Genomic DNA, 57,671 nt, shown 5'->3' with positions numbered 1-57,671 from the left:
TGCAGTTTCTGTTCGTACTTTCGTTAATGATTTTATTAAAACGAAACTGGACAATTACCTGCATAAAAATCCGCCGACAGCCGAAGCTTTATTACGTAAAATTCTTCAGGCTGAACGCGAAAGAAAAGAATTATCAGGAATTAGAAAACTGGCGACAGACCGTGCTAAAAAAGCCAATCTTCACAATAAAAAATTAAGAGATTGTAGAGCACATCTTCCAGATACTAAAAACCCAAGAAACTTAGAAAGTACGCTTTTCATTACAGAGGGAGATTCGGCTTCCGGATCGATTACCAAATCGCGTGATGTGAATACACAAGCGGTTTTCAGTTTACGTGGTAAGCCTTTGAATTCATACGGAATGTCTAAAAAGATCGTGTATGAAAACGAAGAATTCAACTTATTGCAGGCAGCATTGGATATCGAAGACGGGCTAGAAAAATTACGCTACAACAACATCGTAATTGCAACCGATGCCGATGTCGACGGAATGCATATTCGTTTGCTTTTAATTACTTTCTTTTTACAGTTTTTCCCTGAATTAATCAAAGAAGGACATTTGTATATTTTGCAAACGCCGCTTTTCAGGGTTCGAAACAAAAAAGAAACAATTTATTGTTATTCAGAAGAAGAAAGAAAAGACGCGATTGAGAAATTAAAGCCAAAACCAGAAATCACCCGATTCAAAGGTTTGGGAGAGATTTCACCCGATGAGTTTAAGAACTTTATTGGAGATACTATTCGTCTTGATCCGGTTATGATGGATAAACATACTTCAATCGAGCAGCTGTTATCTTTCTATATGGGAAAAAATACCCCAGACAGACAAGATTTCATCATTAAGAACCTAAAAGTTGAATTGGACGCTGTTGAAGAAATATAAAAAATGGAAAAGAAAAAATTAATTTACGCTGCACTAGTTTTTATTGTAAGTTTTGCAATCACTTATGTTTTAATTAAAAATTATAAAAAGAGTCAGGATACTATTGAAAATATTAAGGTTAAATAATAACATCGGAATCAATAAATGAAAGACGAAGAAGACGATAACATAATTCCAAACGACGACGAGAATCAGAACGAAAACCAACTTGATGATAATCAAAATGGAGATGACGATGAGGTTATCGACGTAGATGCTAAACATTTTGAAGGAGCACATTTTTACGAAAATCAGGAAGAAGAGGGAGAAGACGTTATTACGAAAGTAACCGGAATGTACAAAGACTGGTTCCTGGATTATGCTTCATATGTAATTCTGGAACGTGCAGTTCCTGCTATCGAGGACGGTTTTAAACCTGTTCAGCGTCGTATTATGCACTCACTTAAAGAGCTGGATGACGGTCGTTACAACAAAGTTGCCAATGTTGTTGGTCACACGATGCAGTATCACCCACACGGAGATGCGAGTATCGGAGATGCCATGGTACAAATTGGTCAAAAAGATTTATTGATTGACTGCCAGGGAAACTGGGGAAATATTTTAACAGGTGACGGTGCTGCAGCACCCCGTTATATCGAGGCACGTTTGTCAAAATTTGCTTTAGAGGTTTTATATTCTCCAAAAATTACCGAATGGGGATTATCATATGATGGTAGAAAAGCAGAACCAATTAATCTTCCTGTAAAATTCCCGTTGCTTTTAGCACAAGGAGCGGAAGGTATTGCGGTTGGACTTTCTACAAAAGTTCTTCCTCATAACTTCAATGAATTAATTGATGCTTCGATTAAAATCTTAAAAGGAAAGCCATTTACTCTTTATCCTGATTTTATGACACAGGGTATTGCAGACGTTTCAAATTATAATGACGGAATGCGTGGCGGACGTGTGCGTGTGCGTGCTAAGATTTCCCAATTAGACAAAAATACATTGGTAATTACGCAGATTCCGTTTTCGACCAATACATCAAGTTTGATTGACAGTATTTTGAAAGCCAATGAAAAAGGTAAAATCAAAATCAAGAAAATTGAAGACAATACGGCTGCCGATGTTGAGATTTTAATTCACCTTTTCCCGGGAGTTTCACCAGACAAAACAATCGATGCTTTGTTTGCGTTTACAGCCTGCGAAACATCTGTTGCTCCTTTGGGATGTGTGATCGAAGACAATAAACCATTATTTATTGGTGTTTCCCAAATGTTGAAAATTTCAACAGAAAGAACCGTTGATTTACTTCGTCAGGAATTAGAAATACAATTAGAAGAATTAAAAAATAAATGGCATTTTTCTACTTTGGAAAAAATCTTCATTCGTGAAGAAATGTATATTGACTTCAAATTGTATGGTGACAGAGAATCACTTTATAAATATTTATATGATCGATTTGAGCCTTTCAAAAAATCATTTGTTAGAGAAATCAATGACGATGATTTACAGCGTTTAACTCAAATTCCGATGATTCGTATTACGCGTTTCGACTCAGATAAAGCTGATGACTTAATCGCGAAGTTAGAAGACGAAATGAAAGAAGTAGAGCATAATCTGGAACATTTGACAGATTTTGCAATTGCCTATTTTACAAAATTAAAAGAGAAATACGGAAAAGGACGTCAGCGTCAGACCGAACTTCGTGTTTTTGATAACGTTGAAGCTACAAAAGTAGTTTTAAGAAATACAAAATTATATGTAAACCGTGACGAAGGTTTCGTTGGAACGAGTTTAAAGAAAGACGAATATGTAGGAGATTGTTCTGATATTGATGATGTTATCGTATTTTTACGAGATGGTACCATGATGATTACAAAAGTAGATGCCAAAACTTTTGTAGGTAAAGATATTATTCATGTGGCTGTATTTGATAAGAATGATAAACGTACGATTTACAATATGATTTATCGTGATGGAAAATCTGGTCCATCTTACATAAAACGTTTCAATGTTACCGGAGTTACCAGAGATAAAGCGTATGACTTAACAAATGGGACTAAAGGCTCGCAAGTTGTTTATTTTTCTCATAATCCAAATGGAGAAGCTGAGGTCGTAACGATTTTATTACGCCAAATTGGAACAATCAAGAAACTGAAATTCGATATTGATTTTGCTGCTTTAGCTATAAAAGGACGAGCATCAAAAGGAAATTTGGTAACTAAATATCCTATCAAGAAAATTGAACTAAAGGAAAAAGGTATTTCTACTCTGCTCCCAAGGAAAGTTTGGTTTGATGATACTGTAAAACGTCTGAATGTTGATGCGAGAGGAGAACTGCTTGGTGAATTTAAGCCAAGCGATAAAATATTGGTCATCAGCCAGGCAGGTAAATTAAAAGTCATAATTCCGGAATTATCAACTCATTTTGAAGAAGATATGATTGTTCTGGAAAAATGGAACCCTAAAAAACCAATTTCTGCCATTTATTACGATGGTGAAAAAGAGCGTTATTTCCTTAAGCGTTTCCTTGTAGAAAATGAAGCCAAAGAAGAAAGTTTTATTACAGATCATCCAAACTCTCAGTTAGAAATTGTCTCTACTGATTATCGACCGGTGGCACAATTGGTTTATGCAAAGGTAAAAGGAGTTCAAAAAGATGACCTACATGTTGATGTAGAGGACTTTATAGCCGTAAAAGGTATTAAAGCATTAGGAAACCAATTAACTACAGAAAAGTTAAGACAAGTCAATTTGCTAGATCCGCTTCCTTATGAAGAACCTGTCGAAGAAGTTCCTGAAAAACCAGAAATATCTGAAGATGAACCGGTAGAAACTGAATTGGATGACGATGGCCAGATTGGTTTGGTTCTAGAATAATATTTTTTACAAAAATGCCCTTTTTGAAAAGGGCATTTTTATTGAACTTTACTTTTATTATTTTAAAATTTGAGCAGCGTGTTCTTTTGTTTTAACCTGAGAAATAACCTCATCGATAATTCCGTTTTCATCAATTACAAAAGTCGTTCTGTGAATTCCGTCATATTCTTTTCCCATGAATTTCTTAGGTCCCCAAACTCCGAAGGCATTAATAACTGACTTATCCTCATCAGCCAAAAGTGGAAAAGGAAATTCGTATTTGTCTTTGAATTTTAATTGTGCTTTCTGACTATCGGCGCTTACTCCCAAAAGTTCATAATTATTAGCTTTAAAACGTTCAAAATTATCTCTTAAATCACAAGCTTCTGCTGTACAGCCTGGTGTGCTCGCTTTTGGATAAAAGAAAACCACTAATTTTTTTCCGGCATAATCTGCCAGTGTATGTGTTTTTCCGTCCTGGTCTGTTCCTGAAAAATTTGGGGCTTTATCTCCTTTTTGTAATGTTGTCATTTTTTTTTTAGATTATTAGATTATTGGATCACTTAGAATTTGAGATTGTATTTCGAGTTATAAATATAAAATAATTCATAATTGAAAAATGCCCCGGATTATCTCACTCAACATATATTTAATTAGTGTTCGATGAACATAAATGTTTGAAGTGAAAACCCCGGAATTGTGAAAGTTTACATTTTTTGCATTAAGAAAGCGAGCAGCGGAAGCTCTTTTTTAATGCTTAAAAATGTTACTTTGACAATGAGGAGTTGAAACGTAAAGCCGGATTAGGCACATCATCAAAATTATATTATTTTTACGACATTAAAAATACGGAAATGAATAAAGAAGCCCGGGTACAATTTGTTATAAATACGTTAAAAGAACTCTACCCTACTATACCTGTCCCACTTGACCACAAAGATCCTTATACTTTATTGATAGCCGTTTTACTTTCGGCTCAATGTACAGATGTGCGAGTAAACCAGATTACACCACTTCTTTTTGCAAAAGCTGATAATCCGTATGATATGGTAAAAATGTCGATTGAAGAAATCAAGGAAATTATTCGTCCCTGTGGTTTATCTCCTATGAAATCTAAAGGAATTCACGGCTTATCCGAAATTTTAATTGAAAAACATAACGGAGAAGTTCCGCAGAGTTTTGAAGCGCTTGAAGCTTTGCCAGCCGTTGGTCATAAAACAGCAAGTGTTGTAATGTCGCAGGCATTTGGAGTTCCGGCTTTTCCTGTCGATACACATATTCACAGGCTGATGTACAGATGGAACCTTTCGAATGGAAAAAATGTAACTCAGACTGAGAAAGATGCGAAAAGATTGTTTCCAAGAGCATTATGGAATGACCTGCATTTACAAATCATCTGGTACGGTCGGGAATATTCGCCTGCACGTGGCTGGAGTCTGGAAAAAGATATTATTACGAGAACAATTGGAAAAAAATCTGTAATAGAAGAAGCTGCTAAAAAAGTTTAGCAGCTTCAGCATTTTTTATCTACTGTTTTTTAAAGCATTGTACTCGTTTGTCATTTCTAACGAACGGTATATCCCTAAAAGTGATTTGATTGCATCTTCATTTTTAGGCTCTATAGCCAAAGCTTTTTTCAGATACGGAATCGCACTTTTTATGATTTCGTCTTTTTGGGCATTTAGTTTATCATATTGTTTCATTTCTTTAGGGCTATTTCCTAATTTATCCATCTGATCAACTAATACCTTTTTCGACTCCATTTTGATGTAAACCAAATTGATATAACAGTTTACACAATTTGGATTAACCTGTAACGCCTCCTGATAATATTTTTCGGAATTAGCACAATCGTTTCGCTCTAAGCAAGAAAAGGCTAAAGCAATTAAAATTTCTTCTTTTTTAGATGGAGGAAATACAGTTCTGGGCTTTTCGTAAAGACCTGTGGAGACTCCTAAATCCCTTGCACTTATAGAAATAAACGCCTCATCCTCTTTTGTTTTTTTATTGGTTGCGTAATAAAGAGTTGCTTTACCTGTATAATTTATTTTTTTCAGTTCTCCGTAATATTTAATAGAGGAGATATAATCCTTACCTGTTAAGGACGCTGCAGCCGCATTAAAAAGATTTAATGTGTCTTTTTTATCAAATAAGTAAACTTCATAACTTTTATCAGCACTTTCTTTGTATTTTCCTTCTTTATAATCCTTATAAGCTCCGTCCACCAATTTAGATTTCATTTCTTTTAAAGCTAAATTTGCCTTAAATGCATATTTATATTTACGGGAATCGTTTTCATATAAAAGAACATCCTGATAAGCACCTACCGCCTGCGAAAAATTATTTGCGGGATCTATATTTTTGGCTGCCAAATCTTTGTAGACATTTCCTTTTAAATAAAAAAAATCAGATTTGACTTCGTCGGAGGCATTGATAACCAGATATTCTACTTTTTTTAAAATTGTCAATGCCTCCTGAGCTTTCCCTTTATCATAAAAAGATTGAGCTTCTTTTATTTCGTTTTTTTGGGCAAAAACAGTGACGTTAATCAACAACAATAGTATCTTAAGATTCTTTTTCATTTTCTGTTTGGTTTGGTTAGGTAAATAGTTAAGGGCATTGTGAAAATTTCAGCTAAAACTTCATCACAAACAATAATTACAACTGGATTTTTTTCCTGTTACAACTAAAATTGTATTAAACCAAACAAAATAAAGTAATGTAATTTTTCTCCATAAAGTATTTGAATTATCGGTTAAACATTTATTCTACTCATTCATATTTTTTATTTTTTCACCACTTTTTCAATCAAAACAAACTAAATCACTTTTGCTATTTTAACTAAAACATTAAGTTATTTTTTAACTAAACTAAAAATAATTATCACATAAACTAATAAACAATTAAATTTTAACACATTTGTAATAAAAATAACACTTTAACGATTTTTAATATATTCAATGGTAAAACAGAATTAAGCGGAACAACTTTTCCTTTTTAAATAAAAAAATGAATCGTTACCAAGACAGATAACTTGTGAGAAAGGAATATAAATGCAGTATTTTTAAACAAAAAAACTCACTATTTGTATTTGCATACGAATAGTGAGCTTTCAACCAAAACGACCATTTGGTTTTTTCTTTCGAAATAAACATCCGACAAAGTAGTGGGGCTGTTTAATTAGCTATAATCTCAAAATTTTTATTTTCAGTCTTTACAATTTTTAAAGCCTGTGAATAACTTAATAAAAAAGAAACTACTTCTTTTTTAGGCTTTAAGTCTTTTGAAGCTAATCCTTTTTTTGAGTAAATTTTCGCCATACTATGAAAATGTTTTATACCAGTATAACGGGCTAATACTCAAAATAGTATTTAGTTGGTCAAAATTATTTGATGTTTATCAATAATTTTTCTCAAATTCATTAATGCATAGCGCATTCTGCCTAATGCTGTATTGATACTAACGCCTGTCAGTTCTGAAATTTCCTTGAAGCTCATATCCTGATACATACGCATTACCAAGACTTCTTTTTGGTCTTCAGGAAGTTCTTCAATTATTTTTTTAAGATCAACTTCAACCTGATCTACAATCATTTTCCCCTCTATAGTCAAAGAATCATCAGACATAATCGAGAAAATCGAAAACTCTTCTGTTTCTCTGTACATTGGCATTTTTTTAGTTTTGCGAAAGTGATCCACAATCAAATTATGTGAAATACGCATTACCCATGGTAAAAATTTACCTTCCTCGTTATATGAATTGGATTTTAAAGTTTTAATAACTTTAATGAAAGTATCCTGAAAAATATCATTTGAAATATCTCTATCAGCTATCTTAGAATATATAAAACCATATATCTTAGACTCGTGTCTTTTTATTAATGTTGCTAAGGCATTTTCGTTGCCTTCAACATAATTTTTCACTAATAGAGCGTCTGGAATATGCAGATCAGCCATAGTACTACTTTTTAGTTTTGTTTTAAAATTTGGAGTAATTTCTAAAAAGTAATTTTATTGTATAGGCTTCTCTTTTTTAGGTTATGTTAATTATCAGTCCAAATTTAACAAATATTTATTTTAAAAAGCAAACGAATGGAGTAATAATTAATAATAAAATAACAAAAAATATTACCCATAATTAACTTTTATCGACGAAGTACTGGCAAACATCTAAATAAACTGTACCTTTTTAACATTTTAAAAAGAAGCGCAACCTGTTTAAATCATTAAAAACAAACAAGTTAACACTTCTTTTTTAGTAGTAATTATTTTATCTTTATTGATAAACACGGATGTAATCTACGTAAAATTTTTGGGGCAAAATAGTATCATCAACAGCCGGCCCTCCAAAATTTCCGCCAATAGCAAGATTGACAATGATGTAAAATGGTTTGTTGAACGGCCAGGTATCATCATTTTTAACTTCGGGACTGAAAGTATAAACAAGAGTTTCATCAACAAAAAAATCAATTTTATCTTTATTCCACTCAATTGCATACACATGAAATCCTTCTTCAATTTTTGGAAATTCGGTTCTTTTGGTATTAATTGTATTGCCATGACTGTCTTGCGTGTGCAAGGTTGTATAAACCATATGCGGATCCCTGCCTATATATTCCAAAATATCAATTTCACCCGTTTTAGGCCATTTTACCTCATCAATATTGGCGCCTAACATCCAAAAGGCGGGCCATAAACCATGACCAACAGGTAATTTTGCCCTTGCTTCAATTCGGCCATACAGAAATTCTTTTTTACCTTTCGTTGTGATTTTTGTTGAAGTATATTTTTCTCCTTCTTTTCGGCCTTCTATAACCAGATTACCCTCTTTTATTTCATGATTGGTTTTGGTATAAATCTGTCTTTCATTATTTCCCCAGCCGCAAAGGTTGGGGCAGCCATCGCCAAGTTCATAATTCCACACCGATTCATTTAGGGTCTTCTTATTAAAATTCTCTTCCCAAATCAGTTTTCTTTTTACCTGCTGAGCCATGCAAAAACTACTGATTAGAAACAGTATTACTGTCTTTTTCATGTATTACTTTATTTTAAATTATTCAATTAGAAGGTCAGCCAAAACGACCTTCTAATTTCATTTCACTAATTAATTCACTTATTGATAAACCCTTACATAATCAATTTCCATTGAAGACTGTGTAAATGCCGGATCAATATTTCCACCCAGATTTCCTCCCATTGCAACGTTTAATATCAAAAAGAAATCACTGTTAAAAGGTAATGAAGCGGAATTTGCAATCGAATGTATTAGAGTATCATCAGCATAGATTTTTATGGATGTAGCGCTCCAGACTGCTTTGTATACATGGAATTCAGTAGAAACATTTGCAATTGTTTTACTGCCTGAGTCTGCACTTCCTCCGAAACGTCCAGGATAATGAAATGTCCCAAGTACAACATTTTGATTATTACCTACATGTTCCATTATATCAATCTCTCCACAGGCAGGCCATGGCTTTGTTGCATAATTTTGACCTAACATCCAGATTGCTGGCCAGGTTCCGGCTCCTATAGGAAGTTTAGCCCTTACTTCTATTTTTCCGTATGTGAATTTGAATTTATTGTCACTTACTAATCTTGCAGATGAATAAGCCTGACCTCCGGAAGCTTCTTTTTTGGCAGTAATTTTAAGACTTCCACCCTGAACAATTACATTCGTGGCAGAATTAGTATAATTTTGTTTTTCATTATTTCCCCAGCCATTATCTCCAGTTCCTAAATTATATCCCCATTTTGCTGCATCAGGAGCTCCATCAGTATTAAATTCATCCGACCAGACTAAATTGGTATAATCTACATCTGTTTCCGGAACCTGCGAAGGCTTTGTTGTAGTAAATATATGGTACCATGCTAATGCTGAATTTCCCCCCATAACAGCTCTTACCACCATTCGGTTAGCTGTAATAGACAAAATTTCGTAAGAACTCTGACCAATATAGTAGCCCATGAAACCTCCATCGGAGAGATTCAGCATTGTTCCTCGCGTTTGTGTAGCATGATTAGGATTTTTAGTCACAACTGATTCTGACGGACTTAAGGATACTATTTTTACTCCGCCTGCATTGTATGCCAGACAAGCATCATCCGGTGAGCTTCCTCCTGCAACACTGGCAAAAGCAGCATTAAAGAAGGTTGAGCCTCCATTATCAAGTTCATATTTCAATTGGTCTCCATCCAAAGAAAAAGTCAATACGTTTTCATACAAACAGCTACTGGCTGGAGATCCTGCTTTTTCAAATGGACCTGCCTGATAATAATTGCCATAATAGTTTTTAGTAGCATCAGCATCATTTTGACCTACTCCCAAATGTCCCGGTTCTGAAGCTGACCAGTACCATTTTTTAGAAGTTCCTCCTGTTAAAAACTGCACAGCTTCGTCGTCACTAAAATCACTCAACACCTCAACATCCAGTGTAACATTTGAAGCAATACCTCCTCTACCTGTAGCAATAACAGTAATGGTATAGCTATTAACTCCGGTTTTCGTAAAACGTTTTGTGAATTTACCTCCAGGAGCATTTTCTGAAGTTCCGTCGCTAAATACATATTTATAGGAAATGGCATTATCTGCAGTTGCTGTCAATTTTACCGTTCCGGATCCATCTCCGTTTGGAGCATCAGCCGTTTTTCCGACAATTTCAGCTGTCACCTGAAAATTAGTTGGAGCATCTATTGATCCAAATGCGTAATCATCTTTCTGACAACCCGTCATCAGGAGAATCGCAAATAAGGGTACTATTTTTATAATTATTTTTTTGCTCATGATTTCTTAGTTTAATTGGATTGTTTTATATCATCAAAGTAATAAGTCGAACCTGTTCCCATTTGTCCGAAGTCCGGAAATAAAATTACCCTGTCGTATTTATTAGCTGTATTGAATCCGGGTGCAGTCGTTAAATCGAAAGTTAGTACCTGCCATGCATTGGCTATTGTGGTTGTTGCATGTGCTTCGAAAAAAATAGTCGGATTTCCGTTTCCGTCTTTTGGAGATGTTGAAACTTCCATTTTGTATAAAATATCAGCACCAACTTTAGGAGACCATACATTTATTTTTACCTTAGTTCCTTTAGTAAAATCAATTGTATTTTCTAAATTAAGACTCGCACCAGCCCAAACCTGAGCTCCGGATGTTTTCTCGATTTTAACTACTTTGTTAGAAATATTAGCTCCTGTTTTATCAGGATTTGTTACTATTGAAACAGGTATTGGTCCAAAACCTGCATCTCCGAAACCTCCCCACGCATACGTTAAAGTCGCTGATTCAAAATCAAGAGGTAATTCTACAGACTGAGAAGCCGTTTTGTAGAAATAAATATTATCTATAAACACAGTTCCCCCTGCCCATGGAGTTCCAACCAATTTTAACTGAAAAATTTTATCAACTGATAATCCCTGGCTTGTAAATGCTGAAATTGGAATATCAATACTTGTCCATTGATTTGCCGTAAGATCCTCTGTAACAGGTTTTTCAGAAGGCCCTACATTAATTAATGAAGTTTCAATTTTCTGTAAATCTGCAGTCCAGACATCCATATGCAAATATTCCATACCGGAAACATCTATTGATGTACCATCTGCCAATGCAATTCCCTGATAACTTAGTTTAATATAATTCAGCATTTTATCTCCATTCAGATCAAATTCTGTCCAGCTGCTGCCTTGTCCTGCCTGGCCCCAATCAGGAAAATAATTTGTTCCGCCAACATTGGTATATTTAGAACCGTAAATAGAAATCACATCTACTGCCTGCCTGCTTGGCGGAGTTGGCGCTGCAGTTGTCGGGTTAAGAACAAGCGTAGCAGTAACCTGAGCCGTATATTCTGTTGTTTTAACTGCCGCACTTTTTGAGACTACACGAATTGTATACACTCCGGCTTCTTTATACGTATAAGAAACTGATTCGCCGTTATTGGCCGAAATTGGATCCGGTTTCCCTGTTTCTCCAAAATAAACATCATAAAACAAAGCAAAATCTGCAGTTGCCTTAACGGTTATTTTTTTAGATACCGACAAATCATTCGTTACAACTACCTGTAAATTTTGAGGAGCTTTAAATGAAACCACTACCGGCTGATCTGTTTCGGTACTTTCTCCGTTTAGTCCCATTGCTATAATTTTAGCGGTATAAACACCTTCTTTATAAACATGACTGACAGTTCCTCCTGGAGAAAAATATTCTGACTCAGCAGAACCATCTCCATAATTTATTTTATACTGGGTCACCCCTTCGCCTTTAGGCAAAAAAGTAACTTTACCAGAATTATCCTGAGTTACAGTAGTCAAAGCTGATATATTTTCCGGTAAGGCTATACCATCCAAATCAATATCGCTATTATCGCTTGCACAACCCAACAGAATTGTCAAAACGAAAAAACTTATAATAAAATGTATTTTTTTCATAATTGATGTTATTTAGTATACCCCGGATTTTGTTTCCAGTTTCCATTTGCAAATTGAATTTCTTCGATAGGAATCGGAAATAATTCGTTTTTATCCTTTTCAAAACCAGGTATTGTTCCAACTGCTTTTCCTGTTCTTACCAAATCAAAGAAACGATGTCCTTCTCCAAAGAACTCCAGCCTTCTTTCTGCCAGAATAAAATCGGTTAATGCAGCTCCTGATGCTGATATATCATGATTAGTATCTCCAAAAGCACGTCTTCTGACTTCGTTCAGATATCCTCTTGCTTTACCATCATCAATTCCCCCTCTGTTGTAAGCTTCAGCAGCCATTAATAAAACATCAGCATAACGAATGGCTCTGTAATTATTCGGATTCGTCAAATTCAAATCTCCTGCAGCATTCCCACTTCTTTTTCTTGGCAAATATTTTCGGTTAAAAAATCCGGTATCCTCATTTCCTTTTCCGTATTTGATTCCCTTCCCATCATTATAAGCAGTATTAGCAGCAGCCCAGGCAGCAATATCCAAAATAGCAACATCTTTACGCCTGTCGCCAACTTCAAAAGCATCGGCACTTTCCTGAGTAGGAACATTAAAACTAAATCCTGAAGTAAAAAGAGGCCCGTCATAACCACGTACTCCGCTGAAACCAACAGCAACATTTCCTTCGCTGCATTGCAAACAGGTAAAAGCAGCGCCTTCAACATCTGTATACTGCACTTCAAAAACAGATTCAGGTCCGTTTTCACCTTCCATTTCGAATAATTTATTATAATCTGTTTCTAAAGAGTATGGAGAAGTACTTATTAAACTTTCTAAAGTTGTAGCTGCCAAAGCAAATTTATTTTGATACAAATAAGCTTTCCCTAATAATGCCTGCGCTGCTCCTTTGGTAACACGTCCTTTTTGAGACGCCGTTGGAGATAAATTGGCAATTGCAAAAATCAAATCAGCTTCAATAGCAGCATATACCTCTGGAACTGATGAACGCGGAATTGTTTTTTCATCTCCAATCTTGAACCTGGCATCTCCTTTCATAGGAATACCACCAAACCATTTTACTAATTCAAATTGATAGTATGCCCTAAGAAAATGGGTTTCTGCTAAAAGCTGGGTTTTTCCCTCAAAATCGGTTTTATTTTGAAACTCAAGTATGTAATTGGCTCTTTGAACACCAGCAAACATCCAGTTCCAAATATCTCTAAGGTTGCTGTTTGTCTCTGTGTGAATCATATCATCAATTTGCTGCCAGCCGATTACATCTATAGGGCTTTCTCCGCCGCACAAAGTATTATCAGAAGCAATTTCTCCCAGCAAAACATTGGCATAAGAAGACTGAAGCAAATCGTAGGCAGCAATTAATGCCTGCTCATAATCGGCTTTTGAATTAAAATAATTTTCAGAATCTATCGAATAGGCCGGCTTAGGATCTACAAACTCATCCGAACAGGAAATACTTACTGCCGAAAACAGAGTTAATGTAATAATGATTGTAAATAAATATTTTTTCATTTTAATTGCAATTAAAAATTAACGTTTAAACCCAATAAATAAGTCCTTGGAACCGGATAGAATCCGTAATCGATTCCGGCACCAATAGGCGATTGAGAAACCCCATCCTGATTGGTTAGACCAAATGAGGCCCCCGGATCAAAACCTTTGTATTTGGTAAAAGTGTACAGATTATTTACCCCTGCATAAAGTCTTAGTTTTGTAATTCCTGCTTTTTGAGAAATTTTAGGATCAAGTGTATAACCTAATTGAATATTTTGAATTCTTACATAAGAAGCATCTTCTACATAATAATCAGAAAAATTAGTATTCGTTGTTGCGCTGGTTGTTACTCTTGGTACAGCATTGCCAGTTCCTTCTCCTGTCCATCTGTCTAAAACATAATCTAAACGATTCGCATATGGATTTGTTCTTTCGTAATTGCGAACCATATCATTTCCTACAGAAGCAAATGTATAAGCTGCAAAATCAAGATTTTTATAATTTAACTGTAAATTGAACCCCATAGTTGCTTCCGGAATCGGGTCTCCTATATTTGTTTTATCTTTTGTATCAATTATCCCGTCACCATTGACATCCACAAACCGAAGATCTCCTGGTGAAGCTTCTGTTCCTAAAGCTAATTGAGATGGGTGAGCCTCAACTTCTGCCTGATTTTGAAAAATCCCATCGGTTTTATATCCGTAAAAATAACCTATCGGCAATTTCTTTTGTCCCGGCAACGCTTCTTCCATTCTGGAAATTGCCGGCTGACCAACACCAAAACCTCCTCCTTCTATGAAACCGGTTCCGTTATTTACTTCTAATACTTCATTTTTAATAAAGGTTACATTATAACCTAAACTCATACTAAAATTGTCCGAAAATTTTTCTTTATAGTCAATCGCAAATTCAATTCCTGAATTTCTTACTGTACCTGCATTCATAGTCGGAGGACTTGCTCCCGGAGCACCAATACCCGTAATTCCCGAAACCGGAATATTTGGTATCAATAAATCTTTTCTGGTGTCAATAAAATAGTCTGTTACTATAGAAACTTTATCCTGAAATAATTTTAAATCAAAACCAACGTCAAACTTTTTTGCCTCTTCCCATTTTAAGTCAGGATTAGGGATTTGACCTGTTGCAGTTCCGCTTGATAACCCACCATCAAAAACATAAGTTGCTTCACCGGTTAAAAGCCCCAGATATCCGTAGTTTGGAATCTGGTCATTTCCTAATGTACCATAACTGGCCCTAAATTTTAAGAAATTAATAGTTTTTGATTCGCCAAAGAAATTTTCATCAGATATCACCCAGCCTCCGGTAAAAGAAGGAAAGTAGCCAACTTTATTCCCTGGCCCGAATTTCGTAGAAGAATCACGTCTGAGCATAGCAGAAAACAAATATTTCCCTTTATAATCATATTGTAATCTTCCAAAATACGAAAGTCTTCTTTGGTCATAAACGTAACCACCTGTATTCAACGCCACTGGTATCCCTTTGGTTAAAGAAAGATCAGCATATTCCCATGAGTTGTTCGGAACATCATAACCTGTTGCATTGGCAGAATTCCCCCATTCTTTAAAAATAGTAGTACCGATAGTTCCAACAAAATTGTGGTTTTCAGCTACTTTTTTAGTGTAAGTTCCAAAAAAGTCAAAAGAATAGTTATTATCATTTACTGTTTGTTGCGTTACAGAACTTCTTACTACATCAAATACTTTATCGCTTGGATTTTCCCAATATAACACTTGCTTCGCAAATGATTTTGATTCACTGTTCGAGGTATTAAAACCTATTGCTCCTGATAAAACAAATCCGTTAAACAGTTTATAATCCAAACCGAAATTTCCGTTGATTTTTTTATAATTATAATCATTATAGGTATTGTCAATTTGTGCCAGCGGATTGATGATTTCATTTCCTAGAGTTGTCGGTATTTTGGTAAAATCACCGTTTGCATCTTTTGGGGCATATGTAGAAGGAACATTCAGAGCGTTAAACAGTACAGATCCTAAACCATTTTCATTCAGTGATTTTCTTCTAAAATAAGTATAGATAACATTTGTTTTAACTTTCAATTTATCAGTCAAATCCGCTCCCAATGCTAATCTTGCTGTATTTCTTAAAAAGCCGGCTTTGTCTCCGCCAACAATTCCTTCCTGATCCAAATGTGAACCGGAAATTGCATACGTAATCTTTTCTGAACCTCCGGAAACAGAAAGATCGTGATTAATAATAGGTACACCTTTACTAAAAACTTCATCCTGCCAGTCTGTTCCTTTTCCTAAACCGCTTACGTTTGGATAAGGAAGCGGCCTCCCGCCATTAGCAAAACTTTCGTTTAATAATAAGGCGTATTCTGTAGCATTTAAAGTTGGTAATTTTCTGGATGTTTCCTGAAATCCTGTATAGGTATTAAAAGAGAATCTTGTTTTGGAATTCTTCTTACCCATTTTAGTCGTAACTAAAATGATTCCGTTTGCTCCTATAGTACCATAAATAGCAGCCTGAGCATCTTTTAAAACCGTAATCGTTTCAATATCGCTTGGACTTAACAGACTCATATCACCTACATAACCATCAATAATGGTGACAGGACCGTTCTGTCCATTTGTAGCAATACCACGTATTCTGATATCCAGCTTTGCCCCCGGAGATCCGGACTGAGTAGTAACATTTACTCCCGAAACAGTTCCTTGTAAAGCCTGTTCTATACGTGCAGGTTTTAAAATATCGAGTGTTTTACTATCTACAACAGATACTGCACCGGTTACTTCTCTCTTTTTCTGGCTTCCGTAACCAATAACTACAACTTCATCAAGTGATTTTGCATCATCACTCATTTTGATCGTAATTTTGTTTCCCGAAACGGTGACTTCCTGAGTTCGAAAACCTATATAACTTAGAACAATTACGGTTCCTTTTGGGACACCTAATAGTTTGAAAGATCCGTCGAAATCTGTTGTAGTACTTTGTGACGAACCTTTCACTTTTACATTTACACCAGGCAGGGATAAACCTGATGCATCAAGTACTGTCCCGTTTACATCTAAAGTTTGCGCAAAAGCAAAAGAAGTAAACAGTAACAGTACGGTTAACAATAATTTTGGTTTCATAATTAGTTAGTTTTTATTGAAGCTAAATTTATTATATCCGCTTAAGAATACTTCAAAATTAACCTCAACAAAAAACATACATCATAAAAAAAACACCAACAAATTAAAAATCCGTTAAAAAATATCTTTATTTCAACACAAATCTCAAATGTTAATTTATTTAACATTTTAAGTGTAAAAAACACAATAAATCAATAATGTTGTGGTGATGTATAGGTATTTTGGAGTAATTTTTATGCTACTATACAGCAAGAATATATTCCACCAAACCAATTTCATGCTGCAATTCCATTTTTTTGCGTAAACGATATCTTTTTATTTCAACACTTCTAACGGAAATATTAAATAAAGGAGCAATTTCTTTTGACGAAAGATTTAACCTCAGGTAGGCACACAATCGCAAATCATTAGGAGTTAATAAGGGATGAATTTGTTTTATTCTTTTCAGGAAATCTTTATCGGCATTATCAAAAGCTTCTTTGAAAACTTTCCAGGAATCTTCTTCGGTAATATTATCGTTAATAGTTCTGATTACCGACTTAATATTTTTATTATCCTCCTGAGATGTTTTCTTCAGATCATCTTTGATAAAAGCCAGAAGTTCATTTTTACTGTTCAGACTCATGGTAGAAACTGCCAGTTCACGATTTTTATTATCAACATCCTGCGACAGCTGCTCATTTCTGAGTTTCATTAACTGCTGTTCATTTTCAAGCTCTTTAATTTCCAGCAAAAGATTATTTTCTTCAATTAATTTCGCTTCTTGTTTTCGATAATAATTTCGATAGGCTTTGTTTATAAAATAACCTATAACAATCAGAAGCAGTAAGTAAATAAAACAGGCCAGATTAGTCAGGTACCAGGGTTTTAAAATCACAAAAGTATACACAGCTGTATTTTGTAAAAGTGTATTGGCATATTTTGCGCGGACTTTGAAAGTATATTTCCCGGAAGACAGGTTTTTAAAATTAACAGACGATTTTGTACTCCATTCACTCCATTCGTTTTGAAAGCCTTCCAGTAAGTACTGATATTCCGAATTGATGTATTTATTGTATTCCGGAACAGTATAATTTAAAGTAATATTATTTTCATTCGATTTAAATTTTCCTTCCTCACCCAAAACAACATTCTTTAAAGTCTGGTTCTGTTTATTTATTGAAATTTCCGAAATCGAAACCGTATAATTTTTAAAACTTAAATCATCTATATTTAATGTGTAATAACCATCTGTAGTACCTATTAAATAAGTAGATTTGGATATTTGGGTAATATTTTCAAAACCCAGCATCGAATTGGTCAAAGTAGACGGAATCGGAATTACGTTTTGTTTCAACTGATTACTCAGTTTACTTGCTGAAAAATAATGTATATAATTTTTAGAAAACAGCCATATTTTATTAGACTGATCTACAATTAATTTCCCCGAAGTATATTCGTCTTTTTCGAAAATAGAACTTAATAACTTATCCTTTTCAAATTGTTTTGTTTTTGGATTTAATTTAAAAATGCCACCTTTATATGCATAGTAAATAACATTATTAAACTTGGTAAGACTTGCATTTTTTCCTTTTTTGGGAGACGAATAAACGTAAAACTCTTTTGCTTTTAAAAAATCATTATCCGGTTTAAATCTAAAAATTCCTTTGTATTCATGGCTCACATATACCTCCAGACTTGGTGTAATTTCAAAATAACGCGACGAATAATTAAATCCCTTTATTTTATTTCGAAATTTCCATTGATTATTATTTTTTTCCAAAACCGAAATTCCGTAATAATTCCCCTGAAGCAATATGTTTTTATTATTTGGTACAGATTCAAACTTCCATGTTCCTGAACCAGAAAAAACATTTCTAACCGATGTTTGATCCACAACAAATGTTCCCGAATCATGTCCGCAAAAAAGTGTATTATCATATTCAAACAAAGACCATACCTGCCCTTTTGTTCCGTTCATAAACTGAAAATCACTATTGCTTTGGTATTTTTTACAAAACAATCCCTGATTGGTACCCACATACAACATTCCGTTATGTACAATTGAAGCATAAACGGTTCCTAAGGCACCTGTTTCATCTGTAAAACTATGCACAGGAGTTTGCAGATTTATACAATTAATTCCGTTATCAAGCCCTGCCCAAACATTCTGATCTTTATCTTCAAACAAAGACAAAACAGTATTGTTACTCAGCCCTTTGCTTTGCGAAATATGATAATTCAGTTTTCCTGTTTCCGATAAAATAAAAATACCGTTAGAAACCATACCCAAGGCATAACAACCATTTTGAAGACGTTGACTACTGTAAACAAAACCTGATTTTATCTGCGAATCAACCTCAGTCGCAAAAGGCGTTAAAGTTGTTCCAATCAACTTATAAAATCCATTTAATTGTGTCTGAATGAGTAATCCTTCATTAATTGTAAAAATATTTACTACTGTATTTTTTTTCAATATTGGATTATTCGAAATCAGCTTCCCTTTTCCTCCTTCAATTTCAAAAATACCTTCATTTAAAATTTGATAATAAATCGAATTTTGAGTACTAAATGATTTTACAATGCCATTTTTTGGAGAAATAACCCTGAAACTTTTTGTTTTAGTATCATAAATATAAATCCGGTTTAAAGACTGAAATAAAATCCAGTGATCGTATTTTAAAATATTCCAAAACTGTTCATCATCAAGAATTTTATTTTTAATTCTATCACTTAGCGAAGTATATTTTAATTTCCCATTTGACTGCCTTGTCCAGTAACCAAAATTCATATAACAACCTGTATAAATCTTATTATCGATTACTTTTACAGATCTTATTATGGTTTCATTTGGTGTTGGATACAATTCCCAATTAGTCCCGTTGTATTCCAAAAGCCCCTCGTTATTGGCAAAATACATTACATTCTGTTCATCCTGAGAAATCATCCAGCTTTGATTCCCCGCACCATAAACGGTTGAAGGATATTTTACAATTGGCGGTAATTCCTGTGCCTGAAGTATAAAACTCAATAAAAAACTAAGAATATAAATTTTGGTTTTCAAATTTAAAGAAGGTATTAGTTAAAAAAGCTGTTCTAAAATAACTTTTTTTATATCAAAACAGCAAAATTTAATATAAAAATCAACAATAACCAAAACCTTCAAACCACAGCAACTCTGTTAAGATTTGGAACAGTCGCATTAACAAAACTCAATTCAAAATTGATTACTTTTGTAGAAATTGACTTTTTTTATGCAAATTGATCTTTCTACACTAGACCCAAAACATAATATCATCATTAAAGGAGCACAGGTACATAATTTAAAAAATGTAGATGTTGCTATCCCCCGAAACAAACTTGTAGTTATTACTGGGCTTTCCGGATCAGGAAAATCAAGTCTGGCGTTTGATACTTTATACGCCGAAGGTCAGCGCCGTTATGTTGAAAGTTTGTCATCCTACGCACGTCAGTTTTTAGGAAGATTAGACAAACCAAAAGTTGAATATATTAAAGGAATTGCTCCGGCGATTGCAATTGAGCAAAAAGTAAACACGACCAATGCCCGCTCGACTGTTGGTACTTCAACTGAAATTTACGATTATATCAAACTTTTATATGCCAGAATCGGACGCACCTATTCTCCGGTTTCAGGCAGAGAAGTCAAAAAAAATACAGTTTCAGATGTGGTTTCAGATGTAAAAACTTTTGAACTGGATAGCAAATGGTTATTACTTTCTCCTATCCATCTTGAGGAAGGACGCCAGCTCGAAGACAAGCTTAAAATCCTTTTACAGCAAGGTTTTGCACGTATTTTAGTGGATAACGAAATGGTTCGCTTAGATGAATTCACACCAACGGATATACACAAATTAGACAACAAAGATATTTTATTAGTCATAGACAGAATTGTCGTTAAAGATGAAGATGAATTCTACAATCGTCTTGCCGATGCTGTACAAACTGCTTTTTTTGAAGGAAAAGGAATTTGTTATCTTCAGGAATTAGGCACTGAAAAAAGATTCTCTTATTCTAATAATTTCGAATTAGACGGCATTACTTTTTTAGAGCCAAACGTACACTTATTTAGTTTTAACAATCCATACGGAGCCTGTCCGGTTTGTGAAGGCTACGGAAATATTATCGGTATTGATGCCGATTTGGTAGTTCCAAATACAGCTTTGTCTGTTTTTGAAAGTGCTATTTATCCATGGAGAGGTGACAGCATGAGCTGGTATAAAGACGAGTTGGTAAAACATGCCTATAAATTTGATTTCCCGATTCACAAACCTTATTTTGAACTTACAGAAGATCAAAAAGACCTGATCTGGAAAGGAAATCAGTATTTTCAGGGATTAAACGATTTTTTCAAAGAACTTGAAGAAAAAAATTATAAAATACAAAATCGCGTAATGTTATCGCGTTACCGCGGAAAAACCAAATGCCATGCCTGTCGAGGAAGACGCTTACGTGAAGAAGCTTCTTATGTAAAAATTAATGGTAGGACCGTTTCTGAGTTAGTCGATTTACCAATTAAACATTTAGTTACCTTTTTCAAAAACATTGATTTAAATGTTTACGAACAGCAAATTGCAAAACGTCTAATGGTTGAAATCAACAATCGTTTATCATTTTTGACTGAAGTTGGATTGGATTATTTGACGTTAAACAGAAATTCATCCACACTTTCGGGAGGAGAATCCCAGCGCATCAATCTAGCCACCTCACTAGGAAGCAGTTTAGTAGGTTCTATGTATATTTTGGATGAACCAAGTATTGGTCTGCACCCAAAAGATTCTGAACGATTAATCAAAGTTTTACTTTCCCTTCGTGATTTAGGGAATACCGTTATTGTGGTTGAACACGATGAAGATATCATGAAAGCCGCCGATATGATTATCGATATTGGACCTGAAGCCGGAACTTTTGGAGGAAATTTGGTGGCTCAGGGAACTTATGATGAAATTTTAAAATCAGAATCTTTGACAGCTAAATATCTAAATGGCAATTTGGAAATTTCTGTACCTAAAAAAAGACGCAAATTCAAAAATCATATTGATATTATTGGCGCCAGGGAAAACAATTTAAAAAATGTTACTGTTACTTTTCCTTTAGATATATTAACTGTTGTTACCGGGGTTTCAGGAAGCGGAAAAAGTACGCTGATTAAAAAAATCTTGTTTCCGGCGATACAGAAAAAACTGGAAAGTGCCTCTGAAAAAGCGGGTCAGTTTACCGATATAAAAGGGTCTTTTTCTCAAATAAAACACATTGAATACGTCGATCAGAATCCTATTGGAAGAAGTTCAAGATCGAATCCTGTAACATATATAAAAGCTTATGATGATATCCGTGATTTATACGCTAAAGAAAAGTTGTCTAAAATAAGAGGCTATCAGGCAAAACATTTTTCTTTTAACGTTGACGGAGGCCGATGCGAAACCTGTAAAGGTGAAGGCTCAATAAATGTTGAAATGGTATTCATGGCTGATGTTTCTTTACCATGTGAAACCTGTAACGGAAAACGATTTAAAAAAGAGATTTTAGAAATTACTTTTGACAATCAGAACATCAATGATATCCTAACTATGACAATTGATGATGCCATAACTTTTTTTGAAAAAAATAAACAGACAAAAATCACTCAAAAACTACAGCCTCTTAAAGATGTTGGTTTAGGATATGTACAATTAGGACAATCTTCTTCTACTCTTTCGGGTGGAGAAGCACAGCGTATTAAATTAGCTTCTTTTTTAGTAAAAGGAGCGACAAAAGATAAAGCTTTATTTGTTTTTGACGAACCTACTACCGGACTACATTTTCATGACATCAAAAAATTACTGGCTTCATTTGATGCCCTGATTGAAAAAGGACATTCTATTATTGTGATTGAACACAATCTGGACCTTATAAAATGTGCCGACTGGATTATTGATTTAGGACCTGAAGGAGGTGAAAACGGCGGACATTTATTAGCTGTCGGGACTCCTGAAGATATCGTAAAGGTTAAAGAGTCTGTTACGGGAATTTATTTAAAGGAAAAACTAAATTAAATAAAGTAGCCACGAATTATTTCTTTTTTACTGAATTGTAATAAGAGATAACTCGTGGCTATTTTTTCTTAATCATTTAATTGCTAAGCAACTAAACATCTTTCTTCAAAAGGAACTCCATCTTCATCTATAGCAACTAAAATCTTTTTTTGTTTAGACGCTTCAACTGTAAGATACAACCATGCTACTGACCACAAACCTAATGTTAAACAAAAAATTATAAAATTAAACCCGTGATCTACAGCTTTTCCTCCTTTTGAAAGCACCGCAAAAAGCATTTTGTCATTGCGTTCTTCAAGTACAAATCCATTATGAACCTTCTTAGAGATCATATTAGAGAATACTTGCAGACTTTCTTCCCGGCTGGATTGATTGTTTTTCATAAATTATTAAATTAAAATTAATCTTACTTAATTCTTTTAACAAAATTACACAAACTCAATACTGCTAACAATACCCACTTTTAGTGATTTACAAACGATTTTTCAATATAAAAGAGAATTCATTGTTAATTTGAGAAGATAAAGGTAGTTTTTATCTTATAAACTACAAATAAAACAACTGTTAAAATTAAACATAAAAACATACAAATCAATAAATTATGATTTTTTATTAATTTTCAATTTAAAAAAAGAAGGCTAAATTATAATCCTAAAGAACAACCTTCTTAAATTTTTATTCCGATTTTTTTGAAAAGATTGCCTATGACCTGATTGATATCAGGAGAAATCTCAAACTTATAATTAAGGTACAAGTATAAAATAGTCACCAAAACTGATTTTAAAGCAATTCCAATTAAAGGGTAAACCGGAAACTCCCAAAAATAAAAACCAAGAAATAAAACAGTTGTAACTGCCAGTGAATACAGATTCTGCTTTGTAAATGGATAAAGATGAAGTTTTTTAACAACGAAAAGTAATTTTGCCAGACTATAAAAAGTTATTGACAACAAAGTAGCAAAGGCCGATCCCATAATTCCGTAAAGCGGAATAAAAATAACATTTAAAATAAAAGTCAGAACAACTAAACCTAGTCCTAAAAATAAAACCATTCGGTAATATTTTGTATTAAAGATAATCGCATTATTATTTCCCAGAATCAAATCAAAATATTTAGACAGTCCAATCATAAAAACGACCGGAATTCCGCCTCTGTACTCAGCTGGAACGATTTCATAAAGCTGATTAATATTTACAAAAATGCATAACATCACAAAGCCTCCCACAATTTGCAGGTTTATAGATGTTTTTTTATATAAAATGTTTAATTCGTCGTGTTTATTTTCGTGCATCAGTTTAGCTGTAATCGGATACACAATTTGATGCATGGCACGGCTTGGAACTGAAATAACCAATGCAATATATGTGGCTACAGAATAATAGGCAATATTCTTGATTTCCATGTATTGATTCAACATCAATTTGTCACCGTCTAATAGCAAGTTGGCTACACTTCCTGATAAAATAATGTAAAAGGTATACTCCATTACACTTTTTACATTTCCAGGAATACTAATCTGAAAATTAGGTCTTTTGATATAAAATGCATAAAACATTGTCACTAAAAAAGCAACAAAATAGATTATTGCAGTCAGATATACGAACTGAATCAGGGACATCCATTTAAAATACAATCCAATTAATGCAAAACTGGAGAATAGTCTCAAACCTACTTCTTTAATAAAATTACCAAAAACTGAGTGCATATGAACTCTTGCCCAGGCATAAAAAATTTCAAAATACGCCATACAAATTCCAATAAACGGAATTAAAAGCATAAATTCTTTAACTACCGGATTTTCTTTAGAAACGAATTCTGTTATGTCATCAAAGAAAAAGATTCCTATAATTCCCAAAGGGATGCACATCAATATTGGAAATAAGGCTGTAAACGATAAAAATTGTTCTCTTTCCTCTTCTGTTTCATATTGTGAATAAAACTTGACCAGAGTATTTTGCATCCCGATAGCAAACAGAGGCATGATAACATTTGCTGCAGAAAGAATATAATTAGTTAATGCATAATATGTTGCACCTAAATAAATAGGATACAAATAAAGCGTATTAATGGCTCCAATACCGAAACCTATATATGTAATTATTGTATTCTTGAAAGACTGATTTAAGACAATACCCATGTTTGAGTTTAAATTGTAGAATTTTAGGTTATTATGGCTTTAAAAACTTATCCCTTAACTAATTGGGCTAATTGTTTGGTCAGGTTTTTTCTTGAATATTGCTGTAAACCAACTCCGTGAGCCTGTAAATTTCCAGCCAAAAACTGATTATAAAAGTCCAAAATTACACTTTTTAATTTCGCTTTTTCAGAATAATCAAAAAATACTCCTGTATTTGTTTCTTTTATAATATCCGCAAAGTCAGAACCTTGAGGACCAATTGCAATTATTGGACGGTTTGATACCATATATTCAAATAATTTCCCCGGAATAATGCTTTTTGTGTCTTCAGAATTAATTTCGATTAAAAGCAAAACCTGAGATCTTTTTTGATGCGCAATTGCCTCATTATGCGAAACATAACCCAGAAGATTCAAATAATCATTTAATTTAAACTCTGCAATTGAATCAAGTACTTCCTGGCTTACTGCACCAATTAATTTAATTTCTAAATGTGATTTAAAATCAGGGATTTCATTTAATAATTCAACCAGACATTCCCATAAAAACTTTGGATTCCGGTCTGACAAAAAGGAACCGATATGAGCAAGTGTAAATTTGGTATCCAGAACTTGCTTCTCTACATTTTCAATATCATAACCATTTGTAATAACTGAAATAGGTTTATTGGTTATCGCCTGAAATTCTGCTTTAGTAGTTTTACTGGTTACAATTATTTCGTCTGCCGAATTAAGTACTTTATGTTCTAATTTTTTATGCTTTTTTTCAGCGTAAGAAGACAAACGAAGCGCTTTATGATAACCAATCGTTGTCCATGGGTCACGGAAATCGGCAAACCATTTCACTTTCAGTTTCTGCTGTAATTCTAAACCAATCAAGTGAAGACTGTGTGGCGGACCGGAAGTCACAATAGTATCAATATTGTTCTCCTTAATATACTCCTCAAGAAAAGCCACAGAAGGTTTAACCCAAAAAACACGTGCATCAGGGATAAAAAGATTACCACGAATCCAAAGAAAAGTTTTATCTAAAAAAGTCTGTTTTTTCTTTTGCGGAAAAATCCCTGAACTGATTTTTTTAGTTTTATTTTTTGAAAAAACAGAAGCCAATTGATAGGGCTCCCAAATCTTATTTTTAAGAACAATAACTTTATCTGAAATTTCGCTTACCAAACCTTCGTCTACAATTGGATAAGTTGGGTTTTCCGGAACATAAACAATTGGCTGTACATCAAATTCGGGCAGATATTTTACAAATTTTAGCCAGCGCTGTACTCCTGGGCCTCCAGCTGGCGGGAAGTAATAGGTAATTATTAAAAGCTTCTTTGGTTCCATATTCAACAGAGATTCACAAAGTCTACACAAAGTTTTTAAATTATTTTTGGGCATCTCCGTGATTTCTTTGCGAATCTTTGCGAAAGAATTTTTCAAAATAAATCCCTCCAATTAAAAGTAGCAACATTCCAATTGAACTTGCTAGTGTAATTGTACTTCCGGTTTTGATTACCTGAGGTTCAAACTTGAATTCAATTGTATGTTTCCCTCCAGGAATTTCCATTCCTCTTAGAACATAATCCACCGGAAAGTGATCTGTCAATTTACCATCAATGTAAGCATTCCAGCCATTTTTATAATAAATTTCAGAGAAAACAGCCAAACCTTCTTTTCCGTTATCCGATTGATATTTTATGTAGTTTGGTTTGTACTGTACCACTTTTATGGTCCCAATTGTATCCCATTGTTTTTTTAAACGGGCACTTTTAAATTTACCTTCGTGCTCATGCACATTGAAAACAGCTACTTTTTTGGTATCAACATAGTCTAAAGCTTTCATTACATCATCTGCTTTATTTACCAGTTTTACTGTATTCACAAACCAGGCGTTTCCGTTTGCATCAGGATTTATTGTTGGAATTGCTCTTCCCTCTTTATCAGTCTGAATCACATACTTAACATTTAACATATTAAGCACTTCCAGATTCATTTTTTTTGCTTTATTAGCAATCTGATAATCAAACAACTGTTGAATCCTCCTTGGTTTTGCTGCATGATAACCGCCAATAGAATGATGAAAATAAGAAGCTCTTGCACTTGACATATTTCCATCCATTTCAAAAACTCTGTAATGTGTAGTATCTTTTAAAATCTCTGTATCTGAAGGAGTCTCCTGAAACGGAGCAGCTATTTCCGCAGGACTTACAAAATCTTTTGCAGAAACGTATTTTTTATCTACAAAAAACAAATCAAAAATCATCAAAAGCCCTACTATGATTAAAGCAGTATTTTGAGACAGTTTGTTTTTGACAAATAACCATAAAATTATAAAAGTTATCACAATGAAAAAACCTGAACGTAACAAATCAGCCAGGTACAATGCCATTCTGTCTTCTTTCAATGCGTCAACAAAACCAGGACCGTAATTTTCTAAATAATAACTATCACTGCTTCCTGTAAAGTGGAAAAATCCTTTAGCAATTAGTAAAATTAAAATTACCCCCAAGCCAAAAACACCTGTTTGTATCAGAGCTTTTTGCTGTAATTTTGGTTCTTCTTTTGCCTTAAAAAATGATTGAACTCCCATAACGGCTAAAACAGGGAAACATAGTTCAAGAATAACCTGAATTGAAGAGACTGCCCTGAATTTATCATACATCGGAACATAATCAATAAAGAAGTCTGTCAGAAGAGAAAAATTCTTACCCCAGGAAAGCACCAATGAAAACAATGCTCCTCCAAGAAATACATATTTTATTTTTCTGTCGTCAATAAACAATGCCAAAACTCCTAAAAAGAAAACCACAACCCCAATGTAAGCAGGAGCAGCTACAATAGGCTGGTCTCCCCAATATGTAGGCATTCCTGACACGAAATCCTGTGCCTGTGTAGAAGGCACACCTTGCTCAGTCATGAATGAATACATACGGCTGTCAGTACCTACATTTTCATGATTTGAACCTCCAAAAAGCCTTGGTGCAATAAGATTAAAGCTTTCTGCAATTCCATAACTGTATTCTGTAATATATTCGCGACTTAAGGCATTTTCATTGGTCTTTTTAGACCCGTCCGGATTAAAAGTCAGTTCACTGTTACTTCTAGTACTGAATTTAGCATATTCGCTGGTGGCCATTAAATTAGTAGCATTTGCACCAATGGCAAAAATTCCGGCAACAATCAAAACCCCTACAGCAATTCCTAATTCTTTAAATTGTTTTTCTTTAATAAAATTAAAAACAAAATATCCTGAAAGAATTAATACGAAAATCAACAGGTAATAAGTCATTTGAAAGTGGTTCGCATTAACTTCCAAAGCAACTGCAAACATGGTGAGAAGTCCCCCAAAGATGTATTTTTTCTGAAAGACGAGTATAATACCAGCAATAACCAACGGCATATAAGCAATTGCATGTGCTTTTGCATTATGACCAACTCCTAAAATAATGATTAAATAAGTTGAAAAACCAAATGCGATGGCTCCAATAAAAGCTTTTAACGGATCTGTTTTCAAAACTAATAACAACCCGTAAAAGCCTAAGAAATATAAAAACAGATAATCTGCAGGACGAGGCAGAAAACGTAAAACATCATCAATTTTACCTACAAAATCGTATGGATAGTTTGCTCCCAGCTGATAAGTCGGCATTCCTCCAAAAGCAGAATTTGTCCAATAAGGTTCAGTGTGTTCGGCAGCCCTAAAATCATTTTGCTCTTTTGCCATTCCGGTATACTGAGCAATATCAGACTGAAAGATTTGTTTTCCCTGCAGAACAGGATAAAAATAAATTAATGAAACGAGAATAAAGCCCAGAATTACAAGGGCATGCGGATAGAATTTATTTACTATTTTCAATTTTGGGCGGTTTGGTTAAATGATGAATCCCGAATATTCAGGATACAAATCTAATCTATTTCTTCGTAATCAACATACTCCCCCACTTTTTTGGTTTCGCGGGATTTTTTAGCATTAGCAGTATCAATAATTATTTCGTCTTTATTAGTGTTCGTGTTCTGCCAGGCATTACCCTGATTATATTGATTGTATTGCTGCTGCTGTCTCTGAAAATTTTCTCCTGCTTTTTCCACCGCTTTTTTCACCAGTACAGGCAAAAATATTTTAGCTAAAAATTTAAAAATATAATAAAACGCAATAATCCACATTATCGTTTTAAACAAATTTGTAAAAGATGCTTCTTGCATGATCATATAATTTTTTTTCAAAATTAGTAAATCCGCTGTTTAAAATTAAAATATCAATCTTAAATAAATAATAAAATATAGTACATTTGAAATGCGTTATAGCTTTTTAATTAATAAAATACTCTATGTTAAAAATTAAAAACTTTCTGATAGCTTGTCTATTTATATTTCCACAATATTTTTTTGCTCAACACACTGATATTATAAATTCTAACCGTCCTGGCGAGACTATGTCGGCGTTCTCTGTTGGAAAATCAGTAATTCAGGCTGAAATTGGTTTTTATGGTATAACTGAAAAGCATGATACACAAAATTATGAAGCTGCCGGTTTTGGCACGGATTTTACACTTCGTGGGGGGCTTTTTATGGAGCAACTTGAATTTATTGCTGACATTCAATATCAAAATGAAAAATTTACAACACCGGCAACAACTTTCAAGAAAAGTAATTTTAGACAAACCATTTTAGGTGCCAAATATCTTATTTACGATCCTTTTAAAAACAATAAAAGAGACGTTAATATTTACAGTTACAGTGCCAATAGAAAATTTAGATGGCACCAATTAATTCCTGCAGTTTCTATTTTTGCAGGTGCTAATTTCGTTTTTAAGGACAATCCGTACGCTTATAATTCAAACAACCTGCGTTTTTATTCTACAAAGTTTAATATCGCTCCAAAATTAATGCTGATTACGCAAAATCATTTTGGAGACGGCAGATGGGTATTAGTATCCAATATTATTGCAGATTACGTTGGTACCGATTATTCGGGATATGGTTATGCTGTAACCCTAACAAGAGGCATTAACAACAGATGGTCCGGTTTTATTGAAAACCAGGGATATAAAAGTGATTTATACAGCGACCTTACTTTCAGGGGCGGGGCAGCTTATTTCTTTGCCCGAAATGTTCAAATAGATGCTTCAATCAGTAAAAATTTAAAAAACACTCCTTCTATCCTTTATGGCGGAATTGGTTTATCAGTACGTTATGATGGCAAACACAAAGATGAGTTCACACGGGTAGGAAAAAAAGCAAAAAAACCAAAAGACAAAAAGTCTAAAAAAGACCAAAAACTGGAAGAAGAAAAAGAAAAAACAGAAGAAGTTGATTATCAGGAAAAAGAACGAAAAAGAAAAGCAAAATATGAATAAGCTTTTATTTATTAAATGAAATCGAACTGATTATCTGCAAAATATTAAAACAAAAAAAGAGTTTAATGATTACAATTAAAGAAGCCAAAACAAAAAAAGAATTAACGGAATATATTAAATTCCCTTTTTCTTTATATAAAGATAATCCATACTGGGTTCCTCCTATTATTTCAGATGAACTGGAGTCATTTGATAAAACAAAAAATCCGGCTTTTGAAAATGCTGAAGCTTATTTCTATCTGGCATATAAAAATAATGAAATTGTCGGACGAATTACGGCTATTATCAACTGGGGAGAAGTAAACAACCAACATAAAAGAAAAGTTCGTTTTGGCTGGTTTGATGTTATTGATGATATTGAAGTAACCAAAGCTTTACTGGAAAAAGTTCATCAATTAGGAAAACAGAACAACCTCGATCACATAGAAGGTCCTATGGGATTTTCAAATTTAGATAAAGTTGGTGTTTTAACCGAAGGTTTTGACCAAATCGGAACTATGATCACCTGGTACAATCATGCCTACTATGTTGACCATTTTGAAAAGTTAGGCTTTCAGGTAGAAAAACAATTTATTGAAAGTATTTTTCCATTTTCAAATGTAAAACCAGAGCTTTTTACAAAAGCGCAGGAACTCATCAAAAAAAGATACGGCCTAAAAGCCTTAACCTTTACCAAAACAAAAGACATAATGCCGTATGTCGACGAAATGTTTGATTTATTTAACGAATCGTACGAAAAACTGGCTTCCTTTGTTGCAGTTTCAGAGGTTCAGAAGGAATATTTTAAAAAGAAATACATCGGTTTTATCAATCCTGAATATATAAAATTTGTCGTGGATAAAGATGATAAATTAGTTGCTTTCAGTATCGTGATGCCTAGTTTTACAGAAGCTTTACAAAAAGCAAAAGGAAAACTCTTCCCATTTGGATTCCTTCATTTATTACGAGCAAGAAAGTACAGCAAAGATGTTGTTTTTTACCTTATTGGAATTCGTCCTGAATACCAAAACAAAGGAGTTACAGCTATAATTTTTGATGAATATTACAAAACATTTTCTAAAAAAGGAATCCAGACCTGTATCAGAACACCTGAATTACTTGAAAATAATGCAATTCACCTTTTATGGAAGAATTTTGACCCGATAATTCATTGTCAGAGAAAAACATATCGCAAGGAATTATCTCAATAGGCATAAGGATTTCAATATCCAAAAACATATAAAAATAAAAGGTCGGAATATTTGAATATTCCGACCTTTTATTTTTTACTGAAAGAATTATTTTTTCCTTTTCTGAGCTTCTTTTTTAGCTGCTTCCTGCTGTTCCATTACTTCCTGAAGGCGTTGCTGGAATTTACTTGGCTTTTTAGGCTCTCTCTGCTTATTCTCCTGGATCTGAGCGTGAATTTTATCACTGTCAACGATGTAGTTTTTAATCACAAACATAATTCCGATTGTAATTAAGTTTGAAATAAAGTTGTATAAACTCAATCCTGCTCCGTAACTGTTGAAGAAAATTAACATCATCAACGGTGATACGTAGATCATGATCTTCATCATTTTTGCCATATCCGGCATACCTTCTTGTTGAGGAGCTGCCATCTGCTGATCTCCCGAAGTCATTTTCATATAAAAGAAAATAGCAATTGCTGCCAAAATCGGAAACAAACTAATATGATCACCATACAATGGAATATGGAATGGTAATTTTACAACAGAATCAAAAGAAGACAAATCATCTGCCCAAAGGAAACCTTTTTGTCTTAACTCAAAAGCTGCAGGGAAAAACTGGAATGAAGCATACATAAATGGAAGCTGAATCAATGCCGGAATACATCCAGCCATTGGGTTTACTCCTGCTTTGTTGTACAGTTTCATTGTTTCCTGCTGTTTTTTCATTGGGTCTTTTTTGTATTTTTCTCCCAATTCTGTAATATCAGGTCTTAAAACTTTCATTTTGGCCTGAGACAGGAATGATTTATATGTAATTGGCGACATAGCCAATTTAATAATAATCGTAAAGATAATGATTGCAATTCCTAATGACAATCCAATTGTTGAACTTAAGAATCCAAACAGCGGAACGAATATCAACTTATTAATCCAACCGAAGATTCCCCAACCTAATGGAATAATTTTCTGGAAGTTTTTGTCATACGATTTCAACACTTTATAATCTGCCGGTCCAAAATACCATTGCATTTTATAATCAATTTCACCATTAGAAAACGCTAAAGGAATATTTGCTTTAAATTGTTTTGTAAAAACAGTATCAATTTTCTCATCATTAACCAAATTAGTCGATTCTAATTTAGTCGTTGCAAACGGCTTTTCTGTAACCAAAATAGAAGTAAAGAAATGCTGTTTATAGGCTATAAAACTCACCTTATCGGCTGTTTCTTCTTCATGTTTCCCTAAACCTGCATAATTGATTTTACCATCTTCATGCTCATAATAAATTTCCGCATAACGGTTTTCATAAGAAACACTTTTTTCGTTTCTGTACGTTTTTAAATCCCATTGTAAATCCAACGGTTTTGCTGAATTTAAAACACGGTTTAATCCCTGAGAACGAATATCAAATCCTACTAAATAGTCATTTGCTTTTAATACATATTTATATTCTAAGAATTCATTAGCCCCGGCTTTCAGACGCATAGTCAAAATCTGATCTGCTCCGGTTTTAGTTAAAGCAGGCTCAAAAAATAAATCTTTCGAATTCAAAGTTCTGTTATCAGTAGTCAATAACTGAATATTCAGGTTCGAATTATTATTCTTAATTAGCTCTACTAATTGTTTTGACCCTTTTTGAAATTTTTCAAATCCTTTTAAAGTAGCTTCAACAATATAACCTCCTTTATTGGCAATCGTTAATTTTAATTTTTCATTTTCGATTGTAGTAAAAACTTCTTTTGCAGAAGGAAGTGTTGCAGAATAAGCAAATCCTCCTAAAGTTTTTTGCAATTGAGCCAATTGAACTGTATCTCCAGGAGTTACAGCAACAGTTGGTAATGAAGCCGTTTTGGCTTTATCTGCTTTGGCCTGAGCTTCTTGTTTAGCTACCAATTCTTTCTTGGCTTTTTCAGCAGCAATTTCTTTTTCAGAAGGCTGATTTTGATACATAATCCAAATCAAAATTCCGAATATCAATACAAAACCAATGATTGAATTAAGGTCTAATTTTTTTTCTTCCATTATTTATTTAAAAAAGTTATTCGTTAGAAGTTATTAGTTATGTGTTTCTTTCAAAAGTTACAACCTCTTAGAATATAATTATTATTTTTTATGTGCATTTACAGCAGCTGCAACGAAATTCACAAAAATAGGATGTGGGTTTGCAACCGTACTTTTGTATTCAGGGTGGTATTGTACACCAATAAAGAACGGGTGATTCTCTAACTCTACAATCTCCACCAAGCCTGTATCAGGATTAACTCCGGAAGCTTTCAATCCTGCTTTCTGCAATTCATCAACGTATTTATTATTAAATTCATAACGATGACGGTGACGCTCTGAAATTGTTGTCTTACCATAAATTTTATAAGCTAAAGTATCCGGCTTAATATCACATTTCCATGCACCTAAACGCATCGTTCCTCCTTTATCAGTTACATTTTTTTGCTCTTCCATTAAATTTACAACCGGATGAGACGTTTTGTCGTTCATCTCTGTAGAATTCGCTTCAGCGTAACCTAAAATATTTCTGGAATATTCGATAACAGACATCTGCATTCCTAAACAAATTCCAAAGAAAGGAATATTATTTTCACGTACAAAACGAACTGCTTCAATTTTTCCTTCAATACCTCTTTCTCCAAAACCAGGAGCAACTAAAACTCCATCAAGAGTTCCTAATTTTTCTTCAACATTATCAGCATTGATATGCTCTGAGTGAATAGAAATTACATTTACTTTAGTTTCATTTGCAGCGCCTGCGTGAATAAACGCCTCTAAAATAGATTTGTAACAATCCTGCATTTCTACATATTTCCCAACCAAACCAATGTTTACAGTATGTTTTGGGCTTTTTAATCTTTTTAAGAAAGTATTCCAGTTTTTAAGATCCGGAGATGCTTTCTTAGGTAAATCTAATTTCTTTAAAGCCACAACATCTAATCCTTCTTCAAGCATTAAATTTGGAACTTCATATATAGTAGAAGCGTCAATTGATTGGATAACAGCTTCTTTTTTCACATTACAAAACAAAGCTAATTTTTGACGCAATTCCTGAGACAATTCGTGTTCAGTTCTACAAACCAGAATATCAGCTTTAATACCACTCTCCATTAATGTTTTAACAGAGTGTTGTGTTGGTTTTGTTTTTAATTCACCTGCAGCAGCCAAAAATGGAACTAATGTCAAGTGAATAACAATTCCGTTATTTTCTCCTAACTCCCAAACCAACTGACGAACAGATTCTATATAAGGTAAAGATTCGATATCACCAACCGTACCTCCAATTTCAGTAATTACAATATCGTAATCACCAGATTTTCCAAGTATTTGTATTCTGTCTTTGATTTCATTTGTGATATGAGGAACAACCTGAACCGTTTTTCCCAAAAATTCTCCTCTTCTTTCTTTTTCAATAACTGAAAGATAAACTCTTCCTGTAGTTACGTTATTAGCCTGCGAAGTAGGAACATTCAGGAAACGCTCGTAGTGCCCTAAGTCCAAGTCAGTTTCAGCTCCATCATCTGTTACATAACATTCTCCGTGCTCATACGGGTTTAATGTCCCAGGGTCAACGTTAATGTACGGATCAAATTTCTGAATAGTAGTACGGTATCCTCTTCCTTGTAACAATTTCGCCAAAGATGCCGCAATAATTCCTTTTCCTAATGAAGAGGTCACACCTCCTGTAACAAAAATATATTTTGTTTGATTCATTCTGTAGTTATTTGTAAGTAGTTGTGTAAAAAACTTGGCAAAAGTACAAATTTAATTAGACAATTTGAATATTAGACTTCTTAGATTTTTAGAATTTTAGATTACTGGATTTTTTTGTTTTTCAAATTAAAAAGAAACTTTAAGTTGTATTAAAATATCCTCATGCTTTACTCCATTTCAAACTATTATAATGAAAGTTTAATCTAATATTCTAAAAATCCAACAATCTAAAATTCTAAGACAACGGTTTCGGATATTGCTTTTTAATATTCCGGATTAAATCTTCCAGACCATTCAGTTTTAATTCATAAATAAGCTGAAGCTGCTGTCCTAATTCTCCCTTTGGAAATCCTTTATTATGATACCATACCACATAATATTCTGGCAAATCTATCAGGTATCTGCCTTCGTATTTCCCAAAGGGCATTTTAGTATGAGCTAGTTTTATGAGTTGTTTTTTTTCTTGTTCCATTTTTTAGACGAAAAAAGAAGCAAGAAAAAGAATATCGATTCATCCTCTTTCTTGCTTCTTTAAATTCTGTAATTGTGTTTTATTTCCAGTTAAAAGTAACTCTTTTTTCAATATCCGGATGAAGACTCAAAAATACCGGACATGTCATTGCGGCACGTTCTAAGATTGTTTTGCTTTTTTCATCGGCATTGCTTATCAATTCAAAAACAACTTCGATGGCACCGATTCTTCTTGGTTCAGCGTTCATAATTTTAGTTACCTCAGCAGTCGAATCAACTAAGTTTACGTTCAAATCACGAGCCTTAATTCCCATAATAGTAAACATACAGCTTGCTAAAGCATTTGCTACTGTATCTGTCGGAGAAAATGCTTCTCCTTTTCCATTGTTATCTAATGGTGCATCAGAAATGATTTCACTCCCTGATTGCACATGTATTGATTTTGTTCTTAAATCGCCTAAATAGGTTACTTTTGATGTCATTAATTTGCTACTTTTAAAGTTAAATCTGAATCATAATATAAAATGTAAACACCTTTGTTTGCGTGTCCGCCATCTTCTTTTTTATAATATTGAAATTTATTATCAACTTGCTCTGTTGTCATTAAATCTGCTGTTTCCTGATATGTTTTTCCCTGAACTAAACGCATCATAGTATCAAAGGTTACATCAAAACCACGGGTTGCATAAGTATTTGGATTTACTTTATTCTTCAGTTTGTATTCTTTTTCAAAAATCAACACTTTTGCTTCATCGCTTTCACGTGTAACAGACGGGTACATCAATTTTAATTTTACCAAATTTTCAAAACTAATTTCGTCAGTATCCAGAGTACTGTTTGGCTCCAGAATTACCAACTGTACCTGACATGTTTTCTGCGCATCAATCAAAGCTTTAATTGTATATTTTACCATCGCAGTATTAGCAGTTTCCATTACTACATAATTCATTCTGTTTGGTAGCAATAAACTTTTTAAACTGGCAGCATCTAAAGCTCCGGTTTCCGTTAACGAAGCAAAAACAACTCCTTTTTGATTTTGCTTGATATAATTGATAACAGACTCTTTTTTCTTGTCGACAACTGCTACAATATTACCGTTTTTAGAACGCATATAATCAAAAACCGTATTTCTGACTACGTCATTTGTTGGTATTGATTGGTACAAGTTATCAATCGGATTAGCAGAATCTTTTGATAATGGCGAAATTACAGGTATACCATGCAAACGTAGTGTATTAGCTGTTGTCTCCGCATTTGTTTGATAAAATGGTCCTATAATTGCATTAGCATCCTGCAATTTATTTTGCGTAATCAGACTCGGAATGTTTGAAGTACTTTTTGTCTCTTGTGAATCATAAATCGAAATATCGATTGGCAGTTTTAATGTTTTTGCCGAATCAATAGCCATCATTGCTCCTGAGTAAAAATCCAGGGTCATACTCAAAAATTTATCTGTTTTTACACGATTAGCAAAACCTACTGTATCATTCTGCATTTTTGCGATATTAAAAGGCAATAACAAAACCAGCTTTTTACGTCCGTTCTGTCCACGTTTTTTACTTAATTCAACCACTTCCGGATCAGCAGAAACAGTTTCTGATTTTACTTTTTCCAGAATTTGAATTCCTCCTTTATTCTCTGTCGGCTTTTCAGTTTGTTTTGGTTCTTCTTTTACGATAATTGGCACAGGAGCTACATAACCAGACGGAACTTTCAAAACCATCCCTTCTTTTACACCTTCAGAAAGTGTCGGATTTAATTCTGTTAATTCTTCCTGAGTAAGATGAAATGTTCTGCCTAAACTATAGAATGTCTCTTTTGGTTTTACCTGATACTCCATGTAAGTTGTTACTTTTTTTAAAGTTTCAACAGGCTTTTTAGATTCTGTTTTAGTAACATTTGCAACTGAATCTGTACTTTCTGTTTTTGGAGCTGTTCCTTTTATCGTCAATCTATATCCAACAGGTAAATTCGAAACAATTTCCGGATTACGTTTTTCTAACTCCTCAACCGTCATATTATACTGTTTGGCAATACCAAATTTAGTTTCTTTTGGCTGAACATCATGATAAACATATTTTTCAGATCCTTTTTCTTTCACTTTTTTGTCAGTTGGTGAAGCACTTTTTGAAGCAGAACCTTTTGCAGGAATAACCAGTTTCTGCCCAATCTGAACACCGGTCTTTTCTAAAAATGGATTCGCAGCTTTTAAATCTTCTTCAGAAACACTATATTTTTTTCCGATACTGTAAAATGTTTCTTTTGGCTGTACTTCATGAATCACTTCTTTAGTATTTCCTGCCTTTTTAGCTGTAGTTTCCTCTTTTTTAGCAGATGCCGTTTTACCGTTATTATTAGGAATTAATAAAACGGTATTCGGTTTTAAAGAGGTTCTCGCATCCGGATTTAACTGGTAAATATCATAAGGTGTAACCTTAAATTTTTGGGCAATCTGATTGATTGTTTCTCCATTCGAAACAGTGTATTTAACCACTTTTTCCTGAGAGAAAGCAGAACATGTTATAAAAAAAACAAAAGAAAATGCGGTGAAAAAATATTTCATAATAGATATTAAAAACAATTATTCTTTAATGCGAACAAGATACTAATTTCTGCTTAAAACAAAAATCAGTCCGAAAGTTAATTCTTTACTAATTATTACCTCAGATCGATTTCTGCCTTAGCAATAATGATGTTTTTATATAACTCATTTTCTTCCTTTTTCTTGCATTGGTACAAAACTTCTTCCATGTTATTATACTTATCTGAATAAACATAATAAGAAAGACTGTTGATATTAAAAAAGAAGCTGGCATTAAAATCACCCGAATCAATCAGTTTCATAATCAATTGGTCTCTTGGTGCTGATTCTGTAAATGTACCTAAAACCAGATAATACCCATTTGGAACTTCTTTAAGATTGTCAAAAACTTCTATTTTTATATTTTTTTCATTCTTAAACGGATTTTCTTTTAGTTCACGTTTCATTTCTTCCAGTGATACTGCTTTTGAAGTTTCTGCAGATCCAGATTTTTTAATTGCTTCATCCTGATATTTTTTCAGCTTCATTAAAGCGAGCTTATCATCAAACTTTCTTGCTTCCATACTGTAATAGGAGGCTTTGCTAATGTGGCGTTTTACCTCAATTTTTTTCTGAATATCTAACGAATCAATTTTTGCAATTAAAAGCTGGTTTTGCGCATCACCCTGCTCCTGTTCAATTTTGTAACGTTTGATTTCTTCTAACGAAAGTCTTTGCTGTATAGAGGTTACATTATTTTTTTTCTCGCCTTCGCGGATTTTTTTCTTGTATTCCTGATTCTCTTCAACCGCAATCTTTTCAACTTTGTTCATCAAATCCGCATAAACTTTTCGATTTTCGGCCAGTTCTTTTTTCAATTGAGAAGACAATTCGCTAGTTTTTCCAATACTTTCATACGATTGTTTCTCCAGACGTTTCGACTCTTCAACATTTAGAACATCCATTCTCTTTAACTCAACCAAATCATTGTTCATCGTATTTACAAGCGAATCCAGTTTTACCATTAAAATATCCTGAACATTTTTATTAGTTTCTAAAACCAGACGTAATTTTTCAACCGAATTTTCCTTTGAACCATTCATGTCGTTCAGATTCACTTTCAAATCATTGATTTTTATAATCTTCTGATTCATTTCTTTCTGAACAGTCAATCTGTCTTTTAAATCTTCTATTTCAACCGTTTTGGCTTTCGTTTTTTCAACTACAACCTGTTTTTCGGCAAGAGCCAGCATTAATTCTTCACTTTCGTTGGTTGGTTTTATTGCTGTTGTATTGATTGCCAGTTTATTCCCTATAATTAATCCGTTTACGATTTCAGGATTTTGAGATTCTAACTGATCTATTGAAATTCCGTATTTTTTAGAAATCGAAAACTTGGTTTCTTTTGGTTCAACCACATGAAAAATAGTTTCCTGATTGATCACGCGAACTTTTCCGTCTAAAGTTTTTCTTTTGTTCGGAATTGAAATGGTCTGCCCAATCTGCAATCCGTTTTGCAATAATTCTTTGTTGAGATTTTCTAAATCCTGAACAGAAACATTGTATTGTCTGGCAATACTAAATAAAGATTCTTTTGCAGCAACCAAATGTGTTGTTTTTGAAGAAGATGAATTCTCTGTTTTAGAAAGACTTAAAACACTTTTCGGAATAATTAATTCCTGTCCAACCTGAAGTCCGTTTGCAAGAATTGGATTTGCATTTTGAATAGCTTCTACTGAAACATTATATTTTTTTGATAATCCGTACAGTGTTTCTTTTTCAGCAACTATGTGAATATTTTGCTGATCCTGATTTATTTTTTGTGAAGAATGAACCGGAATCTTAATAATCTGGTTGTCTTTGATTCCGTTTTGCGATTCGGGGTTGAGTTTGTAAATCTCCTCTACAGAAACCTTATACTTTTGAGCTATAAAATAAGCAGTTTCCCCTTTTTGAATCTTGTGCTCAATAATTGAATCTTGCGCAGCTATTTTGTTAAAAGACAAAATAAACACAAGAGAAATCGTTAAAAATTCTCTCATAAATAGTAGGTTATAAAAAATTAAGGCCTTACAAATGTAAGACCTTAATTTTAAATTATGCTACTATTCCCACTCAATTGTTGCAGGTGGTTTAGAACTAATATCGTAAACTACACGATTCACGCCTTTTACCTTGTTGATAATATCGTTCGATACTTTCATAAGGAAATCGTAAGGTAAGTGAACCCAGTCAGCAGTCATACCATCTGTTGATTCTACCGCTCTAAGCGCTACTACTTTTTCGTAAGTACGCTCGTCTCCCATTACACCAACACTGTTTACCGGAAGCAAAATTGCTCCAGCCTGCCAAACTTTATCGTATAATCCCCAAGATTTTAATCCTTCAATGAAAACTGAATCTACATCTTGTAAAATTCTAACTTTCTCCGGAGTAATATCTCCCAAAATTCTGATTGATAATCCTGGCCCAGGGAAAGGGTGTCTTCCTAATAATTCTGGATCTATTCCTAATGTAGCTCCTACTCTTCGTACTTCATCTTTAAAAAGCATTCTAAGTGGTTCTACAATTTTTAATTTCATATAATCCGGTAATCCACCTACGTTGTGGTGCGATTTAATAGTTGCAGATGGTCCTTTTACCGAAACAGATTCGATTACGTCTGGGTAAATTGTTCCCTGTGCCAACCATTTTACATCTTCTAACAAGTGTGATTCATCATCAAAAACTTCGATGAATACACGACCGATTGTTTTACGTTTTGTTTCAGGATCGCTGATTCCGGCTAATTCGCCAAGGAAACGATCTCCGGCATCTACACCTTTTACGTTTAATCCCATTCCTTTGTATTGATCTAATACGTTTTGGAATTCGTTTTTACGTAAAAGTCCGTTATTTACGAAAATGCAATATAAATTTTGTCCGATTGCTTTATTTAATAAAACAGCCGCTACAGTAGAATCTACTCCTCCAGATAAACCAAGAACCACTTTATCGTTTCCTAGTTTTTCTTTTAATTCTGCTACCATTTCGTCAACGAAAGCATTTGGAGTAAAGTTTTGAGGAACTTCAGCAATTTTTACTAAGAAGTTTTCCAGCATCTTTTTTCCATCAGTTGAGTGGTAAACTTCCGGGTGGTATTGAATTGCATAAGTAGTTTCGCCTTCGATTTTGTAAGCTGCGTATTCTACATCATGTGTACTTGCTAATTTTACAGCATTTGTTGGAAGTGCTTTGATACTATCGCTATGACTCATCCAAACCTGACTGTTTTCTGAAACTCCTTCGAAGAAAGTTTCACCTTCTTTAATATAAGATAGGTTTGCTCTACCATATTCTCTGGTATTAGAAGCTGCTACTTCTCCACCGCTGAAATGCGCTAAATATTGAGCACCATAACAAACAGCAAGCAAAGGCATTTTACCTCTAATTTGCGATAAATCAGGATGTGGTGCATCTTCTCCTCTAACAGAGAAAGGGCTTCCTCCTAAAATTACGGCTTTATAACTTGATAAATCACTTGGAATGTGATTGTAAGGAAAAATTTCGCAGAATATATTTAATTCGCGAACTCTACGCGCAATAAGCTGAGTATATTGCGATCCGAAATCTAAAATAAGTACGTTGTGTTGCATGCGCAAAAATACTTTTTATATTCGAAATTGAAAAATTGATTTTTGATTTTTTTTAATCATGAGATTCCAATATAATAAGTACCTAAGATTCTGAGTTATTATCCTTAAAACCAACATAAATCTTAGCATCTTAGCAATTCAGAAACTTAGTTGCTAAAAATAAATCCAAACACAACAAAAAATCGTAAGTAGAAAAAAACTATTATTTATGAAATCAAAACTTATCGTCCTTTCACTTTTTCTTTCTTTATCTTTAAGTTCTTGTGAAGCTATCGAAGACTTATTAACTTTCAACATTTCAAACGAAGCTTCTATTAAAATTAAAAGCACTTTTCCACTCAATCTGCCTTCAGAAATTAACACTCCTGACGTAACTACAAATTCATCTTCTGAGTTTGAAAACAATAATACAGAAGCAAACCTGGTAAAAGATGTAAAACTGAAATCCCTAAAACTATCAATTTCTGATCCATCAGACAAAACGTTTACATTTTTAAAATCGATACACCTATATATATCAACAAATGATTCTAACGAAACAGAATTAGCTTATCTTGATAACATCAGTACAACTGCAAACAGTATTGATTTAATCTGTACTTCCAAAAAGCTGGATCAGTACATTAAAGCAGATAATTATAAAATCAGAACTCAGGTCACACTAAAAGAGACCCTGACAAACGATGTTACGGTAAAAGCCAAAATGAATTTTAGAGTTACTGCGGATCCACTTTAGACTAAAACACTAAGCTTTTTTTCCGTTAGAGTTTATACTAAATACATTAAGGTTCTAAGGCTAAAGTTTTCACTTAGCATCTTAGAACCTTTATAATATTAATATTAAAAAAAATTACTCTTTCGTTGCAATAATTGTGGCTTTAAACCCAGCTGCAAGATTATTCCAGTAATCATTGGTCACCAGAGTACCTTTATCATCATACACCTGAATTTCGGCAGTATTCCCTCCTAAAGAGCCTATATTTAATGCCTCAAAATCCAGTTTATTAAAACCATTTACAAGCACAATTTTTACTTGTTTGTAATTACTATCCAAAAACAATTGATTTTGAATCACCTGATCATTAGAAGAAATTTTAACCAAATCACCATCGATAGCACCAAAATCTCTTAATTTCACAATAAAATAAGCTGATTTAGTTCTAATTTCACCCAAAGAAATATTTTTCTTGACCAGTTCTCCCCTGCCTTCCTTTAATCCGGCATCTTTTAAAGCCTTATCTAAATCTTTCTCCATTTTAGGAACGTAACGATCACCCGGATTTGCAAAATCGTTTTCTGTAGACATGGTAAACTTGCTTTTTTCTTCTCCGATCTGAAATTTAGATTTTGGAGTTATACTGGTATTATCAAAAACATTTGGGGTTTTAATAGCTGGGATATCTGTTTTTTCAGCCTGTGGGTCTTTTACTTCCGGAATCGGTGTTTTTTTATTAGGCTTAGTACTAAACTTTGGAGCAGGAATAGCCTTAAAACCTGAGTTAAATTCTCCCTGAGCAGAAACTGTCAAAGCTGTAAAAAACAATATAAAAAATAAAATGTGCTTCATTGAAAAAGTATTATCGAATCGGCTTTTAAATTTATTTTATAAAATCAATAATATGTATCGCAAAAATAGCATAATTTAATTTGCAGGTACAACTTTATGACTTTTATAACAATAAATTAGGCTAATTTTTAGATACAAAAAACCTGCCAATTATCTTTCTTATTATCAAAAAATCAATTCCAATTTTAAAATTCCAAAATCCAAACCGATTCAAAAATCAGCCTTACTTTTCGCATCAAAATCCCCACATCCCTTTGATAGTTAACAACTTATTATTAACTTCAACATAAAGTTACTAATCTTAAAAATTTACAAAGATGGATTATATAGATTATTATAAAATATTAGAAGTCACAAAATCAGCCACTGAGGCCGAAATCAAAAAAGCATACAGGAAGCTTGCCAGAAAATATCATCCCGACCTGAACCCGAATGATAAAGAAGCGGAGAAAAAATTCAAGGAAATAAATGAAGCCAATGAAGTTTTAAGTAATCCCGAGAACCGCAAAAAATACGACAAGTACGGAAAAGACTGGAAACATGCTGACGAATTTGAAAAAGCAGGTTATGATCCGAATCAGCAACAGCGAAATTCAGGACAGCAAAGTAATCAGGATTTTTCTGGTTTCGGCGGTGATTTTTCAGGAAGCGATTTCTCTGACTTCTTTAATTCTATGTACGGATCTTCAAGAAGCAGCAGAAACCAGACCAAATACAGGGGACAGGATTTAAATGCCGAATTACAATTGGATTTAACTTCCGTTTATACTACTCATAAACAAAGCTTAACCGTTAACGGAAAAAATATCCGGATTACAATTCCGGCCGGTGTTGAAAACGGGCAAATCATCAAAATCCCTGGACATGGTGGACAGGGTGCAAACGAAGGCCCTAATGGAGATTTATATATCACGTTTCAAATCGAAAACCATTCAGCTTTTAAAAGGGAAGGCAACAATTTATATACAGAAACCGAACTTGATTTATATACAGCTGTTTTAGGAGGTGAAATTCAGGTAAATACTTTTGATGGAAAAGTCAAACTAAAAGTTTCTCCTGAAACACAAACCGGAACAAAAGTTAAACTAAAAGGAAAAGGGTTTCCGGTATACAAAAAAGAAAACCAATTTGGAGATTTGTTTATTACTTTCAAATTAAAAATTCCAACCGGTTTATCTCAAAAAGAAAAAGAATTGTTTCAGGAATTATCTAAAATAAGAAATCATGAATAGTAAAAATTTAATTCAGATAAAGCAGTTTTGTCTGTATCACGAAATTGAAAACACTTTTATAACTGAGCTTAATAATTATGGACTGGTGGAAATTATTATTCAGGATGAAAATGAATATTTAGAACCTGATCAACTTCCTGTTATAGAAAAAATGATCCGAATGCATTATGACCTCAAAATAAATCTGGAGGGTATTGATGCTATTACACATTTATTGAACAAGATTGAAATTTTACAGCAAAATCTAAATACAGCCCATAATAAACTACGTCTTTTTGAGCAAAATGAAGCGGAATAATTATCAAAAACTAAAACACAAAATATCACAAAAAAGAGCTAATTACAGAATCATTTCAAACAATTTCCTCTGTTTTGACAGGCATATTTTATAAATTGCAGCGTATTTAATTAACCTGAATTTGATTTAAAATTTCACAAAACAAATTCAATAAAACACAAAAAATGAAAAGAGAAAACATCTTAACAGGATCTCCTTGGGAAGACAAAATGGGATATTGCCGCGCCGTAAGAATTGGTAATATTATTGAAGTTTCGGGTACAGTAGCCATTGTTGATGGCGAAAAAGTGAAAGCTGACGACGCTTACGCCCAAACTTACAACATCCTGGAACGTATTGAAAAAGTATTGGAAGATTTGAATGTTGGAATGAAAGATGTGATCAGAACCCGAATTTTTACTACCAATATTTCTACTTTTGAAGACGTAGCAAGAGCACATGCTGTTTTTTTTAAAGATGTAAAACCAACAACAGGTTTTTATGAAATCAGCAAACTGGTTGCTCCTGAATATCTGGTTGAAATTGAATTTACAGCTGTGGTTCAGGAATAATATTTTACCACGAATTTCACCTGTTTGCTCGAATAATTTTTAGCTACTGAATTAAAAAAAGATTTATTTCTGCGCTAAAGCAATTAAAATTCATGAAAATTTGTGAAATTCGTGGTTAATAACAGTACCGATAATTTAATGACTTCCCAAAATCCAAAACAATTACTCCTTTCTATTCCAAAATGGATTCTTATTTGTGCTTTAATTGGTCTGTTTTCAGGATCAGCTTCAGCATTTTTTTTAGTTTCTTTAGAATGGGTCACACAGTTAAGACTCCATCATGACTGGATTATCTGGTTTTTGCCTTTCGGCGGATTTTTAGTTGGCTTAAGTTATTATTACTGGGGTGAATCTGTCGTAAAAGGCAATAATTTATTACTTGAAGAATACGAAAACCCTCAGAAAGTAATTCCGTTTAAAATGGCTCCTTTAGTGCTTTTAGGAACCTTACTCACCCATTTATTTGGCGGATCTGCAGGACGTGAAGGAACCGCTGTTCAAATGGGCGGTGCCATTGCGGATCAGTTTACAAAATTTTTCAAATTAAATAACTCCGAAAGAAAAATTCTGATTATTCTCGGAATCAGTGCTGGATTTGCATCAGTCTTTGGAACACCTTTGGCCGGGGCTGTTTTTGCTTTAGAAGTTTTATATTTTAGTAAAATAAATTTTAAAAGTGCTATTCTATCCTTTTTAACTGCTTATGCTGCTTATTATACAGTTGAGTTTTGGCATGTAAAACATACTCATTATAGCATTCCTTTTGTTTCAGAATTCGATTTTTCTACTTTATTCTATACCATAATTCTGGGCATTTTATCCGGTCTTGCCGCTTTATTATTTGCAAGAAGCACCCATTTTTGGAGTTCTTTATTTTCAAAAAATATTAAATATCCACCACTCCGTCCTGTAATTGGGGGAATTATTTTAGCAGTTGCCATCGCAGGTTTCGGATTTACAAAATTTTCAGGACTTGGTGTTCCTGTAATTGTTGATTCCTTTTCAAATCCAAATGAATGGTATGATTTTTTGCTTAAAATTCTTTTTACCGGATTTACTTTAGGAGCCGGTTTTAAAGGCGGCGAAGTAACCCCTTTATTCTTTGTCGGTGCAACATTAGGAAGCACTTTATCACTTATTATTCCAATGCCTATTGCACTTTTGGCAGGAATAGGTTTCGTAGCGGTATTTTCGGGCGCTACCCACACCCCTATTGCCTGTACAATAATGGGAATGGAATTATTCGGGCTTCAGTCTGGAATTTTTATTGCTATTGCCTGTACTATTGCTTACTTCTCATCTGGTTCTGTAGGAATCTACAAATCCCAAATTGTGAAAGGTTTAAAATATAAATTGTACCAAAAGGTAAATTTCAAAACAAAAAATTCCAAATTACAAGACTTCTAAACGAATTATAAATCAAATGTTACTTTCGTACTCAAAAAAATAAATTCTTTCATAATTGTTTTTCAAAACAGTAATTTCAGCTTCAAAATTTACAATTCAAGCTCATCACTTATAACTCCTGACTCATAATTGGTAAAAGTGTGTTAATCTGTAAAATGATTTCAGCATTACATTAAAAAAATGTAAATTCGCACACTATGAAAATACAAGATATTGAGGCGATAAAACTATTACTCGCAACCCCAAAGAAAATTGCAATAATCCCGCACAGAGGCCCAGATGGCGATGCTATGGGTTCTACATTAGGATTATATCATTTTTTAGTTAAAAACAATCATCAGCCAACCGTAATTACTCCCAATGATTTCCCTGGTTTCTTAGCCTGGATGCCGGGTTCTGAAACAGTAAAAGTCTTTGAAAAAGATATTGAAAACTGCACCAGAATATTAGAAGAAGCCGAACTGATTTTTACACTTGATTTCAATGCCCTTCATCGTACCGGCGAAATGGAACACACTTTAGCCAGACTTACTGCTCCATTCATCATGATTGATCATCATGAAAAGCCACATGATTATGCAGCTTATACTTACTCAGATACTTCATTTGGTTCAACCTGCGAAATGATTTATAACTTCATTTTGTTTTTAAATCAAAAAGAAGATATCGATAAAACCATTGCAACCTGCATTTATACCGGAATACTAACCGATTCAGGTTCATTCCGTTTTCCTAAAACCACAGGAAACACCCACCGTATTGTTGCCGAATTAATTGATTTAGGCGCCGAAAATACTGAAATTCCGGTTTTATTGTTTGACAACAGTTCATTCAGCAGATTGCAATTGTTAGGTCAGGCACTTCAAAACATGAAACTTTTTGAGCAACATAAAACCTCTTATACTTCGTTAACTCAGGAAGAACTGGACTCTTTTAATTATGTGAAAGGCGATACAGAAGGAATCGTTAATTACGGATTAAGTATAAAAGGGATCATTTTTACCGCTATTTTTATAGAAAACAAAGAAGAAGGTATTATTAAAATATCCTTCCGTTCACAAGGAGGATTTGATGTAAACCAATTTGCGAGAGATCATTTCAACGGTGGCGGACACAGCAATGCAGCCGGCGGAAGATCTGAAACTTCGATGGAAGAAACAGTGAAAAAATTTGAAGATTTAGTAACTAAATTAGATATATAACTCCATGAACTATTTAAAACTAAGTATTTATAGTTTACTTTTTACAGTTTTATTGGTAAGCTGTAAAAAAGAGGAAGAAGCCAGAAGACCAATTTCGCAGGCTTCGGGAACTTTTATGAAAAAATCGGCTGACCGAAACAAAAAGCTTGTAGCAAGTGAGGAAGATGTGATAAAGAAAATTATTAAAAGCAATCCTAAAGTTAAGTATTATGCTACCCGAAAAGGATATTGGCTGTACTACGACGAAAAAAATACAACCGATACTCAGACTCCCAGAAAAGGAGATATTGCTTATTTTAATTTAGAAATAAAAGACATTAACGGTAAAATCATATATTCTGAAGCAGAGCTGGGTCCACAAACCTATTATGTAGACAAACAGGATATTATGATGGGATTACGTGATGGTATCAAACTAATGCATAAAAATGAAACTGTAACATTCCTCTTTCCGTCACATATTGCTTATGGATATCACGGAGACAACAAAAAAATTGGAACGAATCAGTCCCTAATGTGTACCGTTACGCTTCGAAATTTTGTACCTGATCCTGCAGCAGATTCTCCTGGTACGCCAAATACGAAAGCCGGAACAGCATCGAAACCGGCAAATGAAACTAAAAAAGACACCTTAACCCCATAAAACAACATCTTTAAAAATGAAAAAAAGAATTTTATTATTATTGTTGGCTGTCACATCATTCTATTCCTGTAAAAACGAAAACAGCAATCTGCCTGATGGTTTATATGCCGATATTGAAACCAACAAAGGTCATATTATAGTTGAGTTAGATTACAAAAAAGCACCTATAACTGTTGCTAATTTTGTAACGCTGGCAGAAGGTAAAAATGAATTTGTGACCAAAGATTACCTAAAAAAGAAACCTTTTTTTGACGGATTAAAATTCCACAGGGTTATTGAAAACTTCATGATTCAGACCGGAGATCCTGAAGGGACAGGTTCTGGCGATACTGGCTATAAATTTAAGGATGAATTTAGCGATTTAAAATTTGACAAACCAGGTCTTTTGGCAATGGCAAATAATGGTCCCGGAACAAACAGCAGCCAGTTTTTTATCACACACGTAGAAACGCCATGGCTAAATGACAAGCATACTATTTTTGGACATGTTATTGACGCAAAAAATCAGGAAGTAGTAAACAAAGTACTTCAGGGTGATACTGTTGTCTCTGTAACTATTATCAGAAATGGCGAAGAGGCTAAAAAATTTGATGCTGTAAAAGTGTTTCATGATTATTTTGCTGATATCGCTAAAGAAAGAAGCAAATATGCAGTAGCAGAAAAAGAAAAGGTAGCCTATTATGCTGATTTAAAATCAAAAGCTACAAAAACAGCTTCAGGGTTAGAATATGTAATAACTGAAAAAGGAACTGGTAAAAAGCCAGCAAACGGAACTCAGGTATACATTCCTTATTCTGGTTTCTTAGAAAACGGAACTTTATTTGACACAAGCTCAGCAGATGTAGCAAAAACATTTGGAAATTTCATTCAGGAAAAAGCAGATGCAAACGGGTATCAGGCAATCCCATTTACTGCCGGAAGCAAGTCTGGTCTGATTCCGGGATTTATTGAAGGGATTGAAAAACTTTCATTTGGAGATAAGGCTGTACTTTTCATTCCGTCACATTTAGCTTATGGAGAGACAGGAGCCGGAGGTATTATTCCGCCAAATGCGAATATTATTTTTGAAGTTCAACTACTTGAAAAACCATAATTTTTTTTAACCAATATTGATTAAAATTAAACACAATGAAATTTAAATTTCTATTTTTATTCTGTCTGGCAGTTTTTAATATCCAGGCGCAAACAACAAAAAAGCCTGTTTCCAAACCTAAAACAACGGCTGCAAAACCAGCGACAAAAACAGCCCCAAAGGCAAATCCAAACGAAGGTATTTTTGCTACGATTTCAACAACAAAAGGCGATATCGTTTTGACTTTAGAATATGTAAAAGCACCTGTTACTGTTGCTAATTTTATTTCTTTGGCAGAAGGTAAAAATCCAAACGTAAAAGTAGAAAGACTTAAAGGAAAACCATTTTATGACGGTTTAAAATTCCACAGAGTAATCAATGATTTTATGATTCAGGGTGGTGATCCTGAAGGAAATGGATCAGGAGGTCCAGGATATTCTTTTAAAGACGAGTTTGTAAAAGAATTAATATTTGATAAAGGCGGTATCTTGGCTATGGCCAACTCCGGACCGGCTACTAACGGAAGCCAGTTTTTTATCACTCATAAAGAAACTCCGTGGTTAAACGGCAAACACACTATTTTTGGGCATGTTGTTTCAGGAATGGACAATGTAAATAAAATTGTTCAGGACGATATCATGACAAAAATTACCATTACCCGAAAAGGAGCTGCTGCCAAAAAATTTGATGCTCTGAAAGTTATCGCTGACGATGCTAAAAAAGAAGAAGCAAAAAAATTAGAATCTCAAAAAGTAGTTAAAGACAAAGCTGCATATTTTGCAGCAACCAAAGCAAAAGCTACCACAACAGCATCTGGTTTAAAATATGTGATTACACAAAAAGGAACTGGTGTAAAAGGTGCTGAAGGATCTACTATTTATTTTCATTATGCCGGATATTTTGAAGACGGAAATCTTTTTGACAGCAGTATGCCTAATGTAGAAAAAGCATATGGAAAATATAATGCCAACAGAGATGCTCAGGGTGGTTACAAAGCTTTTCCTTTTACTGTTGGCAAAAAAGACGGTATGATTCCGGGATTTATTGAAGCGCTTGATATGATGGCAGACGGAGATAAAGCAATCTTCTTTTTGCCTTCAAATTTAGCTTACGGAGAAGCTGGTGCCGGAGGTGTGATTCCGCCAAATGCAACCCTGATTTTTGAAATCGAAACTTCTGTTAAACAACAATAAAGCTTGTTTTAAAACTAATTTATAAAACAAAACTCCATTATAAATAATGGAGTTTTGTTTTTATGTACTAAAAGAACAGATATTTTAATCTTTTTCACCTTTTATAAATTTCCCTTCCTTCGTAAATTCAAGATCAATTTTGTTTGTTAAATCTACGTCAAGGTCTTTATGCCCGTAGTCAATGTGGGTGATTTTCTCGTTTGGATAATGCTTTGCCACATAATCTTTTATATTTTGAGGAATAAATGCTGTCGGAATTGGTTTATCATCTCCGTCAACCTCACGATAAGATCCGTCTTTCCAGAACTCTACCTCAGTACCATCCTTCAATTTTACTTCGTATCCTTTTTCACCATGTTCTGCATCTTTTTTAGCGATTTCAACCGTGGTGTGACTGAAGTGCTTTTTTAAAAATTCCTGCGCCGGTTTCGGTAATTCTTCAACTTCTATTTTCTTCTGAGCTTTTGTCGATATTACAAATCCAAGTAATAGTGCAACTGTGATTATTTTCGCTTTCATAATTACTACATTAAAGTTATCATATTCAACAATTTACAATAATAAAAAACGCATTCAAACCAATTTAAGAAACCTTTAGTTTTTTATACTGAACCAAAAGTCAAAATATTCTTAAGAAACAAAGCTCTCTGATGGAAACCAGCTCTTATAATTAGATTTTCCATTATTATGACATCTACAAACTTCTCATTAAATCAAAAAAAACATAACGTCTTAAAAATCAGGTTATTAATTCGAAAAACAATTAAATAATTACTACATTTATCTAATTAAATTTTAACATTTTATTTGTAATCATATAATTGAATTCATTTTAACACGCAATTTTTAACATATTTAAAAGAAAGAAAAATTTATAGTTGATTGTATTCTGTTCTAATAAAAGATAAAACGGATGACTAATTTTCGATACAAAAAATTAGACTTTTTAATTTTGGTTTTAATCTTCTTAGTGAGTGCAAAAACATTTGCGCAACAAAATAGCATTTCAGATACACAGATTATAAAACTGAGTGAAGCCCCACCCAATTAGGCATTCAAAACAATAACCAGCTTAAAATTGCCAACTTAGCCATTCAGCTAATTTAAAAACATGAAAGAACATAAAAAATACCGTTTCCTGAATCATTTATGGAGTAAAGAAAGCGGGCTAAGCGGAATGCTGGTCTTATTATTTATTATGCAATTTATCCTGATTCCGGTATTTGGGAATTATGCTTTTTTTATGGTCATTCTTAATATCTTTTGGATGCTGTTTCTGATAGCAGGAATTATTTCTTTATCCAGATCAAGAAAACAGGCATTTTTAGTTTTTGCGATCCCTTTACTGTTTGTAATTTTTGAATGGATTTCTGTGTTCAGTTCCGCTCCATTTGTTTCATTAGCCGAAATAATATTTACGATTGCCACTTTTGCATTGCTGATTTTTTTGGTTTTGAAAAAGGTCTTTGAACCGGGACCAATCACAGGATATAGGGTTATTGGCTCTATAGTCGTCTATATGATTTTTGCTCATTTGTGGTCTGCTATATATTTACTTATCTACGAGCACATTCCGGGTGCTTTCCAGATTACCTTACCTGCTTTTGAAAGCAATACGCTACAGGCAAACTTTCTATATTTTAGTTATATAACGATCACCACAACAGGCTTTGGAGAAATTGTGCCTTTACATCCATTTGCAAGATCAATGGTACAGACAGAAACTATAATCGGGGTTTTATACCCTGTAATCCTTATTGGCCGACTGGTTTCGGATGCCAATGAAAACAAAGCAAAAAAGCAACTAAAACAATAATGATATTTTAACTAATCTTTAAAATCAATTCTTATGGAAAATTCAACCCCATACAAAAGCAGACAACTTTTTGAAGTCATTTTACAGTTAGGAATAATTTTCCTTATTTTAGGATTTTGCATCAAACTTCTATTGCCTTTTATGATGCCGATTCTTTGGGCAATCATACTGGCAATCATATTATATCCTGTATTCAATTTTCTTCAAAAGAAACTAAAAGGGCGTAAAAGCCTTGCTTCATTCATTATTATTGCTGTCATATTGATTATCATTATTGCACCAACAGTCATTTTTGTAAATTCGATTACCGAAACTATTACTGAACTGAAAGCCGGAGTTGAAAATGGTACTTTGAAAGTCGCAACGCCGGGTCAAAACATTAAGGACTGGCCTTTGATAGGCGAAAAAGCATACGATCTCTTGTATGCATTATCAACCGATTTAGAAGCCGGAGTGATGCAATACAAAGAACAAATTGTAGAACTATCCAAAAAATTACTTGGCGGCGTTCTGAGTTCAACTGTTGCTTTGCTGCAGGTGATTCTTTCCATAATTATTGCCGGAGTATTGATGGTATCTACGAGTGCACAAAATCTGGCTGTTAATTTCATCAAAAGAATTGCAGGTAAAGCAGGCGAAGAAGTTTTAAACATCTCTGTTTCAACCACATTTCAGGTATTTAAAGGAATATTGGGAGTTGCCATTATTCAGACCCTGATTCAGGCAGTTGGATTATCTGGCTGTGGAGTTCCTTTTGCAGGTGTACTGACGCTCTTGTGTTTGATACTTTCCATCATTCAGATAGGTCCTATTATTGTTAATCTTGGCGTGATAGCTTATTTGTTTTCATTAGACAATACTACAGCAGCTATTGGCTGGACAATCTTTTTCATCTTCAGCGGATTATCAGACAACGTACTTAAACCATTGCTTTTAGGAAAAGGCGCTCTTGTACCGATGCTGGTTATTTTTCTTGGTGTAATCGGCGGATTTATGATGTCGGGCTTTGTGGGCTTATTCGTTGGACCAATTATATTTTCTATCGGCTACAAACTGTTTATTGCCTGGCTTTATGATACTCCTCAAAATGTTACTGAAGCAGAAACGAATACCAGTACACCAGGTAAAATTGATTAAAATCATTTAAATAATTAAAAAAATGAGATTATCCTGAGCTCAGTCGAAGGCTTTTACTAATAAGAGGGCTTCGACTACTACATTCAGCCTGACACTTTGTTTGAGTTACACTCAATGAATTAAATTTATAGCATCTTTATAAACATCCCCAAAATTGCCGAAATCACAATCAGATAAGGCTCCTGAACTTTTTTATAATAAAGTAAGGTAACAATTGTGGCTACAGCTATAAGCAAGGTCGGAATGTCTATAATATTTCGTGTCGCAATAACAATTACAGAACCGACCAATGCGCCTACTACAGCTGTTGTAATCCCTTCAACAAATGCATTGACCGAGTTGTTTTTGGCAATTTTACTGAAATAGGGTGCCAATACAATCGTAAATAAATAACAAGGTAAAAATGTTGCCAGCGCCGCTACTAAAGCTCCTAAAAAGCCATTAACCAGATAACCTATAAACCCAACTGTTATGACAACCGGACCAGGAGTAATCATGGCTACAGCCACTGAATCTAAAAATTGCTGTTCTGTTAACCAATTGTTTTCAACCACTACTCCCGAATGCAGAAACGGAACAATAGCTAATCCGCTTCCGAAGACGAAAGCACCTGCTTTGGCGAAGAAAACCGCTATTTTAAGAAGCGTTGTACTTTCATAACTCCAAAAGGTAATTGGAAAAAGTGCTATTGAATTGGCTACCCTCGAATTCCACCATTTCGGAGGCGATTTTAGAATCATGTAAACTATTCCGGCAGCTATAAACAATAAAACCTGTTCTTCTTCGGTAACATAAGTTATTACTGCAGCAAAAATAAAAAAGAACCACAATAACCATTTTGATTTTAAAGATGCCAAATTAAACTGACCGACAGACTTTAAGGTAAGTTTATAAGAACTCAATGCTATGATTCCGACCACGGCTGCCCCTACTCCATAAAAAACCGCCTGGATCCAGGGTAAACTTCCATACAAAGAATAAACAATTGCCAATAATACCACCATTATAAAAGATGGCAGTATAAATGCAAATCCGGCTAAAGTTGCGCCCAGAAAACGATAATGAACGAATCCCAAATAAATTCCTAACTGGGCAGCCAATGGCCCGGGAGCCAATTGTGCCAAAGCCAAACCCTGCTTGTATTCTTCTTCAGAAATCCATTTACGGTCTTCAACCAAATCCCTGTTCATATAACCGACCAGGGCAACCGGACCGCCAAAGCCAATAGTGCCCAGTTTTAAAAAATACAGGGTCAGTTCTTTTAAGCTATATTTCAAATCTGTAGCCATGGTTTAAAAAGCTATTCCAAATTGAAAACCTGCGGTAAAAGTGGCAGGATGATCGTTCCCAAAACGCACCGGCAATGGCACTGCTACATAATAACTGCAAGTCTGATTTTTAATTATTGTTTTATTCAATACAGGTGTAAAACCATATCTTCCGTTTGATTCAAAAGCGGCTCTACCAACGAAGGTGTATCCTTTTCCCAAAGCAACTAAAACTCCCGGATGAAACAATAAACTATTTACTTTGTCTGTTCCTTCGTCATCTTTGATATTCGGAACAATTTCAAAAGAAAAACCGATTTTTTCACTTTTCCATATATTAATCCCTGTTGGAAAACCTACTGCATAATAATCCCTGAAGTTAACATTGGTTTCGTCACTACTAACAGTTACTATCGGATGCATGATTCCGAAGTAGCCTGTTATCTTTGGATAAGTGGTTTGTGAAAAAGCAGTTAGACCCGACAGTACTAACGCAAACAGAAAAGTAAATTTTAAAGACATCGTTTTATTTTTAATTACAAAAACAAAACTAAAAGTCTGTAATTACTTAAAATAGAATCTTATTTACCTTTTGTATCTGAATTACTTTTTTGATTTTTTTTTCGATAAGCCGAAGGATTTTTTCCGGTATGCAGTTTGAAAATCCTTGTAAAATGGCTTTGATCGGAGAATCCTGTCATGTAGGCAATTTCGGTTAAGGTATGAGAAGAGTTCGAAATAAGACTAATTGCTTTTTCGATACGAAGTTTTCGGACATATTCTCCAAAATTCAAATCTTCAAAATATTTAGAAAATTCCCTGGAAAGATAAGATGGATTCAAATCGAGTTCATTTGAGATTTTCTTTAAATCGAAAGTAAACTGCGTATCAATCTGATCCTGGATGATGTCTTTTAAGTCCTGTACCCATGAAGGTGTTTTTCCTGAAGATTTATTTTCTTTCAGCAGTTTGTTATAAACTTCATGCAGTAATTTTTCGAACGGACTGTTTTGCAAATGATTCTGTTGGTATAAATGAGAAGCCCAGCTATACAGAGCATCATATATAACCATACCGGTTTCCAGCAATTTATAATCATCGGTAATATTGTAGGAAAGTCCTGCTGAAATTGCCCAAAGTCCCGCCGATTCTTTTGCGATATCATGCCTGTCTGTATCTGCTCCACGCACAATTCCGGCTATAACGGAAATAGCAGGGTCCTGAATTTGATGCTTTTTTATAATGAAATCAAAAGTACACTGCTCATTATAATGTGTATACTCGACATTGGGAACATCAAACGGAATTGCGTTTAGTTCCTTCGCTTTGTCTAAAACGGCATCAAACGGAACATAAATAAATTCAGCCTCGGCATCTACAAATTTTTTAATCAGCCATGGACATGCAATTCTGTCTATTTTTGGTCTTTCTCTGGTAATCCATTTCATTTTGAAATAATTTAAAAAGAAATATTGGTTTTCAAATCTCAAACGAAACTACAGTTATTTATTAACGTTTCAAAAAACATTTTTTTAATTAACTGCTACTTATTTATTAATCATTTAACAATTGAGATATTTATTATATTCGCAAGATAAGAAGTTTATTTTATCAGACTTATCTATCCCAAACCAGCATGATAGATCTGATTTTGTTAGACATATAAATGAGTTGGCAGTTGGCAGTCAGCAGAAAAAAACCGAATCTAACCAAAGGAAACATAATAAATGGGAATTACACAAAAAATCATAGTTACAATTTGCTTAATATTTTCAACTTATTCAAATAGCCAATCTAAAATGATTATTGGAAATAAACATACAATCTTGGTCGAAATACCTCAAAATTGGATTCAAGCGCAAAACGACCAATTACCTTTTTTCATTAAACCAGACGAAAAAAATGTAAGTAATTTAACTTATATATATGCCTATGGAATTGATTATGATATTAATCCAAAATTAGATGAATGGATTGATGGAAATAATAAATATCTTGTTGAAAACGAGAAAGGAGTAAAAATTGGAAGTTTAGACCTGAAATTTGAAAATATTAAAAAAGACAATTACTCAAATGGAAATTATAAAATAGTAACATACGAATATCAAAATAAACGGAAAGAATGCTTACTAATTATTGAATGCAAGAATACAATTGTTACTGTAGTATTGTCAACTAGTAATGATTTGGAATTTAAGAAATATCTAAAGTCATTTGAGGAGATTGCAAAATCAACTAAAATTTTAGCAACTACATTGAAAGTTCAAGAATAAGAAAATAAAACTGCCGAACTGCCAACAGCTACAACAGCTACAACAGATTTAGGCAATTGGCTTAATGTAAAGATAGTTTTGTATTTATTATGATTTGGCCAAATCCGAAGAATGGGCTTAATTTAGTTCCAAACCTGATGTAATACCAGAACGTCAAACTGTCTAAAAACCTCCCTTTTCACTTTAAATTCATTGGCTTAAAACTTGGCTAAAACCTGGATATT

The 57,671-nt window shown here is 33.8% G+C and carries 46 protein-coding genes (1 of these 46 running past the window's edge); 19 read left to right on the top strand and 27 right to left on the bottom strand.

Annotation, left to right across the window (positions count from 1 at the left end):
* The 3 genes in view from GWR14_RS20895 to GWR14_RS20890 are tightly spaced (at most 18 nt apart) and all read left to right on the top strand, a layout consistent with a single transcriptional unit that may run on beyond the window.
* Nucleotides 1-883: the end of a DNA topoisomerase IV subunit B gene (locus GWR14_RS20895; protein ID WP_163411089.1), read on the top strand. It extends 986 nt beyond the left edge of the window; 883 of the gene's 1,869 nt are visible here — the last part of the coding sequence; its start codon lies off the left edge, out of view; it ends in the stop codon at nt 881-883.
* Nucleotides 884-886: 3 nt separating this feature from the next.
* The gene (locus GWR14_RS24040; RefSeq protein ID WP_262888222.1) at nt 887-1,009 is read left to right on the top strand and encodes a hypothetical protein; all 123 of its coding nucleotides are present in this window, start codon (nt 887-889) and stop codon (nt 1,007-1,009) included.
* An 18-nt stretch (nt 1,010-1,027) separates the two neighbouring features.
* Nucleotides 1,028-3,745, top strand: coding sequence for a DNA gyrase/topoisomerase IV subunit A (locus tag GWR14_RS20890; RefSeq protein WP_163411088.1), 2,718 nt, complete (start codon nt 1,028-1,030; stop codon nt 3,743-3,745).
* 57 nt (nt 3,746-3,802) lie between these two features.
* On the opposite strand, the gene bcp is transcribed toward GWR14_RS20890, so the two are convergent.
* Complete coding sequence (gene bcp / locus GWR14_RS20885; protein ID WP_163411087.1) at nt 3,803-4,255, bottom strand: thioredoxin-dependent thiol peroxidase; 453 nt, start codon at nt 4,253-4,255, stop codon at nt 3,803-3,805.
* 323 nt (nt 4,256-4,578) lie between these two features.
* Between bcp and GWR14_RS20880 the strand changes: the two genes are divergently transcribed.
* Nucleotides 4,579-5,232, top strand: a complete 654-nt coding sequence (locus GWR14_RS20880; RefSeq protein ID WP_163411086.1) for an endonuclease III domain-containing protein — start codon at nt 4,579-4,581, stop codon at nt 5,230-5,232.
* A 15-nt stretch (nt 5,233-5,247) separates the two neighbouring features.
* On the opposite strand, the gene GWR14_RS20875 is transcribed toward GWR14_RS20880, so the two are convergent.
* From GWR14_RS20875 to GWR14_RS20840, 9 genes are all read right to left on the bottom strand, one after another.
* Nucleotides 5,248-6,306, bottom strand: coding sequence for a hypothetical protein (locus tag GWR14_RS20875; RefSeq protein WP_163411085.1), 1,059 nt, complete (start codon nt 6,304-6,306; stop codon nt 5,248-5,250).
* Nucleotides 6,307-6,900: 594 nt separating this feature from the next.
* On the bottom strand, nt 6,901-7,044 hold the full coding sequence (locus GWR14_RS23755) for a hypothetical protein (RefSeq protein ID WP_187356555.1): 144 nt from the start codon (nt 7,042-7,044) through the stop codon (nt 6,901-6,903).
* 51 nt (nt 7,045-7,095) lie between these two features.
* On the bottom strand, nt 7,096-7,680 hold the full coding sequence (locus tag GWR14_RS20870) for an RNA polymerase sigma factor (RefSeq protein ID WP_163411084.1): 585 nt from the start codon (nt 7,678-7,680) through the stop codon (nt 7,096-7,098).
* Between the two features lie 319 nt (nt 7,681-7,999).
* The gene (locus GWR14_RS20865; RefSeq protein ID WP_163411083.1) at nt 8,000-8,758 is read right to left on the bottom strand and encodes a glycoside hydrolase family 16 protein; all 759 of its coding nucleotides are present in this window, start codon (nt 8,756-8,758) and stop codon (nt 8,000-8,002) included.
* Nucleotides 8,759-8,836: 78 nt separating this feature from the next.
* Nucleotides 8,837-10,504 (bottom strand): glycoside hydrolase family 16 protein, encoded by a 1,668-nt coding sequence (locus tag GWR14_RS20860; RefSeq protein ID WP_163411082.1) that lies wholly within the window; start codon nt 10,502-10,504, stop codon nt 8,837-8,839.
* Nucleotides 10,505-10,515: 11 nt separating this feature from the next.
* On the bottom strand, nt 10,516-12,141 hold the full coding sequence (locus GWR14_RS20855) for a hypothetical protein (RefSeq protein ID WP_163411081.1): 1,626 nt from the start codon (nt 12,139-12,141) through the stop codon (nt 10,516-10,518).
* An 8-nt stretch (nt 12,142-12,149) separates the two neighbouring features.
* On the bottom strand, nt 12,150-13,655 hold the full coding sequence (locus tag GWR14_RS20850; RefSeq protein WP_163411080.1) for a RagB/SusD family nutrient uptake outer membrane protein: 1,506 nt from the start codon (nt 13,653-13,655) through the stop codon (nt 12,150-12,152).
* Nucleotides 13,656-13,666: 11 nt separating this feature from the next.
* Nucleotides 13,667-16,756 carry a SusC/RagA family TonB-linked outer membrane protein gene (locus GWR14_RS20845; protein WP_163411079.1) on the bottom strand — a complete coding sequence of 1,030 codons (3,090 nt, stop codon included), beginning with the start codon at nt 16,754-16,756 and terminating at the stop codon, nt 13,667-13,669.
* A gap of 241 nt (nt 16,757-16,997) precedes the next feature.
* Nucleotides 16,998-19,799: a triple tyrosine motif-containing protein gene (locus GWR14_RS20840; RefSeq protein WP_246236358.1), complete on the bottom strand. Its 2,802-nt coding sequence runs from the start codon at nt 19,797-19,799 to the stop codon at nt 16,998-17,000.
* 190 nt (nt 19,800-19,989) lie between these two features.
* Here GWR14_RS20840 and uvrA point away from each other — a divergent pair, with 190 nt between their 5' ends.
* Nucleotides 19,990-22,788, top strand: coding sequence for an excinuclease ABC subunit UvrA (uvrA, locus tag GWR14_RS20835; protein WP_163411078.1), 2,799 nt, complete (start codon nt 19,990-19,992; stop codon nt 22,786-22,788).
* An 83-nt stretch (nt 22,789-22,871) separates the two neighbouring features.
* On the opposite strand, the gene GWR14_RS20830 is transcribed toward uvrA, so the two are convergent.
* From GWR14_RS20830 to GWR14_RS20810, 5 genes are all read right to left on the bottom strand, one after another.
* The gene (locus GWR14_RS20830; RefSeq protein ID WP_163411077.1) at nt 22,872-23,171 is read right to left on the bottom strand and encodes a hypothetical protein; all 300 of its coding nucleotides are present in this window, start codon (nt 23,169-23,171) and stop codon (nt 22,872-22,874) included.
* 284 nt (nt 23,172-23,455) lie between these two features.
* Nucleotides 23,456-24,925 carry an oligosaccharide flippase family protein gene (locus tag GWR14_RS20825; RefSeq protein ID WP_163411076.1) on the bottom strand — a complete coding sequence of 490 codons (1,470 nt, stop codon included), beginning with the start codon at nt 24,923-24,925 and terminating at the stop codon, nt 23,456-23,458.
* A gap of 47 nt (nt 24,926-24,972) precedes the next feature.
* On the bottom strand, nt 24,973-26,259 hold the full coding sequence (locus tag GWR14_RS20820; protein ID WP_163411075.1) for a glycosyltransferase family 4 protein: 1,287 nt from the start codon (nt 26,257-26,259) through the stop codon (nt 24,973-24,975).
* A 40-nt stretch (nt 26,260-26,299) separates the two neighbouring features.
* Complete coding sequence (locus tag GWR14_RS20815; RefSeq protein ID WP_163411074.1) at nt 26,300-28,771, bottom strand: YfhO family protein; 2,472 nt, start codon at nt 28,769-28,771, stop codon at nt 26,300-26,302.
* 50 nt (nt 28,772-28,821) lie between these two features.
* Entirely contained in the window at nt 28,822-29,118 is a 297-nt protein-coding gene (locus GWR14_RS20810) for a DUF4834 family protein (protein WP_163411073.1), read from the bottom strand.
* Nucleotides 29,119-29,243: 125 nt separating this feature from the next.
* Here GWR14_RS20810 and GWR14_RS20805 point away from each other — a divergent pair, with 125 nt between their 5' ends.
* Complete coding sequence (locus GWR14_RS20805; RefSeq protein WP_163411072.1) at nt 29,244-30,272, top strand: transporter; 1,029 nt, start codon at nt 29,244-29,246, stop codon at nt 30,270-30,272.
* A gap of 65 nt (nt 30,273-30,337) precedes the next feature.
* Nucleotides 30,338-31,462, top strand: coding sequence for a GTP cyclohydrolase (locus tag GWR14_RS20800; protein WP_163411071.1), 1,125 nt, complete (start codon nt 30,338-30,340; stop codon nt 31,460-31,462).
* Nucleotides 31,463-31,549: 87 nt separating this feature from the next.
* Here GWR14_RS20800 and yidC read toward each other — a convergent pair whose 3' ends face one another.
* From yidC to guaA, 7 genes are all read right to left on the bottom strand, one after another.
* Nucleotides 31,550-33,466, bottom strand: coding sequence for a membrane protein insertase YidC (yidC, locus tag GWR14_RS20795; protein WP_163411070.1), 1,917 nt, complete (start codon nt 33,464-33,466; stop codon nt 31,550-31,552).
* An 81-nt stretch (nt 33,467-33,547) separates the two neighbouring features.
* Nucleotides 33,548-35,161, bottom strand: a complete 1,614-nt coding sequence (locus tag GWR14_RS20790) for a CTP synthase (RefSeq protein WP_163411069.1) — start codon at nt 35,159-35,161, stop codon at nt 33,548-33,550.
* A gap of 235 nt (nt 35,162-35,396) precedes the next feature.
* On the bottom strand, nt 35,397-35,633 hold the full coding sequence (locus GWR14_RS20785; RefSeq protein ID WP_163411068.1) for a DUF3820 family protein: 237 nt from the start codon (nt 35,631-35,633) through the stop codon (nt 35,397-35,399).
* Between the two features lie 79 nt (nt 35,634-35,712).
* Nucleotides 35,713-36,114, bottom strand: coding sequence for an OsmC family protein (locus tag GWR14_RS20780; protein WP_163411067.1), 402 nt, complete (start codon nt 36,112-36,114; stop codon nt 35,713-35,715).
* Complete coding sequence (locus GWR14_RS20775; RefSeq protein WP_163411066.1) at nt 36,114-38,195, bottom strand: PBP1 and LysM peptidoglycan-binding domain-containing protein; 2,082 nt, start codon at nt 38,193-38,195, stop codon at nt 36,114-36,116. The genes GWR14_RS20780 and GWR14_RS20775 overlap by 1 nt, the downstream gene beginning before the upstream one ends.
* A 95-nt stretch (nt 38,196-38,290) precedes the next feature.
* Complete coding sequence (locus GWR14_RS20770) at nt 38,291-40,195, bottom strand: muramidase family protein (protein ID WP_163411065.1); 1,905 nt, start codon at nt 40,193-40,195, stop codon at nt 38,291-38,293.
* Between the two features lie 63 nt (nt 40,196-40,258).
* Nucleotides 40,259-41,788: a glutamine-hydrolyzing GMP synthase gene (gene guaA, locus GWR14_RS20765; protein ID WP_163411064.1), complete on the bottom strand. Its 1,530-nt coding sequence runs from the start codon at nt 41,786-41,788 to the stop codon at nt 40,259-40,261.
* Between the two features lie 208 nt (nt 41,789-41,996).
* Here guaA and GWR14_RS20760 point away from each other — a divergent pair, with 208 nt between their 5' ends.
* Complete coding sequence (locus tag GWR14_RS20760; RefSeq protein ID WP_163411063.1) at nt 41,997-42,524, top strand: hypothetical protein; 528 nt, start codon at nt 41,997-41,999, stop codon at nt 42,522-42,524.
* 114 nt (nt 42,525-42,638) lie between these two features.
* Here the strand turns inward: GWR14_RS20760 and GWR14_RS20755 are convergent, their stop codons facing one another.
* Nucleotides 42,639-43,355 (bottom strand): hypothetical protein, encoded by a 717-nt coding sequence (locus GWR14_RS20755; protein WP_163411062.1) that lies wholly within the window; start codon nt 43,353-43,355, stop codon nt 42,639-42,641.
* Between the two features lie 317 nt (nt 43,356-43,672).
* Between GWR14_RS20755 and GWR14_RS20750 the strand changes: the two genes are divergently transcribed.
* The 8 genes from GWR14_RS20750 to GWR14_RS20715 all read left to right on the top strand — a co-directional run bounded on the left by GWR14_RS20750 (nt 43,673) and on the right by GWR14_RS20715 (nt 50,953).
* Nucleotides 43,673-44,587 carry a DnaJ C-terminal domain-containing protein gene (locus GWR14_RS20750; protein WP_163411061.1) on the top strand — a complete coding sequence of 305 codons (915 nt, stop codon included), beginning with the start codon at nt 43,673-43,675 and terminating at the stop codon, nt 44,585-44,587.
* Nucleotides 44,580-44,885: a chaperone modulator CbpM gene (locus GWR14_RS20745; RefSeq protein ID WP_163411060.1), complete on the top strand. Its 306-nt coding sequence runs from the start codon at nt 44,580-44,582 to the stop codon at nt 44,883-44,885. Before GWR14_RS20750 ends, GWR14_RS20745 begins: the two co-directional genes overlap by 8 nt.
* 164 nt (nt 44,886-45,049) lie before the next feature.
* The gene (locus GWR14_RS20740; RefSeq protein WP_163411059.1) at nt 45,050-45,436 is read left to right on the top strand and encodes a RidA family protein; all 387 of its coding nucleotides are present in this window, start codon (nt 45,050-45,052) and stop codon (nt 45,434-45,436) included.
* 138 nt (nt 45,437-45,574) lie between these two features.
* On the top strand, nt 45,575-46,843 hold the full coding sequence (locus GWR14_RS20735) for a voltage-gated chloride channel family protein (protein WP_163411191.1): 1,269 nt from the start codon (nt 45,575-45,577) through the stop codon (nt 46,841-46,843).
* 197 nt (nt 46,844-47,040) lie between these two features.
* Nucleotides 47,041-48,045 carry a DHH family phosphoesterase gene (locus GWR14_RS20730; RefSeq protein WP_163411058.1) on the top strand — a complete coding sequence of 335 codons (1,005 nt, stop codon included), beginning with the start codon at nt 47,041-47,043 and terminating at the stop codon, nt 48,043-48,045.
* 4 nt (nt 48,046-48,049) lie between these two features.
* Nucleotides 48,050-48,688 (top strand): gliding motility-associated peptidyl-prolyl isomerase GldI, encoded by a 639-nt coding sequence (gene gldI, locus GWR14_RS20725; RefSeq protein WP_163411057.1) that lies wholly within the window; start codon nt 48,050-48,052, stop codon nt 48,686-48,688.
* A gap of 16 nt (nt 48,689-48,704) precedes the next feature.
* Nucleotides 48,705-49,781: a peptidylprolyl isomerase gene (locus GWR14_RS20720; RefSeq protein ID WP_163411056.1), complete on the top strand. Its 1,077-nt coding sequence runs from the start codon at nt 48,705-48,707 to the stop codon at nt 49,779-49,781.
* A gap of 35 nt (nt 49,782-49,816) precedes the next feature.
* Nucleotides 49,817-50,953, top strand: coding sequence for a peptidylprolyl isomerase (locus GWR14_RS20715; protein ID WP_163411055.1), 1,137 nt, complete (start codon nt 49,817-49,819; stop codon nt 50,951-50,953).
* Between the two features lie 84 nt (nt 50,954-51,037).
* On the opposite strand, the gene GWR14_RS20710 is transcribed toward GWR14_RS20715, so the two are convergent.
* Nucleotides 51,038-51,472: a PepSY-like domain-containing protein gene (locus GWR14_RS20710; protein WP_163411054.1), complete on the bottom strand. Its 435-nt coding sequence runs from the start codon at nt 51,470-51,472 to the stop codon at nt 51,038-51,040.
* 592 nt (nt 51,473-52,064) lie between these two features.
* On the opposite strand from GWR14_RS20710, the gene GWR14_RS20705 reads away from it, so the two are divergent.
* Nucleotides 52,065-52,769, top strand: a complete 705-nt coding sequence (locus GWR14_RS20705) for an ion channel (RefSeq protein ID WP_163411053.1) — start codon at nt 52,065-52,067, stop codon at nt 52,767-52,769.
* 33 nt (nt 52,770-52,802) lie between these two features.
* Nucleotides 52,803-53,906, top strand: coding sequence for an AI-2E family transporter (locus tag GWR14_RS20700; RefSeq protein ID WP_163411052.1), 1,104 nt, complete (start codon nt 52,803-52,805; stop codon nt 53,904-53,906).
* Between the two features lie 125 nt (nt 53,907-54,031).
* Here the strand turns inward: GWR14_RS20700 and GWR14_RS20695 are convergent, their stop codons facing one another.
* The 3 genes from GWR14_RS20695 to GWR14_RS20685 are packed head-to-tail and all read right to left on the bottom strand — an operon-like array spanning nt 54,032 to nt 56,622.
* Nucleotides 54,032-55,195, bottom strand: coding sequence for a chromate transporter (locus GWR14_RS20695; RefSeq protein WP_163411051.1), 1,164 nt, complete (start codon nt 55,193-55,195; stop codon nt 54,032-54,034).
* A gap of 3 nt (nt 55,196-55,198) precedes the next feature.
* Nucleotides 55,199-55,696 (bottom strand): hypothetical protein, encoded by a 498-nt coding sequence (locus GWR14_RS20690; RefSeq protein WP_163411050.1) that lies wholly within the window; start codon nt 55,694-55,696, stop codon nt 55,199-55,201.
* Nucleotides 55,697-55,755: 59 nt separating this feature from the next.
* Entirely contained in the window at nt 55,756-56,622 is an 867-nt protein-coding gene (locus tag GWR14_RS20685; RefSeq protein WP_163411049.1) for a chromate resistance protein ChrB domain-containing protein, read from the bottom strand.
* Nucleotides 56,623-56,901: 279 nt separating this feature from the next.
* Between GWR14_RS20685 and GWR14_RS20680 the strand changes: the two genes are divergently transcribed.
* Nucleotides 56,902-57,447 (top strand): hypothetical protein, encoded by a 546-nt coding sequence (locus GWR14_RS20680; protein ID WP_163411048.1) that lies wholly within the window; start codon nt 56,902-56,904, stop codon nt 57,445-57,447.
* Nucleotides 57,448-57,671: the final 224 nt, after the last annotated feature.

The sequence above is a fragment of the Flavobacterium ajazii genome (assembly GCF_010614725.1).
Taxonomy (GTDB): domain Bacteria; phylum Bacteroidota; class Bacteroidia; order Flavobacteriales; family Flavobacteriaceae; genus Flavobacterium; species Flavobacterium ajazii.
This window is presented reverse-complemented; position numbering and strand designations above follow the sequence as displayed.

Bases quoted from the DNA above. Each gene is read 5' to 3' on its own strand.
- GWR14_RS24040 (WP_262888222.1), top strand. From the start codon at position 887: ATGGAAAAGAAAAAATTAATTTACGCTGCACTAGTTTTTATTGTAAGT.
- GWR14_RS20890 (WP_163411088.1), top strand. From the start codon at position 1,028: ATGAAAGACGAAGAAGACGATAACATAATTCCAAACGACGACGAGAAT.
- bcp (WP_163411087.1), bottom strand. From the start codon at position 4,255: ATGACAACATTACAAAAAGGAGATAAAGCCCCAAATTTTTCAGGAACA.
- GWR14_RS20880 (WP_163411086.1), top strand. From the start codon at position 4,579: ATGAATAAAGAAGCCCGGGTACAATTTGTTATAAATACGTTAAAAGAA.
- GWR14_RS20875 (WP_163411085.1), bottom strand. From the start codon at position 6,306: ATGAAAAAGAATCTTAAGATACTATTGTTGTTGATTAACGTCACTGTT.
- GWR14_RS23755 (WP_187356555.1), bottom strand. From the start codon at position 7,044: ATGGCGAAAATTTACTCAAAAAAAGGATTAGCTTCAAAAGACTTAAAG.
- GWR14_RS20870 (WP_163411084.1), bottom strand. From the start codon at position 7,680: ATGGCTGATCTGCATATTCCAGACGCTCTATTAGTGAAAAATTATGTT.
- GWR14_RS20865 (WP_163411083.1), bottom strand. From the start codon at position 8,758: ATGAAAAAGACAGTAATACTGTTTCTAATCAGTAGTTTTTGCATGGCT.
- GWR14_RS20860 (WP_163411082.1), bottom strand. From the start codon at position 10,504: ATGAGCAAAAAAATAATTATAAAAATAGTACCCTTATTTGCGATTCTC.
- GWR14_RS20855 (WP_163411081.1), bottom strand. From the start codon at position 12,141: ATGAAAAAAATACATTTTATTATAAGTTTTTTCGTTTTGACAATTCTG.
- GWR14_RS20850 (WP_163411080.1), bottom strand. From the start codon at position 13,655: ATGAAAAAATATTTATTTACAATCATTATTACATTAACTCTGTTTTCG.
- GWR14_RS20845 (WP_163411079.1), bottom strand. From the start codon at position 16,756: ATGAAACCAAAATTATTGTTAACCGTACTGTTACTGTTTACTTCTTTT.
- uvrA (WP_163411078.1), top strand. From the start codon at position 19,990: ATGCAAATTGATCTTTCTACACTAGACCCAAAACATAATATCATCATT.
- GWR14_RS20830 (WP_163411077.1), bottom strand. From the start codon at position 23,171: ATGAAAAACAATCAATCCAGCCGGGAAGAAAGTCTGCAAGTATTCTCT.
- GWR14_RS20825 (WP_163411076.1), bottom strand. From the start codon at position 24,925: ATGGGTATTGTCTTAAATCAGTCTTTCAAGAATACAATAATTACATAT.
- GWR14_RS20820 (WP_163411075.1), bottom strand. From the start codon at position 26,259: ATGGAACCAAAGAAGCTTTTAATAATTACCTATTACTTCCCGCCAGCT.
- GWR14_RS20810 (WP_163411073.1), bottom strand. From the start codon at position 29,118: ATGCAAGAAGCATCTTTTACAAATTTGTTTAAAACGATAATGTGGATT.
- GWR14_RS20805 (WP_163411072.1), top strand. From the start codon at position 29,244: ATGTTAAAAATTAAAAACTTTCTGATAGCTTGTCTATTTATATTTCCA.
- GWR14_RS20800 (WP_163411071.1), top strand. From the start codon at position 30,338: ATGATTACAATTAAAGAAGCCAAAACAAAAAAAGAATTAACGGAATAT.
- yidC (WP_163411070.1), bottom strand. From the start codon at position 33,466: ATGGAAGAAAAAAAATTAGACCTTAATTCAATCATTGGTTTTGTATTG.
- GWR14_RS20790 (WP_163411069.1), bottom strand. From the start codon at position 35,161: ATGAATCAAACAAAATATATTTTTGTTACAGGAGGTGTGACCTCTTCA.
- GWR14_RS20785 (WP_163411068.1), bottom strand. From the start codon at position 35,633: ATGGAACAAGAAAAAAAACAACTCATAAAACTAGCTCATACTAAAATG.
- GWR14_RS20780 (WP_163411067.1), bottom strand. From the start codon at position 36,114: ATGACATCAAAAGTAACCTATTTAGGCGATTTAAGAACAAAATCAATA.
- GWR14_RS20775 (WP_163411066.1), bottom strand. From the start codon at position 38,195: ATGAAATATTTTTTCACCGCATTTTCTTTTGTTTTTTTTATAACATGT.
- GWR14_RS20770 (WP_163411065.1), bottom strand. From the start codon at position 40,195: ATGAGAGAATTTTTAACGATTTCTCTTGTGTTTATTTTGTCTTTTAAC.
- guaA (WP_163411064.1), bottom strand. From the start codon at position 41,788: ATGCAACACAACGTACTTATTTTAGATTTCGGATCGCAATATACTCAG.
- GWR14_RS20760 (WP_163411063.1), top strand. From the start codon at position 41,997: ATGAAATCAAAACTTATCGTCCTTTCACTTTTTCTTTCTTTATCTTTA.
- GWR14_RS20755 (WP_163411062.1), bottom strand. From the start codon at position 43,355: ATGAAGCACATTTTATTTTTTATATTGTTTTTTACAGCTTTGACAGTT.
- GWR14_RS20750 (WP_163411061.1), top strand. From the start codon at position 43,673: ATGGATTATATAGATTATTATAAAATATTAGAAGTCACAAAATCAGCC.
- GWR14_RS20745 (WP_163411060.1), top strand. From the start codon at position 44,580: ATGAATAGTAAAAATTTAATTCAGATAAAGCAGTTTTGTCTGTATCAC.
- GWR14_RS20740 (WP_163411059.1), top strand. From the start codon at position 45,050: ATGAAAAGAGAAAACATCTTAACAGGATCTCCTTGGGAAGACAAAATG.
- GWR14_RS20735 (WP_163411191.1), top strand. From the start codon at position 45,575: ATGACTTCCCAAAATCCAAAACAATTACTCCTTTCTATTCCAAAATGG.
- GWR14_RS20730 (WP_163411058.1), top strand. From the start codon at position 47,041: ATGAAAATACAAGATATTGAGGCGATAAAACTATTACTCGCAACCCCA.
- gldI (WP_163411057.1), top strand. From the start codon at position 48,050: ATGAACTATTTAAAACTAAGTATTTATAGTTTACTTTTTACAGTTTTA.
- GWR14_RS20720 (WP_163411056.1), top strand. From the start codon at position 48,705: ATGAAAAAAAGAATTTTATTATTATTGTTGGCTGTCACATCATTCTAT.
- GWR14_RS20715 (WP_163411055.1), top strand. From the start codon at position 49,817: ATGAAATTTAAATTTCTATTTTTATTCTGTCTGGCAGTTTTTAATATC.
- GWR14_RS20710 (WP_163411054.1), bottom strand. From the start codon at position 51,472: ATGAAAGCGAAAATAATCACAGTTGCACTATTACTTGGATTTGTAATA.
- GWR14_RS20705 (WP_163411053.1), top strand. From the start codon at position 52,065: ATGAAAGAACATAAAAAATACCGTTTCCTGAATCATTTATGGAGTAAA.
- GWR14_RS20700 (WP_163411052.1), top strand. From the start codon at position 52,803: ATGGAAAATTCAACCCCATACAAAAGCAGACAACTTTTTGAAGTCATT.
- GWR14_RS20695 (WP_163411051.1), bottom strand. From the start codon at position 55,195: ATGGCTACAGATTTGAAATATAGCTTAAAAGAACTGACCCTGTATTTT.
- GWR14_RS20690 (WP_163411050.1), bottom strand. From the start codon at position 55,696: ATGTCTTTAAAATTTACTTTTCTGTTTGCGTTAGTACTGTCGGGTCTA.
- GWR14_RS20685 (WP_163411049.1), bottom strand. From the start codon at position 56,622: ATGAAATGGATTACCAGAGAAAGACCAAAAATAGACAGAATTGCATGT.
- GWR14_RS20680 (WP_163411048.1), top strand. From the start codon at position 56,902: ATGGGAATTACACAAAAAATCATAGTTACAATTTGCTTAATATTTTCA.